Raw genomic sequence first — 57,671 nt, forward strand, 5'->3', positions numbered from 1 at the left:
CATCCGCCAAAAGGGCTACTTCCACCCCAACCCGATGTGCCTCACAGGGCCATTCCACCTCGGTACCACCCGGGTCACTCCTCTGCCCGTCATCCACGGCAACGTCGACACCATCGGCTACCTTTTTGAAACAGAAGCAGGCAAGCGCATCGCCTACATGAGCGACGTCAAGACCGTGCCCGCTGAATCCCGCGAGCAACTGGGATCCCTCGACTTGCTCGTCATCGACGCACTGCGCCCCGCCCCGCACCCGACCCACATGTGCATCGACGAAGCGCTTGCGTTTTCGGAACGGATCGGTTCTCCTCGCACCCTGCTGACCCACCTCACCCACGACATCCGGTTCCGCGACCTGGAGCCCTCGCTCCCCAACCACGTGGAGATTGCCTATGACATGCTGGAAGTCGTGATTTGAGCGTGGCCTACGCTCCACATTCACTTCTCATGCCCCGCATTGTTTCTCATTTCCTCGCCCTGCTCGTGCTCGGAGCCTTGTTGCTCCAACCGGCACTCGCCCGCCGCACCGCTCCACCCGAGATCGACCGCTCACAGGTGCTGGTCGTATTCAACCAAAACGAGCAGGCCTCGCGCGAGCTCGCCGAGCACTACGCCACAGCTCGCAACATCCCGCGGGAAAACCTGCTGGGCCTCCGTTGCTCGGAAAAAGAGACCATCACCCGCAGCGAGTTCATCACCTCGATCGAACGACCGATCCGCGACCACCTGAGCAAAAACAAATTGTGGCAACTCGCCCGAACGCGGCAAGGCACGCAGGAAGCCGTCGCCAGCAAAATCAAAGTCATCGTGATGATCAAGGGCGTCCCGCTCCGCGTCTCACGCGACGCGCTCGAGATAGAAGGCAAGAAGGGCACGTTCAAAGCCAACGAAGCCGCCATCGACTCGGAACTCGCCGCACTCGGGCTGATCGACCACCCAACCACCGGCTTCGTCCGCAACCCGTACTTCAAGAAGGATCAGAGCATCACCGAAGCCAACATCCCGTGGCTCTTCCTCGTCGGCCGCATCGACGGCCCAAGCTATAAGATCGCGCGCCGCATGATCGACGACGCGATCCAAGTCGAGAAATCCGGCCTGTGGGGCATGGGCGTGGTCGACCTGGCTGGTAAGTTCCCGCTCGGTGAGGCCTGGCTCAAGAACATCTATAAAGCCAACTGGAAAGCTGGCATCCCCACACTCATCGACCGCCACAAGCCGACCATTCCATCGCACTACCCGCTGCGTGATACCGCAGTCTACTTTGGTTGGTACAGCGGCCACCGCGACGGCCCTCTCATGAACCCGGACTGGAAGTTCAAACAAGGTGCCGTCGCCGTTCACCTCCACTCGTTCAGCGCCGCCACCGTGCGCACGACGGACAAACACTGGGTCGGCCCGATCCTCAATGCAGGTGCGGCAGCCACCGTCGGCAACGTCTACGAACCCTACCTCCAGCTCACCCATTACTTTGAGCTCCTCCACCAACGTCTGCTCGATGGCTACACATTGGTCGAGGCCGGCTACATGTCACTGCCTGCGGTTTCGTGGATGAATGTGACCATGGGCGACCCGCTCTACCGCCCGTTCGCCCGCCGTCACGAGTTGAAGATCAGCCCGAGTGATCTCCCTCAGGACAAAGATTACATCGCCATTGCCGTGGCTTTTTCCTCCTGGGGGCGCACTCCGATGACACTCCACCGCAAACTGGAGCAGGCCTTCCGCCGGACTCGCAATGGAATTTACTACGAAACGATTGCTCTCCACCACTACCAGCAGAATGGGTTCAGCGAGTGCATCGAGTTCCTCCAGCGCGCGCAGCAGATCTACTCGTCCCCAGCCGACAAACTGCGCTGCGGTCTACTTGAAGCGGATGCCTTGCTCGCTAAAAAACAGAAAGCCGACGCTCTCGACCTCCTGCGTGATTTGAAAAAGCGCTATCGCCGCGAGCCATCGGTCAAAGCGGCAGAAGTCATGCTCAGCCGCCTCACACCAAAGCCGAAACCCAAACCGGCAACGGATGCAAAGGAGAAGAAATCATCACAAGCTGGTTAGCTTGGAGCTCAGTGTCGGCGAGATCATCGAAGGACGTCTTGCCTGAACTGTGATGAGTCCCGAGTAACAACGCCCCCCCAATCCGCTACAATTTGATGACAGGCATCAAAGTGCAAAAGGCCACCAAAGACACCACAAACCACTCCACACCAACTCATTACAAAAACACCCAACCCCGCGCATGTGGCGCAGGATTGGGTGGAAGAGAACGGAAGTGATACCTTAGCTCACCTTGGTCCTACCTTGCAGCATATCCACTACATCGGCAGCACCATACGAGTCGTGTGGCGAATCGAGAAGGTAGCGCAGGAACGAGAAGTCCGAGCCACTGGTGACAATCGGCGGGATCACCTCGCCATCGCGCACCTGGCCAAGACCAATGGTCGAGAGCAAGCCATTGCACAGGCACTGCTTGCCAGCGCACATATCCGAGGATCCACCACGCTCGACAAACTTGGAAACCGGTGACGACGGGCAACGGAACGAAACCTCGCCATTCTTGCTCACAAAGCCGGAGCGCAAATACCCAAGATCGCATCGTCGAGTCGACTCATCAGGCACTTCATAGCCATCGAGTTCGATCAACTTGATAGGATAACCTGTCGGCGACGCATTAAAATCCGTCTCCACATGGAGCTTGTGAGCGAAATACTTCTCGATCACTTCTTGTTTGATCTCAGGGAGGATGCCCGACTCACGGCAGTAGGCAAAAGCGGTGCCAACCTGCACGCCCTGGGCGCCATCGACCTTGGCCGCCTCGAGCATATCGTAGGAAGCACATCCTCCTGCGAGCCAGAATGGGCGGCCCAATTCGCGGATCTTCGCCAGGTTCACCTCATCGCGAGGTCCATACTGACCACGACGCGGTGGTGCGTTGTGCCCACCGGCGGAGTGGTGCTCGATCACAAAACCATCCACATGCCCGGTCGCACGCTTGACCAATGTACGCGCCAGCGTGTCCGACGAAATGACCGCAATGAACTTAGGACGCTTCAATTCGGTGATACCCACCGGGCAGTACTCATCCGGGTCAAACTGCTGGAAATAACTCTCCTCGCCACCGCTGACATGCACTTTCAATTCCACCGACTTGATTCCAGCCAAGCCATCCAGAATTCCTGGGATCATCAAAGGAATCCCGCCCCCCATCAGCACGTAATCCACGCCGGCAATCATCGCGCCAAAAAGCGTCGGCATGGTCGGAAGCTGGATCTTCTCCAACAGGTTCATCCCGATCACTCCATCATGCCCTTCCTTGGCGAGCCATACCTCGACAAAGGCGCCCATCATCATCATGTCCACGCTGGTGCGGGTCAGTTGAAGTGACGGCATCGGCAACACCTTGAACGGTTTGTCCGCAGGCTTGCCGCCCTCGATGAAATACTTGTCGAGAATCGCCTTTGCCAGATCCTGATCGGGATACGCGGCCATCGCCCGGCGGACGGAGCCATCCGGGTCTCCGTTCTGCAACCGACGCGCCAAAACCGTGTCCAGCGCCGTTCCAGAGACGACTCCCAATTGCCCAGCCTGCGCCACAGCCTTGGCAAGCGTCCAGTTCGATACCCCTACACCCATGCCTCCTTGGATGATCTCGGGAAGTTGTTCATTTGCAGTGCTCATACGCGTCATTCGTAAAATTTTCAATCCTCCTCAGAACGAGGGGATTCCGCTTATTTGCGCTGTCTGGAGACGGAGTTCCATAAGATTCCGTCCATTGTTCCGCATCCCCTCCCGAGCGGTTCGGATTCGGACTAAAGGAAGAATCGCAGACCAACGAATCCCCCTCCCCCTCCGGCCGGACTCCGCCCCCCACGTCTGTTATCCACACCTTCCATCCACGCCCCCTCGGAGCGACACCTCAGGAAAACAAAATCGGGGCTCCGGATTTCTCCGAAGCCCCGACCGAAAACGAACCACTCCCACTAGCGGGGTGGCGCATTCGCTAGCATTAATCAATCACCTCAGGCCAGTCGGTGTGGAAGAACTCACCACGTGGCTTGTCGGTGCGCTCGTAGGTGTGCGCGCCAAAGAAGTCACGCTGCGCCTGGAGCAGGTTGGCCGACAGACGCTCGTTGCGGTAGCTGTCGTAGTAACCGAGGCTCGCGCTGAAGGCCGGCACAGGGATTCCATTGGAAACCGCCAAAGCAACCACTTCGCGCCAGTTCTGCTGGTTCTTGTTCAACACGTCCTTGAAGAACGGATCGAGCATCAGGTTGCTGAGCTCTGCGTTGTTGCGGTACGCGTCGGTGATGCGGTTGAGGAAACGAGCACGGATGATGCAGCCGCCGCGCCAGATGGCTGCGATTGCCGCGAGGTCCAGGTTCCAGCCCTTCTGCTCGCCGGTGGTGGCGATGAGGTCCAGCCCCTGTGCGTAGGAAATGATCTTCGACGCGTAGAGAGCGTCGCGGACTTTGTCGACCAACGCAGCCTTCTCCACGGAAAGCTCGACTTTTGGCCCTTCCAACTGAGTGCTGGCGTCGACACGCTTCTCTTTCATCGACGAAAGGATGCGGGCTTCCACTGCTGCGTTGATGGTGGAAATCACCACGGCGTTTTCCACCGCGTTCATGATGGTCCAGCGACCGGTGCCTTTCTGGCCGGCTGTATCGAGGATCACATCGACGATAGGCGCGCCGGTCTCCGGATCATTCTGCTTGAAGATCTCAGCGGTAATCTGAATCAGGTAGCTCTCAAGGTCGCCGTTGTTCCACTCGGTGAACACAGCGGCAAGCTCCTCTGCGGTGAAACCAGCTGCCTTGAAAATGCTGTACGCTTCGCAGATCAGCTGCATGTCGCCGTACTCGATGCCGTTGTGGATCATCTTCACGTAGTGACCGGCACCACCAGGACCGATGTGGGTCACGCATGCCTCGCCGTCCACCTTGGCGGAGATGCTCTCGAAAATTGGCTTCATCACATCCCAGGTCGACTCAGGTCCACCAGGCATGATCGATGGCCCTTTGCGGGCACCTTCCTCACCACCGGAAACGCCGGCACCAATGAAACGCAGACCTTCCTTCTCAAGCCAGGCGTCACGGCGCTCGGTGTCGGTGTAAAGTGAGTTACCACCGTCAATGATGATGTCCCCTTCTTCGAGCAGAGGAATCAATGACTCGATCACCGCGTCAACAGGACCACCAGCCTTGACCATGATCATCACCTTGCGTGGGCGTGCAAGACTCTGGACAAACTCCTCCAAGCTCTGGGTGCCCACCAACTTCTTGTCCGGATGCGCCGACACAAATTCATCGGTCACCGAACCGGTTCGGTTATATACAGAAACCTGGAACCCGCGGCTCTCCACATTGAGCACCAAGTTCTGTCCCATCACAGCAAGCCCGATCAGGCCGAAGTCGCTTTTGTTTTCCATGGGCACAACTTCGCGAGAAATCCGCACGAAACAAGTTGGAGTTTGCTTTCAATCCGCGCTTTCCCCCGATCCCCCCAAAAGGCCCGCCCGACGTCACACCAACAACCGGAAGGCCGTCCCACCAGCGCTTCGCACCGTCTCACGAGCGTCGATGGAGCAACCTCACTCTTGAGGTTGAACGCGCGACTCCGCATCACGCAGCGCCCCACGGACCGCCGGTTTCCCATCCGGCCATCCCGCAGTCGCGGGACTACGCTAGAAGCGTAGCCATCGGAGCGCAGCGACCACTCTCCCAAAACTCACCTCACGCAAAGCCCCGAAGATCCCAAAGAAGAGCTACCGATCCGATCGCCACAAAAGCTTCGTGTCCTTCCAGCCCTTCGAGGTTCCCCCCCCAATTCAAAAATCCCATGAATCATGTCAATCCTGTCCAAAAACTTCCCTGAGGCAGCGACGGCAGAAATACTGACCCTCCACCACACAACGCCCCCACCGCCAATCTCGGAAACTCCCTCGACATCAACCGCAAGCCCACCAATGGTCTGCTCATAAAACCATCAGCACGGATTCGACTTGCTCTCAAAAGTCCTTTATTGGCACCTTTGACAAACCCGTCATACAAATTATGTCCGCACCAGTTCCAAAGCGCATCTCTCTCCTCGCGCAAACGGTCAACAGCATCCGCAATCAAATCTACGATGGATCGTGGGGACAATACCTGCCGCCGGAGCGCACCCTCTGTGAGCGCCTCCAGATCAGCCGCAGTACTCTGCGCAGGGCTCTCGAAAAAGTCGCGGCCGAAGGACTCATCGACCTCGGCGGCTCCGGCAAACGCAGAACCATCCTCGCAAAACCCGATCCGGAACGCGCCCGCCTGCCAGAGGAATACACCAACACCACCCACCGCATCGTCTGGCTCAGCCAAACCCCATTGGCCGAGATGTCCAGCATCAACATCCGCCTCATCGCGTCCCTCCAGGCGCGCCTCGCCCAGCGCAACTGCACACTCTCCATCATCCAACTACCGGAGCGCGTCCGCGAAAAACCGGAACGCCACATGGATAGGTGGATGGGCGATATCGAAGCCGATGCCTGGATTCTCCACTGGATGCCCGAGCCCGTCCAACGCTGGTTCCACCATCACCGCCGTGACGCCTGTATCTTCGGCACACCGGCAGACGGCATCGACCTCGCCAGCATCGAGTTCGACACCGCCGCTGCCATGCAGCACGCCACTATCCAACTCCAACACAGCGGACACACCCACATCGCCTTGCTGCGCCCCGATAACAAACTGGTAGGTGACCAACGCATGGAGGAACGCTTCCTCCAACTCGCAACCGACAACATCCACCACACGGCCATCCGCATCGGTGACGAACCCGAACAGATCGAGCGGGAACTCGTTCGCGTTTTCACCAAAAACGACCAACGCCCACCGTCCGCGTTGATCTGTACCCACGTCCACAGCGCACTCTACGCCACCACTTGGCTCCAACACCACCGCATCAAAATCCCCGACCAAGTCAGCATCATCCTGCTGCGGTCCCAACCACTCATGCGCTACGTTTATCCATCCCTCTCGCATTATGCGATCAACGAAGAGCGAGCCGTCACCGAGATCATCCCACAGCTCAATGACCTGATGAGCGCACACATTTCCTCATCAGCCCGAATCAACCTCATCCCTGAATTCAAAAAGGGAAACAGCTCGCGATAACCACTGCTCAAAAAAAACGCGATCTCCGTGCATTTTCTTTGAACGCACTGCCACTGCAGAGAAACAAACCATCTGTTGTCATGGTCGTGTGACCTGATGTGTTTTCATTGTTTTTTGTTTTCCTCCCGGAGTTCACGCTCCGGGAGGTTTTTTTTTACATTTGTTTTGAACGCCGTGCCCATGAGCGGACACGTAACGTTTGTAAATCCGCTTCATGTGCCTGGCGCTTGTTTCGGTGTTTTCATTGTTTTGTTTTGGTTTTCCTCCCAAGGTTCGCGCCTTGGGAGGTTTTTTTTATGTCTGAAAAACCCGTAATGGTATCAACGTGAACCATCGCAGATTCCATAGCGTTCTGTCGTCCACTCAGAGATATTCTGCGGCACACCCCCAGCCCACGGCTGACTGGATATCATCGAGTTAACGCACATGAACCGCATTTCCCGCATCCTTGCACTCACGGCCTGCACCACATTGGCAGCCCCTCTGACCTCCGCCTACGCGGAACACTATAAGCTCTTCGTTCTCACCGGACAGTCCAACTCACTCGGCACTACCAATGGAGGTGAGAGCGATCCAAGCTCGGGCAGCGATCCCGCCGACAGCCACATCAAGTTCGCCTGGCGCAATGTCCAAAATGCCACGACCACTATTGGCCACTCCGGCCAAACCTTGGACCCAGCTACCACCACCGCGGACTTCACCACGCTTCAGGATCAGCAGGGCGGTGTCTACGGAGGCAGCGCCACGCACTGGGGACCGGAAATTTCCTTCGGCCGCAATCTCTTCAAAGCAGGCGTCCGTAACTTCGGCATCATCAAAGCCAGCCGTGGCGGCGGCGGTAACACATTCTGGGACAAATCCGCCGGCGGCCACATGTACACCGACGTCGTCGATACCGTGACCGAAGCCACCGCCGACCTCACCGCAGACGGCCATACCTTCGAAATCGTCGGCCTGCTCTACTTCCAAGGTGAAAGCAACACCGCTGCCGAAGCCTCCGTCGCCGGCAGCCGATTCAAAACACTCGTCGACAACCTGCGCTCGGACCTCCCGAACGCAGCGTCACTCCACGGGTTGATCGGCGGCATCGCGAAATCCGGCAGCGAGGAAGACACCACTCGCGCCCAGCACGCTGCCATCGCCGCCAGCACATCCTACATTTCCTACTTCGATAACGTCGACCAAACCGCCAACTACTCACCCGACGGCCTCCACTTTAACAAGCAAGGAAAACTGACCATCGGCCAGCGTTTTGCCAATGCCGCATTCGACGCAGGCATCGTCTCCCGCCACTACGGACGTCTCGTGTTCATTGGCGACTCCATCACCCAGGGCGGTAACGGAGACCATCCGAGCTATCGCTACCAGGTCTTCAAGAACCTGGCCAACGCCAACGTCCCGGCCGACGCAGCTACCGGCTATCAGTTCGTCGGCAGCGTCACCGGAGCCCACACCACCGCCAGCGGTGGCGGCAACGTCACCACCCCGGACGTCAACGGCCAAAGCTTTAGCAATGTCCACGAAGGCCACTACGGCTGGCGCGTATCCTGGGAAGTCGGACGCGTCGCCCTGCCCGCTGGGCGCCGCAGTGGCAACCGAGGTGAAGGCACCTTGCTCAACTGGACCGGTCAGGCCAACCCTCAAGAGTACGACTTGGACTCCATCGGCAACAAGGTCCCGTACCCCGACCCAGCGGCTTCGGACACAGGCAATACCGGCACGACCTACACCCCGGACACTGCAGTGATCAAAATCGGTATCAACGACATCGCCGACGGGGTCGCCGTCACTCAGATCCGCGACGACATCGGCACTATGATCGACCAACTCCAGGCCGCCAACGCCAATGTCCGCATCTTCCTCAGCCAGGTGCTCTACATCAACAAGGGCGCAGCTCTGAACGCAAAAGTCGACGAACTGAATGCGCTGCTTCCCTCCTTGGCTGCCGACAAAACCACGAGCACCTCGCCGATCTGGGTGATCGAAACCAACACCGGCTTTAACCCAGTCACCCAGACTTTCGACCAAGTGCACCCGAACGCTGACGGCGAAGCCTACGTCGGCAACCGCATCTCCGGCGGCCTCGCATTGATCGAAATGCCCGTACCTGGCGGCGTCACCGCCCTGCCATTGCAAGAAAAAGACAGCAACGACCTCGGCTCAGCCAAATTTGAAGGAACCGACATCTGGAACACCGGCAGCTTTGCCACCGGATGGATCAGCAACGGCAATCCCGGCGCAACGGCAGCCGACGACAACGACATCCGCATCACCCACCCCGGTGATGCGATCGCCCACTGGATCGAAGGCACCAACACAGGATGGTCCGACATCAACGACGGCATCTGGACCTGGGAAGCCCGCTTCAAGTTCGACGCACTCCCGAATGGCTTCATCGTCTGGCTCGGCACGGGCGAGGACGCAATTTTCATCGAGCTCTATGCCGACCGCACCCAGGACACCGGCGGGCAATCGTTCAACGTTGCACACAACAACACCGATGGCCAGTTCCACACGTTCAGAGTCACCCACGACCCGAATACCAACCGCTACCACGTCTGGCGCGATGACGTACAGCTCACCCCTGCAGGAGGTGCCCCATACGACGGCCCCACCGATGACGAACGCATGATCCTCGGTGACTTCACCGGCAGTTCCTTCGGCGACGGCTACTCAGTCACCGTAGACTACGTGATGTATCGCGGCGGCTACGAGGGCAACGAAATCCACAATGGCACTTCGTTCATCAACAGTTGGACGAATGCACAAAATGCCCTCACCGCAACCATCGTTAACTCCACAGACCTTCAGCTCGTTAACCCTGGATCGGGGCCCGCATGGCTCGAAGGGGAGAACACCGATTGGGCAACCAAAAACGACAGCTACTGGACATGGGAGTCACGGATCAAGTGCGACAACGTAGCCAACGGGTTCATCATCTGGCTCGAAACCGGAGCCAAGGCAATCCAAGTCGCGCTCTTTCCGGACCGCACGGAAGACCTCGGAGCCAACAGCTTCTCCATCAGCCACAACAACGTCGATGGAGAATTCCACACCTTCCGCATCGGCTACGACGCGGCACGCGAAGTCTACCACGTCTGGCGCGACGGCGAACGCCTCACCAATACCCAGGGCGCGACACCAGACGCAAACGTCCTCACCCAGCGCATGATCCTCGGTGACTACACAACCGGCCCGTTCGGCAATAACTTCGATGTCACCATCGACTACATCCGCACCGACTCAGGTAACTCATACCTGCCCCTCACCGCCGACGCCGACAAGGACGGCCTGCCCGACCTGTGGGAAGACCGCTACTACGGCAGCCTCACCGGCGCATCCGCAACCGCAGACGACGATGCCGACGGCCGCAACAACCTCGACGAGTACACAGCCGACACCAACCCAACCGATTCCAACTCGACACTAACCGTCACATCGACCGTGAACTCCGCCGAGGGCACATGGAACCTGACCGTCCCGAAATCGTCCACCGCCCGGCGCTATACCCTCAAAAAGAGCGTCGATCTTGGAATCGCGGATCCGTGGGCCGCTGTGCCGGGCCAAGGCCCCATCACCGGCAACGGCAGCAACCTCGTCTTCCAAGACACCCCGACCGGCAACCGCACCTTCTACAAGGTCGAAGTCTCCCACCCATAGTTCCTCGTTAAAAATCGCCCGGACGCACGATCAATATGCCCGCTGAGCCCCCCGCTCAGCGGGCATTTTTGTGCCCATCCTCAATCGCGACACTCACCCCATAGATCGACGAGCCCCCATGGAATCACGGTGTCCCCACCGTCCGTGGAACAGCCCCATCCCCATTGTCGACGAGGACGTCGAACCACCACGCATCCTCCGCATCACACAGAGGCCCCACGGACCGCCGGTTTCCCATCCGGCCACCAATCCTCAAGGAGCGCAGCGACCACTACTCCCCCTCCTTCGCCCGACGGCAGGAATGCCGTCCCTCCAGCGCTTCGCACCGCCACACGAACGGCGATGGAGCAACCTCACTCTTGAGGTTGACCGAGCGACTCCAGCATACCCTACCACGCTTCTCTCTCCGAAATCCCGTGAATCATGTCAATCCTGTCCAAACACGATTCCAAAACCGCCGCCCCTCGCATCCGGCTCCTCCGGTCCTACCGTTTGCGCCGCAAATGAAGCTTCAGTCCCTGATAACGGACTGTCGAAGAACCGGTTCCCATGGAGGCGCGCGCGCCCGACGAACCACGAAGGCGCATCGCCAAATCAAAGCGATCCTCGTAAATCGGCTCTCCCTTGTCGAACAAGACGCCATTCAAACGGGAAGTCTCCTCGCCCAGACCCACCCGGACAGCGACATCACCACCGCCCGAATTGGCAAAACTCAGCACATAAACACGTCCCTGCCGCAGCCTTACACCGCTCGGAAACTCAAAACGGGTCACCACCCCGTCACCCAATGCCAAATCCTTCACCGTGCTCTCTGCAATCTCAGCTCCGAGCCCCCAGGTCGAGGCATCACCATCCGCATCCTCGCTCAGCACCAGCTTCACTGATTTGTTATCAATATCATCCTGATGTCCCATCAATTTAGCGCCCCCCACCTCAATGGCATCCACCTCCATGCTCTGCGCCATGGTGAAGGTCTGACCACACGACTCTTCGAAATTCGCACTATCAACCGCGGGCAACGACGAAACATCTCCATCTGCAGTGGCCTCAAGCCTCATCGCCAGGTCGAACCGCCCCTCGAAAGCAGGCTTTTTGTCGGAAAACAAACACCAGCCGGGACGCGCCCCGGCTGGACTGAGCCCTACACGCCGGGTTGCCACACGTCCTCGCCCATCCAGCACTACCAACGCATAGACCCGCCCCCCTCTAAGGCGCACAGGCTGCGCCAAGTTCGCGGTGACATCAGACCCCTGACCAAGTAACTCCACGGCTTCAGACCGCGCCAATACTTCACCAGGATCCCAAGTTTCCGGGTTGCCATCGAGATCCTCACGCAACTCCACCGAAACCGCCCCTAGCCAGCCATTCTCTTTGTCCTCTTTATAGAAATGGGCCGCACGCCCCAACGTCACCGCATCCACATTCAATCCGCCACCCACAGGGAGCGCAAACGTCTGCCCAATCGGGCCCAAAAGATTTGCCTGATCCTCCGCAGGCAAACTGGAAACCGAGTTCCCCACCGCCGACACCACGGCACACCCAAAAACCGTCAAAAACAACCACTTACGCATCATCATCATCTCCATTCAGACCAGCAGATAAAAAGGATATTCCGCGCCAAAACTCAAGTACGAATCGATCGCCGCCACCCTCACCCAAAACCAGACACATTTAAGCGTTAGAACCCATCAAAAAATAAAAATCCTCTCCCGTAATCAGCAGAGAGCAGCACGCCCCCATCCGCCTACCACTCTACCAAAACCTTCCTCACGCAAAGCACCCAAAGACCCAAAGGAGAAGTAGCGATCCAATTGCCACAAGAACTTCGACCTCTTCGCGCCCTTCGCCGCCCTCCCCCCAACTCATAAATCCCGTGAATCATGTCCATCGTGTCCAAAAATGCACCGGCACCGCTCCGTCCGACGGGCGACGATGGACCAACCTCACTCCTGAGGTTGAACGAGCGGCTCCGCTCCACCCTAACCACCCCCGAACATCCCCTTTGTCGACGAGGACGTCGAACCTCCATACACCCTCCGCATCACGCAGCGCCCCCTCGGACCGCCGTTCTCCAGTACGGCCATCAATCCCCACGGAGCGCAGCGACCACTCTTCCTCACCAGACCTCACGCAAAGCACCCTAAGCCCCAAAGAAGAAGCACCGATCCGCCCCCCAATACAACTTCGTGCTCTTCGTCCCTTCGAGGTTCCCCTCCAATTCACAAATCCCGTAAATCATGTCCATCCTGTCCAAAAATGCACCGGCACCGCTCCGTCCGACGGGCGACGATGGACCAACCTCACTCCTGAGGTTGAACGAGCGGCTCCGCTCCACCCTAACCCACCGCAATGCCTGCCACGCCCATCCCAGTTGTCGACGAGGACGTCGAACCTCCATGGCCCCTCCGCATCACGCAGCGCCCACTCGGACCGCCGTTCTCCAGTACGGCCCCCAATCCCCACGGAGCGCAGCGACCACTCTTCCCTCAACAAGCCTCACGCAAAGCACCCTAAGCCCCAAAGAAGAAGCACCGATCCGATCGCCACTACAACTTCGTGCTCTTCGTCCCTTCGTGGTTCTCCTCCCACTCAAAAATCCCGTCCATCATGTCAGAAGAAACACCAGAACCTCACAGTTCCATGCAGGTCTAGCCTCTACCGTCTAGCTTCTTGCTTCTCCCCAAAAAACAACCCGCACCCTGAATCAGGATGCGGGTTGGAAAATTAGTCTAGGAATTCCTTCCCTGAAAGCAGCCTACTTGCGACGACGCAAAATCAGTGCCAAACCACCGAGGCCAAGAAGCGCAGCCGATGATGGTTCGGGAACCTTGGTAGCATCGATCTGGAACGACGCGTCGTAAGCTCCCCCAAAGGGTTGAGTTCCTCCAGAGAACAAAGCTCCGTCAGTCAAGCGAATGCCGTCCACATTCGTCAGGCCCGGTCGGAATGCCTGATGATCACCCGAACCAGTCGTAAAGCTGAATGCGTACACCTCACCTTGCTGAAGGACCTCTTGAGAGAAGTTAAAGGTGCCGGTTCCATTTTGTGCAATGGTGCTGGTATTGGTAGACTCGGCTACCAACTGCCCTGGATCCCATGTAGAGAAGTTCCCGTCGAGATCCGTCCAGACCTTGAGGGTGTATTCTACCGTGGTAAGTCCTGCGTTGCCTGCATCTGAAGGCCCGAAGACCACAATCGAGTTCAATGCTTGGTCAAGTCCGTCACCGGTGGTGAGGGTAAAGGTCTGACCAGCCTGTGTAGAAAGATCGGCACGGTCATTGGCCGGAGATGTATCCAGGATAATCGCTGCATTCGCAACGCTCACTGTCAGTCCAATGGCCGCGGCTGAACTAATTAATGCTTTCATTGTTTTTGTCGTGTTTGGGAGATTGGTACCCACGCAATACGCCCTCCAGCGTAGGATGGATACCAATTTAATGTGAAAGTTACCCAAATCAAACCACTCCACACAACCCACCCTTAAAGGTATCACAACCACACCAACAAGCAGCACGAGAAACAATCACTGCCGGCGCCGGTGAATCAAGAGCCCGGCTCCAGCCAATCCTAGCAAGGCCCCGATGACGGTTCCGGAATGTTCGTCGTGCTGGTCGTGTTGATGGGCTACCCCGCCCCATCTTACGCAACCACCCACTTGTTTGAATGCGGCCCACCAACCGATTTCCAATCTCAGATTTCTACTTTCAGCTTTCCCATGTCAAAAAAAATGACCCGCACCCCAATGCGGGATGCGGGCCACCGGTTTTTTGGTTTCTCCTCAGACGCGGTGTTTTCAATTACTTGCGGCGACGCAAGATGAGTGCCAATCCACCAAGACCAAGAAGGGCAGCGGAAGATGGTTCTGGAACAGCTTGGGTGGTAGTAACTACCTTAATCGACGCATCATAAGCTCCGCCAAAAGGCTGCGCGCCCGAAGAGAACAACGCACCGTCAGCCAGCGAACCGCCACCACTGGTAAGGTCGGAGCGGAATGCTACGTGATTGTTGGTTCCATCTGTGAAACTAAGCACGTAGACCGTGTTATCGGACAGTGCCTCGCCACTGAAGGTGAAAGTAAACAACTGGTCTGCTGCCGCAATCGCCTGCGAATTGGTCGACGTGGCAACCAATGCACCTGGATCCCAAGTACCGAAGTCTTGGTCGGTATCGATCCAGAGCTGGGCAGTAACCACGGAGCTGCTCGCTGTACCATTGGAATCACCGAAGATCCCGATTTCCGAGAGGAACGACTCTGCGCCAAGAACACCTGTGGTGAACGTTTGACCAGCGTCTTGAGACATATTGGCTCTGTTATCTCCAGGAGTGATGTCGATAATCGTCGCCGCATTTGCAGCGCCTGCCGTCAGCGCGATGGCTGCGGCTGTCTTAAGAAGTGTTTTCATAATAATATGTATCTGTTTGTTTGAAGGATTGCGTCTGAGCGATTGAACGCGGCAGCTGACTAACGAACCAGCCGGTCCGATAGCAGGCGCACTGCGATCAATCGGGCATTTTATGCGGGATCTTCGGAAAAATCACAACGATACATAAAAGGTCTCACAACCAGACCACATGCGTTCCACCCGCCTCGATGTCACCGAGTACCGAATCGCCCCAACAGACACAAAAACACCCAGCCCTCCTTGCTGGAGAACTGGGTGTCCATTTTTCCCTTCTCTTATCCCAAAACTTGAATCGTGAACCAGACCGCCGGATCAACTACGCCGGCGCAGGATCATGGCAAGTCCCCCGAGACCCAAAAGCACCGCCGCCGACGGCTCTGGAACAGCGGCCAATGCCTCGGTGTCAACCCGTACATAGTCGATCTGCCATTCGCCGCTCAGCGACCCGGAAAAGTCACCGATGAACGTGTTGTTATCGAAGCTTCCTCCATTGGTTCCGGCGATGGGAGTCGAAAGATCCGTGTTAAGCAGCACGTCGTTCACCCAGTAGTAGTAGGCATTGTCCACCGCATCGTGGGCGACCCGCACGGTGTGGAACCCGGTACTGAAGTCAGTCCCCACCAGATAATCGGCACCGCCATTCAAGCGGATCCGGTCATCGAGGACATACACCGCGCTGGAATTGCTCTCACTGAGGTTGGCCGTTGCGATCCCGAACCAACCATTCGAACCCTGGGTGCCGGAAACCTTGGCAAAGCGCACCTCCATCGTCCACGTGGACGCGGCCCCACCCGATACCAATTCACGCCACATGCTCCCCGCACCACCGGCATTAAAGTCTCCTCTCAAGAGCGTGGCGCTGGTTGCTTGGTTTGAGAACGCAAAACCACCCGACACGGCAGGGCTGGTAAAGCCTCCGGAAGTTCCATTGAACCAATCCTCAGCCCCCAGTCCGTCAAGGTTTTGGGTGGTAGGATCGACGTCCATTTCATACTTGTAATCGAAGGTCGAGGAATCAGCGATTGCAGTGATCGCCGCATCGGCACCAGCAGAGGTCGCAACCATGGCTACGACGAGGGATTTCCATTTCATATGACTTCTTTTGTTTGTTCAGGTGAGTCGTTACAGATCTCCGCAACCGCTAACAGCAGCAGCCGGAAAGTCCTCACGTGCAGGAATTTACGGCAACCCCAGTCCGATCGGACGCCGCAAACAAACCAAGAAATCGGCACAAAAAAACGCCCCACCTCCCGGAAGGAAGGCAGGGCGTAAATCAAAGAACGCTCGATGCGGCTACTTACGGCGGCGCAAGATCAGCGCCAGACCACCAAGACCGGTGAGCAGTGCGGACGACGGCTCGGGCACCGAGTCCAAGGTTACCGAGTTCCACGTAGTCGATCCAAGGCTTCCACTGGAAGTGGTACCAAAGATCAAGCGATCCGAAGAACCCGTGCCAGCGGACGCGATCGCGTTGTTTCCTCCCTCGCTGTCAGTTAGCGTGGCGGTGCCGGTACCGGCATCATAGGTTAAGGTGAAATCGATGAAGTTCATCGCAGGCGCCCCATCGCCCACTTGTTGGCTGACCAGATCCGTCCCAACGAGGAATGTATTGGTGCCATCACCAATGGACACGGATCCATCCGCGGGGTCATGAGTGATCGTAAGCAAGTAGAAGTAACCTGCGGTAGAGTTCTCGATCCAGACATTCGCTTGCTGCCGGCTGCTGGTCACCCAGTTATCGAGGGATCCTCCGCCGGTGTCAAAAAGGTCATTATCGGATGCCACGGTAAAGTCGAGCGTCCAGCCGTTGGCCATTTCGGTAGTCGCCGCGGCGTCGAGGCTATGTTCGTAATAAACCACACCAGAGTTGGTTCCATCCGAAAGGTTCCATCCACCATTTCCCGTGTCTTGCCCCACAAGATAGGTATTGGTTCCAATCACTGCGGACCACCCCTGGGAGGTTGGATCTGCCGCTCCAGCAGCTCCGGCTTGGGCGGCCACCCCGGAATCGTACGAAGCTAACGTTACTGCATTGGCGGTCAAAGCGCCTAATGCTAACGCCGACATCGTTGTAAGAAGTGTTTTCATAGCGTGTTCATGTCGTGGTTCCGGCACCTCGGGTACCGAGCCCCTCACCCGCCAGGCAACATAGCCCTGCAAGAGTGTGTGACCGACTAGCATATGGCCTAAATCGGCATCCTGAACAACCCACGCCCAAAGGATCCAGAAGTAAACCTTTGCTCTTAAAGTCAAACACCCCGCCCTCCAACATCGGAGAACGGGGTGCCACTTCTTACTTCGCTCAGACGCAATTCATGAACGGCAGTAATCTTATACCATTTAAACGGTCACCTTGTCGTAACCGATGGGGTTGAGTAACTAGGATCAGAGATAAAGACAGTGATCTTGGCGGGATATTTTTGAGTGATGCTGTGTTGCTCACAGCTCAGGTAGCCCGCTGGCATCGCGGTTCGCGCCTTGCCTCACTCGAAAAAGCTCTCCGCCATTCCGCCAATTTGACCTTTCAAATGGCATTATTTACGGCGGCGCAAGATCAGCGCAGCACCACCAAGTCCGAGAAGCACAGCGGATGACGGCTCGGGAACCGCCACCGGAGCGAATGCGCCATCTGCTTCCATCCGAATGTAGTCCACCCCCCAGTCGGCGCTGCCGAAGCCTCCGCTGCTGTAGTCACCAATGAACCACGACCCACCCGAGTTGAAGTTTCCGTTACCTCCACCGATCGGCGTGCTCAGATCCGCATTCAGCAGCACATCGTCGATCCAGATGTAGTAGTTATCGCCGCCTTCCTTCGCCACGCGCATCGTGTGGAAGCCTGAAGTAAAGTCCGTACCATTCAGGTACTCTGAATAACCGCCGCCGGTCTCACGCACCTTGACGTGGTCGTCTGCAAACGCGACCACGATCGAGTTACTCGCTCCCGGCATCTGCAACGCAGCCCCGAACCAGCCCAGAGTACCCTGGCTGCCACCTTGCTTGGAGACACTGAGCTCCATAGTCATAGGATTGGCATCGGAGAAGTTGTTGCGCAGGATACTCCCCCCGAAGTCGACGCGGAACAGATTCTCGCCTGCGGAGTCATTGGAGTACGCCACCCCACCGGTATAGGTCTGGGGAATCGTGGCGCCACTGACGGTGCCCCCAAACCAGTCGTTGGTAGAATTGGAGTCCAAATCCAGGGTCGCTGGATTCGTGTCCATTTCGTACAGATAATCGAAACCCGACGAGTCGGCTTCGGCGACAATCGCAGCATGAGCTCCGAGAGTCGAAGCTGCGAGCACTGCCAATGTATGCATGTGTTTCATATTGATTTTGTTTCTTTGGTTAATCACGCCAACCCAGTTGCGGTTCATCCATTACAAACCGGACCGAATCGGCAGCGATGAACCTACCCAACCAGCACTCGGTCTTTCCACGCCCTTGAAGCGGCTCTATTTAGAACCAGTCGCACCACGTCAAATCACCAGGAGCATGCCACGAGGCTGCCCCCGGCCACATAATCCGGCATGATCAACGCCCTCCCGTGCGTCGCGGTCGACGGATGGGTCAGCATGCGGACCGCCAACTGAAAAAGTCCGCGGGCTAACGAGCCCTCGGGAATTTGATACCCGGCTATCGTCGGACGCGCGTACTCAAACATCCGGTCGTGAACCAAACACAACAACGACACGTCCTGGGGAACCCGCAAACCGAGCGAAGGCAGCACTGTAAGCGCAGACAGCAAATAGGGCATGCGCGGCAAAATCAGCGCACTCGGCCGATCCTTCGCCTCAAAGAGCTCCGGCAACACTCTGACAATCGAATCGGCCGAATCATTCTGCCGACCGAGCACCACGTCCATACGTGTGTGGGACTGGGTCATTCCCTCATGGAATCGGCGCATTCCCTGATGCTCGGCCTCCGGATACAGCAATGCCACTCGCCGGTGCCCAAGCCGTTCCAACATAGACGCCGCATGCACACCGAGTGCCCGTTGATCCACATCCACAAAGGGCAAGTCAACCGAGGGATGAGGGGTACCAGCTACCATCGCGGGGATGCGTTCCGCTTGAAACCACAACTGGGGCTGGCTCGTGGTCAACTGCAGGATATAAAGGTCTGCCGGGTTTTGCCGGACAAACTCCTGCAACCGGTGGTGCGGGCGCTTGTAATGAGCGAGCTCCAATGCCCGGTGCCTCAGTCTGATTCCCGCATCAGAACACAGAGAACCTAACCGATTATGGTTCAGCCGCTCATAGGCTGAGAGTTCGCTCAGAGCTAACGAACAAAGCACCACCACCGTCTTGCGCCTCGTTCCGGCTGGCAGCTCGACCTTGGCTCCCCCTAACTCGCCCCCCTTCAAGACCCGCCTCCTGCGTCCGGGTTCGGATGGGGCGATCACCCCCTCCTGCTCCAACATCTGAAGGGCACTCCCCACCGTAACACGCCCGACACCAAGTCGGCGCGAAAGCTCCCGCTCACCAGGCAGCACGCCAGCCACGCTGCCCGACAAAATCAACCCTTTGAGGGCGTCGGCAGCTTGCAGGACTCGGTTCTCTCTTGGCGGCAGGGCGCTCATGTCGCGGCTATCCAACCAGATCCAGAGCCCAAGCCAAGCTCAATTCATGGTTGAAACCACTCCTGATCCCAAGTCCCCACATCCGACACGAAATTTCGTTGCGTATAGCGCATCGCACCGTGATCGTGGTGCCACAGGCTCACCATGAACATTCCCAACCAACTCACCCTGCTGCGCATCGTCCTGAGTGTTATTTTCGTGATCGTCCTGTCCGTGGACATGGCAAATGCCTACCTGTGGGCACTGATCATCTTTGCCATCGCATCAATCACCGACTTCCTCGACGGACACCTCGCTCGCAAGTGGAACCTGGTCACCGACTTCGGCAAACTAATGGATCCGCTGGCCGACAAGATCCTCGTCGCCGCCGCGCTGGTTCTCATGGTGCAACATCAAGACGCCAGTGGAGCTCCGCTGCTGCCCGCTTGGTTTGTGATCGTCATTCTCTTCCGCGAATTCCTCGTCACCGGCGTGCGCATGCTGGCGCTCTCCAGCAAAACCGTGATCGCCGCCGACGGCTGGGGGAAACTCAAGACCATCTTCCAGATCGTGCTGATCTGCGTGATCCTCGCAGAGCGCGCCACAGTCGTCGATCTTGGCATCGACCTGAGCATCGCCGAGCCATTCCTCGGCTACGCCATCGACGGATTGTTCTGGGTCGTGCTGGCTCTCACCGTCTACTCCGGCGCCGGATACTTCAAAGGCTTCCTCAAGACCGCTGAGTTTAAGTAGGCGCGTTCCTCGCCGGAGGCTCGGAACGCAGCTGCGAGACGGGGAGAAGAAAGAGGCTAGTGAGCCCTGAACTGCCAAAGTTCACAAAATAGGCCCTATCGGACTCATAGGACCTATTTCGCGCGGAGCACCGCAAACGCGCCAGCGCCCCCCTTCCTACTCCCTACTAGCTACCCGCTACTTCCCTAATACTCGCCGATCTGACGGAAGAAGTTCATCCGCTCGTCGATATCGGCCTGGCTCAGGTTCTGCAATCGGCGGGTCGAGAACTCTTCGCAGGTGAACGATGCCATGATCGTTCCGGCGACGACCGCCTTCTTCAGCTCGTCGAACGCCACCTCGCCGCCCGGCTTCACCGCACCAGCTTTCACCAAGGCACCCGCAAGTCCTCCGAGGAAGGTATCGCCGGCACCGGTTGGGTCGGTCACCACCCGCAGCGGGTGTGCACCCACGCGGAAGAAACGGCCACCAGGGCCAAAGAGCATCGCCCCATATTCACCGAGTTTGATCACCACCGCCTTCGGTCCCATCGCCAACAACGCCTCACCGGCAACCACCAGGTTCGACTCACCGGTGAGCTCGCGGGCTTCGCCGTCGTTGATCACGAACAAATCCAGGCGCTTCAGCACGTCTTTGAGTCGATCGCGGGCGATCTCGATCCACAAGTCCATCGAGTCGGCCACCACAAAGTCGGCATCCTGACACTGGTCGAGCGTCTGCAACTGGTTGTCCGGCGACATATTCGCCAGCACGCAGACCTTGGCACCTGAGATCGACGCCGGCACTTTCGGTTCCCAGTTCTCCAACACGTTCAACGCGACGCTGTGCGTCTGGCGGTCGTTCATGTTTTGGAAATACTCACCTGTCCAGGTGAACGAGTCCGCCTCCGAGCGTTCCACGCCGTCGAGGTTGACCTGATGCGAGGCAAGCATGTCCAAATGAGCCTGCGGATAGTCCTTGCCGATGATCCCGACCAAGCGCACATCGTCGGTGAAATATGACGCCGAGAGGGCCGCATAGGCAGCCGATCCACCGAGCAACTGGGTAGCTTCGGCATTCGGGGTTTTGATGTTATCAATGGCGATGGTTCCGGCGACAAGAATGGACATAGCGATCTTGGTGAAGTTCTTAGGCTGAGAGTTCTGCGCCCGAACAAGCGACAGAATCATTGGCGATGCAAGCAATTGGGAATACATTCGCAGCGAAACACATCCCACCGACGTTATGCTGAAACAATTCCTCATGTTCGCCCTCTTTGTTGGGGGCTACTTGGTTCTGATGAAATGGGTTCTGCCCAAAATGGGAGTCTCCACATGAATGAGCGGAGCCTGCTCGGTCGAGCAGCCAGCTGATTCGCAGCCCCCCCCTGCCAAAACCCCGGTCACCATCGACGAGCCCGCCTCGGTCGACAAATCCGACAACGATGACAGCGCGCCAAAAGCAATCGAAGACGCGCCATCCGAGACCCCGAAACCACCGCAACCATGAGCGACACACCGTCTCCAGCCGTCGGCGATACGGCCCCGGATTTTAATCTACCGGACCAGACCGACACCCCACACAAGCTGAGCGACTATCGCGGCAAGTGGGTTGTGCTCTTTTTCTACCCGAAAGACAGCACACCAGGCTGCACCACGGAGGCCTGCAGCTTCCGCGACGCCAAGGACGAACTCACCGACCTTGGCGCGGTCGTTCTCGGCATGAGCATCGGCGACGTCAAAGGCAAGGCCAAGTTCGCTAACAAACACGAGCTCAACTTCCCACTACTCGCCGACGAAGACCACTCGGTCGCCGAAAGCTACGGGGTGTGGGGCCCGAAGAAATTCATGGGCCGCGAGTTCCTCGGCATCAAGCGTGTCTCCTTCCTCATCGCCCCCGATGGGAAAATCGCCCGCCGCTGGGACAAGGTGAAGGTGAAAACCCACGACGCAGAGGTGCTCGAAGCCCTGCGTGAGGTGCAGTCTTAAACTGCTAGTAGACCGGCAGTTCGTTGGAGCTGCCGGCCTACCAAGGCAACCGCGCGCCTAGGTGGTAAACCGTCCCTTCGGGACGACTGATGTGTCACTCGTTGAACCTGCGGTTGAAACCGCAGGCTAGCCGGTAACGCGTCGCTCCGCGACGAAATGCACCGAATATCGCCCCTGGTGATTAGACGATACCGGCTACAGACGCCGCCCTCCCGGAGCGCGCACTATCACTCAAGAGTCCCACACGGCCACAGCCGATCGCTCGCCGAGCGAGGAGGAAGGTCAGCCTCTCCCCGAAGCCAGCACCTCCCCCCGCCTGGAGAGCTTTCCCAGTCGCGAGGCTTTACCCCGCGACGCGAGGCTCTACCCACCGCGAGGCTCCACCCACCGCGAAGCCATCATCCATCGCGGAGCGATCGCTTGCCGGCTAGCCTGCGGTTTCAACCGCAGGTTCCTAGCCTCGGGAAAATCCCGCGCCGTAGGTGCGGTTTACCGCGAACATCCTTCACACCCAAGCCATCGATTGGGATCGCGATATCGATGAGGAGGTTGCGCCCCCCCACACTGGCTTCGCTCCAATAGCGATAGCTTCGCATCCCCCAATGCCTTCGTGAACTTAGAGCCCTTCGTGGTTTCGCACCCACACAGCCCTCCGCCGCCGATGCCACGGCTTGAAGCGCTGGGCGGACGACAGTCCTGCCGTCGGCGCGAATCCATCACACCGAATCTCGCCCCCATCGCGGAGCGATGACTTACCGGCTAGCCTGCGGTTTCAACCGCAGGTTCCTAGCCTCGGAAAAACCCCGCGCCGCAGGTGCGGTTTACTCCACACGGCTCCTGCTGATATGACCGAGAGCTCAGCTCCCCGCCAACTGCGCCAACACATCGTCCAGTAGCGAGCTCGCGCCGATCCGGAAGTTTACCGGCGACACCGGACCATGCAGCGAATTGGCCAGCTCCACGTAGTCGAGCGCATCGTACGCCGACTTGATACCACCGGCCGCCTTCACGCCGACCGCACGCCCAGTGGCAGCCTCCCACGCCACGGCTTCCTCGAGCAGCACACCGACATCAGCCATCGTCGCACCGGCGCGTCCCATGCCGGTTGACGTTTTGAGAAAGTCCGCACCCGCCTGCAGCGCAATCTGAGCCGCCTGACGCACCGCGTCCTCATGCGGCAGGTCACAGGTTTCCAAAATCACCTTCAGATGGGCACCGGAGCACGCGTCCTTCATCGCCGCGATCTCATCGTGTACCTCTTCCAACTCGCCGGCAAGAAACGCACCACGGTTGATCGCCACGTCAATTTCACTGGCCCCTTCATCCACCGCGTAATGGATCTCAGAAATCTTTGATGTCAGCGGCGTCTGCGCGAAAGGAAAGCCGCCGGCAACACACGCCACCCCGACCGACGTCCCCTCCGTGATGTCCGCAGCAAGCCCGGCAAACACAGGCCACACGCACACCGCCGCACAGGAGGGTGGGTTCTCCAGCCCATGATCGTACCCCAAAGGCTCGACCGCTCGCTGGCACAGCATCGCTACATCGTCCTCGTTATCCACCGCGGTCAGCGTGGTCAAATCAAGCAGCGTGATCAACTGCAGCAGTTTCGTGTGATCAGTCTTCATCGTCAGACGATAAAACGACGACACGCCCGGAAGCAACCCCACCTTGCTCCCGGACGCGCCGATTTCCCGCGGTTACCCGACAATTACCCGACAATTACCCGCGAAGGCCCTAGCCCCGCACCAGCCAGACTTCCACCCGGCGGTTGTTGGCTCGTCCCGCTGCGGAGGCGTTGTCCGCCACCGGCATGGCTTCGCCAAACCCATGCACCTCGATATTGCGTACCCCTTTGGCGCGTAGCACGTCAGCCACCGCCTCGGCGCGCCGCTGCGAAATCCGCAGGTTGTTCTCACTCGCCCCCACGTTGTCGGCAAACCCAATCAGCACCACCGACACATTCTCGTTCCCTGCCGATGCGAGTAATCCGGCCAGACGCTCCAGGTTATTCAACGAGTTGATATCCGGCTGGTCCGAGCCACTGCTGAAGCGGATGTTGGCCTGCGTATCACGACGGTCGGCACGACGGATCGCCTCCCGATAGCCATACGGCACGTCCTCACTTGCCAACAGTTGCTGCTTGAGACTATCCGCATTCTCGCGGTCGGTCTTGGTCGACAATCCCTGACCCACCAATCCGGTACCATCCACGACTTCCTGCCCATCGTTGGACATGGTGAACTTCACAAAATCCAACGCCATCGGCGACGCATTCACCGGCACATAGAAATACAACAACCTCGCCAACGGATAGTCCTGCGTCTTCACCGTCAAGCGGGTCGCCTCCAGCGGGAGCGCTTGCTCACCCGCCTGCACCCGAAGTGCCTTCACGCTCGCCCCCACATACGCCAGCCCCACAAACCCGATCCCATTGGGATGAGTCGCCACGTTGCGCACCAGCTTTTCGCTGTCCTCAAAACGATCGACATTGGACGTGGTGAGCTTCCGTTTGAACGGCTTCAACACGCGCGCCTTGAATGTATCCCATGTTCCTGACTGCTCATCGCGGGCATACACAAATACCGGCTGGTCCGGTCCACCGAGTTCTTTCCAGTTGGCAATCTCACCCGAGAACAACTTCGAAATCTGATCCACGGTCAGCGACGACACCGGGTTGTTCCGGTTCACCACAACCGCCACCCCGTCGAGAGCGATCGGAAACTCACAGGCAGGATTGCGCAAATCTCCAATCCCCAGCTGGGCCAGATTGATTGCCTCTTTCTCTTTGATCGGACGCGATGCCATCCCGATGTCGCAGAAGCCCCCGGCCAGCCCCACACTCTTGGAGCTTGATGTCTCGCCAAACGCAGTACTCGATCCGTGCGCTTTGATCTCCACCTCTCCCAGCTCGCGTTCGCCCGGCAATGAGAAGCGAATCGTCGCCTCCACGCCGTCGCGCTGAAGCGAGATATTCTGGTATCCGCGGGAGGTGAGGAACTGCCGCACCAATTCTGGCGCCAGACTTGCTCCCACTGTGTTGGATCCATGAATGCGCAACAAAGTCCGCACCTCGGGAGCGTCCACATCCACACCCATACGCATGGCAAACTGCTTGGCCACTTCCGCCACCGGTTCGCCATTGATGCGGGCAATTATCTCGAACTGACGCAAACGATCACGGTTCTCTTCCTCCACGGCCGCGCGGGCATGGGAATCTCCATCGCCGGACAGCTTCAAAGTTCCGTCAGCGGTCTCCTCCACCACCGAAGCCTTCTTCAAATAGTCCACCAACACCGCCCGCTTATCGCGCTCGGCATTCAAGAGTTTGAACTCATCCCGCAATGCGGAATCTGAGACCGCCAGAACACTTGGCACACACACCAAGGCCACCACGGCCAACATCAGGATTTTGATTGTCGTTTTCATTAGTTTACGAATTGATGATCATATTGAGTTCTTCGCTGTCGACGTCTCGGGACGGAGCCGCGGGTGCTGATGTCATCTGATCCAGCAAGCCGTCGCCCTCATCACTTCGATCACTGCCGTCCTCACCTGCCGCCCCGGCCATTGCGCCAAGATCCAGCCCCTCATCACCCGGGTGCTCGGCTCCTCCCCCCGTCATTTCCAGCGGCTCGGGCTCTTCAGCGGGCGGGGTCACAACAGCCACCAGCTCCTCCTGAGGCGTCGCCCCTGCCACCTGTGGATCAACCACCACGTGTTGATCCTGCGAGCCTATCATTGGATCCTTGAATGCGTTCGCCTGACGGAGGTCACGGTAATCCTTCACATCCTGCTCCAGATTGCGCTCGCGGCGCACTTCATCGCGACCTTTGATCTCCACCACCTCCCCGTCTCCCGAATTTAAAATCCCCGGCAGCAACATCCCACAACCCACCAAAATCACTCCGACCAACCCGGCAATCACGTATGTCGATGTGCGAGACTCCGCAGGGCGCGCGGCATTGAGCTGCTGCTGCGCCAATGAGGCAATCGCTGCGGTATCCAAGTTCACACTCACCGGCACCGTCGATGTAGACTCTCCCGGCGTCGGCATCGATGCCGACAAAATGCTGTGCATGTGGCTCTCGGGCACGCCGAGCAAGATCGACAATGCCTTCTCCACCGATACCGAGCCCGCACTATTCGCCTCAAATCCCCACAACACATGAAGTCGCGTCCGCTCGCCATCCTGGTAGATGCGATAGGACTCCAAGCTCCGGCGAGGGTTCGGCACCTTGAAGTTGAGCAAAATCGACTCAATCCGATTCGGAAAGTCCTGCAGTTGAAGTAGGCGGCGGCATTTGATCCAGCCCTCCATCACTCGCAACAACTCCCCCTTGGGAATATCCGAAATGTTGCGCACCGGCTCACTCAACGTGCAGGTCTCTCTCCCGCGGTCGTCGCGCGACTCATATAAATACTGCCCATCTTTCTGCAGCACCTTGGGGAAGATCGGACCGTACGAAAGCTCCAGCACCTCCTGCACCTTGGGGTCATGGTATCCCACACCGCCCTTTGGGGAACTAAACCCAGGAGCCCGAAGCGGCTGCAATTTCTCTAAATCAACGGATAGTAACGATGGCGTGGTAGACATGAGTGGCTGATGGCGGACGGTTGGATCCGACCCCAGCCACTAAGGAGAATTCACGCCACCCCGCACCCACTTCCGTGTGACGTTTTCCACCCAGTTCTAGCACGCACTTGCAACCAATTCGTCACAACGACTCACGTCCCCACCGCACACTAATCCGCTCCTCGGTCGACAGAGGCCACACTCCCCTCATCGACTAACGGCCCCACGCTCAAACATCTGAACGGGGGCCGCTCTCTGATACCATTTGAACGGTCAAATTGGTGGAATGGCGGCGAGCTCCTTCTTCCCCACATCTCCCACTGATCCCATCCTCATCGGATAGGCCAAGGTGACCGTTTAAAGGGTGTTACTAAAACAATTCCGCCCAAACCGCTTCCTTGAAACCGGCCAAAGCAATTCCCCGCTCGCGATCCAAGAGCAACGGTCGCTTCACCAGGTTGCCGTGCTGGGACAACAGCTCAATCGCCTCCTCCTCAGTCATCTGCGGCAACTTGTCCTTCATCCCCATTTCCCGATAATCCTTGCCCGCTGTGTTGAACAACTTGCGCAGACCACCGTCCACAGCAGTTGCAGCAAACTCTAATTCTTCAACCGAAGGCGGCGTTTCTCTCACTGGAAGTTGTTCGAACTCCACCCCGCGCTGGCCCAGCCAATTCACCGCCTTGCGGCAGCCGTCACAATTTTTGTATGCGTAAACCCGGATCATAAGTCGTTGCCATCAAAGCGCGACCTCCCGACACGGTCAACCAGCGATCCCCGACGCCCGTCTGCCCCATCCGCAAACCCAGACTTGCACCCGGCACCCTGCGCTACCAACCTAACCAAACAAATGACCGCCAATACCGCAGCCTTCCACACATTCTCCGCCAGCCACTGGGCGGTGCTGGCGCTGACGGCTGCCGCCGCCACGTGGATGGTGCGTTGCGGCAGGACCGATCCAAACTCCCACATCCTGCGGCGGACGGAAATCCTCCTCGCCATCGCTCTGCTCGCCCACTGGCCGCTCGACGTGCTGGCCAAGCTCGCGACCGGCACATTCGGATCATGGCAGGAAGTCCTCCCGATGTACTTGTGCAACTGGGCCTGCGTTGCCTGTGGCATCGCCTTGCTCACCCACCGACGAATCGCGTGCGAGCTCGCCTGGTTCTGGGGCATTGCCGCCACCCTTCAGGGCCTGCTCACTCCCGCACTCCTGCTCGACTTCCCACATCCAGCGTGGTTCACCTTTTTCCTGCAACACAGCGGTGTCGTCATCGCTGCAGTAGCCCTGGTCTTCGGCCGTCAAATCAAACCAACTCGCGGTTCATGGTGGCTCGCAATTCTGGGCACCGAAGCCTACTTTTTCGCAGCACTGGGAACCAATTCCCTCCTTGGCACAAATTACGGGTTCCTCAACGAGACGCCCTCGCAACCGTCTCTACTCGACTGGATGGGCACCGGCTGGACCTACCTCCTCGCCATCCAAGCCGCAGGCTTCATCGCCATGACCCTTCTCTGGCTCCCGTTCCAAAAACGCGCCGCCAACCAATAAAAAATCAGGACAGCCGGAAAACCGACTGCCCTGAAGTGCACGAAACGAATATCTGTCTCTTACTTGCTGTAGACCTAACGTCATTTGGGTTAATCCCCCGAAAAACCAAATGCCGCTCGCGGCCTACAAACGTGATCTAATCGGATTGCGCCGTTTCAGTCAATACGCATTTTTAAAAAAAGAACCCTCGAACAGAAAATAGGCGATACGCTTCGCAAATTTTCTCAATTACGCGATTATCCGCGCAGATATGACATTACTGCCGCCGGTCCGCATGAGGCCCGAGTGGCCGCTTCGCCCACAACGTCATCTCGCGTAGGATTGGGTTTGGCACACGGTAGGGGAAGTTTTTCAACTGAATCTGAGTTGGGTTGGGCTCAGCGATCCGGCGCAACTGAGGCGCTGCCACCAGTTCACGCCAGTCTTTGTACAAACGATCCATGCCATCGATCAATGGCAGGTTGGCGGAAATCGGGGAAATGTGCACTGCAGCGATCTCCAGTCCGTCGTTCTTCACCACCGACTCGAGTTGCGCAAACTCACCCGACGTCACCGGCAGCGCGATGGCGGTGCGATCACCGTACCACGCAACCCCCTCCGGCATGTCGGACACGATGATCTCGTCGTCTTCCATCCAGTCGTGCACCTCTTGCATCAGGGCCGGGATATATGGGTAGTTCGGACGGTACTCACCCCAGGCGTAGCCTTTCATCGTCTGAACCACCGCGGAGAGCATCGGCAGCGCGGACAGCGCGACCACAATGAACATATAACCGTGCGTGACCACGGCGCCGTGCCCTTGGAACTTCATCCGCCCCCAAAGCACGGCGAGCAATGCCACGCCATAAGCCGCCATTAACGGAGCAAACAGAATGTGCATTTGGTTGGTGCTCATCTCGTCGCCTTCCAATCCGAAAAGCGTCATCCCGAACACAGCAAACACCCACATCGAAAACAACGCCCAGCGGAAATCCCCGATCTCCCCCCGCTTGAACCGATGCAGCAAGGTCAGGAAAAACAGCGGTGCTGCGAACATCGCCCCCATGTAAGAGGTCAGGTTGCTCATCTGGTCGATCGAGGTCACGAGCGCCCGCGTTGGAAGCCCTTCGATACTCCCCCGCTCGACCTTGGTCTGGCGCATCAGATCGGACGATCCTCCGGCACCAATCAGGCCCTCGCTCACCGCCCACCGGGCATCCCCCGCCACATGGCCGGTAACCTCGTAGTTACGGATCAATGCGGGTGCAATCACCACCGCGAAAACGCTCAGCATCACCACAGCAAACAACGCACGCGGACGGAAAGCCACCATCACATAGACCAATGCCCCCAGGAAAACCCACACCGTGATCCAATGGATCAATGCCAGCGCGCCAAACAAAGCCGAGGCCAAAACGATCCACCGCACCACAGGCTCGCCCCGCTCTTGATTCTCCACCGCCCGGAACAAGGCGAAACTCGACGCCAGGAAGAAGAACAACATTTGCGTCTGCGGTAACCCGGAGCGGGAAAAGTCCCAAAGCAGGTCACACAGCACCATTACCAGCGCCACTACCACCCCGATCTTATGATCGAAAATCCGCGCCACCAACAGATACGCCAATACCACCGAACCGATCAGAAAGCCCATAGATAAGGCAATCAGCATCCGGTCCGGCGCGTAGGGCGCCAACAGATCCGTCGAAGTCTCGAGCGCCCAGTTGTCCGCACCGAGCTTCAACACAGCAGCATCAATCCAAAGCCCGAGAGGCGAATGGTAGGTGTCCTCAAAATGAGCCAAATCCACCGCCTCGCCGGATGCCGCCGCGTGTCTGGCACGCTCGCCAACCAACAACGGTTTCAGGTTCTGGGTCACCGCTCCGTTACCGCGCGCAATCTCACGCGAAATCTGGGCGCGGTCCATCCCCTCTGGGGTGGTCAATCCGCGGTGGTCCGCATAAAGGTGGAAAACAGTTAGCACGATGACGAAAACCATCACCAATGCCCATCCTACCAACGATCGTGAATCCGTACTGCTCGAGGCTGCCATGCTTTGTGGAAAGAAATGATCACCCGCCTCTGATCCCGGGCGGAAATTTCCACGCACGATGCACGCATCCGCGGCGATCAGTCCACACTAATCTTAACGAAGCGCGGGGAATCCTGAATTTCCCCGCCAGCCCCCAGCGACACCAACTGATCGGTCCCCCCCCCGGAGGACGCGCCAAGGCGACCGAATAAATCGGTATCAGATCCCGAGCACCGCACGCACCGCTTGAGCACGCTCGGCGTGAGTGGCGTCGTCCACCACCGGGGTCATGCCCTCGAGCAATCCAGAGGGAGCGCCCTCGAGCTCAAGCCACGAGCGGCAACCACCAAACTTGCGCTGGTACGGCACCGTCCACGGTTCAGCCAACCGGAAAACGCGGACAAACGCCACGCTGATGCAGTCCGCCTCCAACTTCTCGCTGTAGCTATAACGGTCATCGACCACATTCTGCGGCCAGCAATGGAATGGTGCCAACTGGTCTACCAATGCCTTGTCCCGCACCCGCACGGCGAACTCAGCTTCGGCCCAGGCTTTGAAGACCACCTCGTTGCCTTCTTCAACCGGAGTGTGAATCTTGGAATCCGGCGATTGAATCAAGTGCTCGGACGCCGCATCCACCAGCCCAGTCTCCTTCTGATGAAACCCGGTCGAGAACAGCAGGAACTTCTCGTGCTTGAACGAGAACCCCTCACGCCCTTCGTGGATCCCGCCTTTGCGCAGGATCATGCTGTAACTCCCGTCGGCCAACAGATCGCACACGTCTGCCCATTCTTTGAATGCAATGATCGAATCGCTCATGATCGCCCACTCAAGCACCTGCGCACGCGCGCTGCAAGAGCACGCTGCAGCGACCCGACCTCTCACTGGGGATCGTGGCAATTCTCACTTCGAGTGCTTGCGAAGGGGCTGCATCCTCCCTAGTTTCGCCCTCTCTCCACGACTTCGTTTTCTCGATCACCCAGCCAGCTCACTACCACTTTGTCAGTCACGTCCTCACCCGCTCCCCCTGTTCGCCGCTGGTCGGCGGCCAAGATCAACGCCCATCAAGGTAGCGCACCGGCCATCACCGGAGACCCCGTCGTGGATGCCTTGCTCAAATTGCGCGGCATTGGACCAGACATCGCGGAACCGTTCCTCAACCCAAACCTGGGCAACCTGACCGACCCGCTGAGCCTGCCGCAAATGGAACCCGCAGCTAAGCGCGTGCTGGCCGCCATTGCTGCTGGCGAATCGATCGCCCTCTACGGCGACTACGACGTCGATGGCGTGACCTCACTCAGCATTCTCAAGTTCGGGATAGAAGCGCTCGGCGGCCGCGTGCATTGCTTTCTCCCCCACCGAATGGACGAAGGCTACGGCCTCTCAGACGACGGCATCGAGCGCTTGCTCAATGAATGCCAGCCGGATCTGGTGCTCGCCGTCGACTGCGGCACCACCTCAAAGGCCGAAGGCGAAATCCTGGCCGCCCAAGGGATCGACCTGATTGTCATCGACCACCACCAGGGCGCGGAAGAAACCTTTCCGCCGGCCATTGCCATCGTCAATCCCCAGCTCGGCCCAGACCAACACTACCTCTGCTCGGCCGGACTCGCGTTCAAGTTCCTCCACGCACTGCAAAAGATCGACCCGTCGCACCGAAAAGCATTCGACCTGCGCTCGGTACTCGATCTCGCTGCCGTCGGCACCGTCGCCGACCTGGTCCCCCTCGAAGACGACAACCGCCTTCTGGTCACAGCCGGCTTAAAACGTCTCGCCAACACGCAACACCCCGGACTGCGGGCGTTGATCCAAGTCGCTGCCGTAGGTGAGCGCCCAATCGCCAGCGATATCGGCTTCCGTATTGGCCCACGCCTCAATGCCGCCGGCCGCCTCGACTCCGCGCTCGACGCTCTCCACCTTCTCACCGCGGGTGACGACGCCGAAGCGCTCGCCATCGCCAGCGCTCTGGATGCCCAGAACCGCGAACGCCAAACCATCGAAGCGGAAGTCCTCAAATCCGCGCTCGCTCAAATCGAAGCGCTTCATGGTTCCGACCTTCCCGCCGCGCTCGTACTCGCCGAACCCGAATGGCACCCCGGTGTGGTCGGCATCGTCGCGTCGCGCATCATGCGCAGATTCCACCGCCCCACGTTCATCATTGGCTTTGACGAGTCCGGGATGGGCAAAGGCTCCGGTCGCTCGATCCAAGGCATCAACCTCGTCGAACACATCGACAAAGCCCGCCATCTGCTGGTCAAAGGAGGAGGCCACGCCGCAGCCGCGGGCATCTCGGTCCAGCGCGATCAGATCGACTCCTTCCGCGCCGCTCTCACCGCGTCCATCGCCGCCACGACTCCGGCTGAGGTCTTCATTCCCGAGATCTCACCAGACATCGAAACATCGGTCGACCAACTCAATCTCGACCTCCTCAACCGCTTGGATCAAGTCGCTCCATTCGGGATGGGGAATCCCGAGCCGCTCATGATCGTGCGCCACGCGGGCTGTGTCGGCGAACCCCGTAAGCTCAAAGACAAGCATTGGAAGTTCCGCATTACCGATGAATCAGGCGGCACGCCAATTGACGCCATCTGGTTCTCCGGATGCGAAACCCACCCCGAGCTGCCCGCCGGGCCATGGGACATCGCGTTCATGCTCCAACGCAATGTCTGGCGCGGCCGCGAATCGGTTCAATTGTTGATCCGCGACCTGCGCACTTCGGAGTGAAAATGTGGCACCGGACAGCCCGGCTCCCGAGGCATTGAAAGACTACCCCTTCAACTTCGCAACCACCTCTGCCGTGGTCGCTGCAATGTCGTCCGCCTGAAGCAAGGCGGAAACCACCACCACGCGGCGGGCACCCGCGGCGATCACTTGATCCAGGTTCTCCGGCTTGATCCCGCCGATACAAAACATCGGAATCTCCACGCCGACCTTCTCGTGCACCGATTGGATGTTTTCCATCCCGATTCCAGGGCGCCCCGCTTTGGTAGGAGTTGGAAACACAGGACCAAACCCGATGTAATCGAACCCGTCTTCCAGCGCCGCCTCGGCCTGGGCTGGAGTGTGGGTGGAGCGGCCAATCAACATATCCTCCCCCACCAAGTAACGGATCTCATCAATGGTTCCGTCGTCCTGGCCGACATGCACGCCATCAGCCCCCACTTCAACCGCCACTTCCGGGTAGTCGTTGATGATCAGCGGCACACCCGCGTCACGGGTGATCGGGAGCACGCGCTCGGCCATCGCCGCGATCCGCTCACGTCCCCAGCGCTTGGCTCGGATTTGTAGCGCACCAGCACCACCGGCAATCAACTGACGGGTCACTTCGGTGGCTTTTTGCTCGTCGACATATCCCATGTCGAGAATGCCGTAGAGGAGGACGTTGGAGAGAGTTTGTTTGCTCATGATCCTGGGATCTGGGGGGAATAATTTTGGGGACGCACCTTCTGCAACAAAAGCGACGCATGCAAGGGATCATGTGAGGAATCTTCCGCCCGCCACAGGACACGCTTTACCCTTCCCCGGCCGCTCCAGACAACGCCGCAGCCGGACCGCCCTTGCAGGGCTCTGTCATTCCGCCCAGCTATCCCCACGGCTTCGTGTGGGCTACGTTGCACCGCACCTCCGGTGCTCATTCACTTCATCCGGCACCTAAAAGGAAGCGTTCCTCAGCACAGGGCTTCAGCCCTGTGACCACATGGCCAACCATCAACGCATCCAACAGGAATGCACTAACAGGATCGATGCTCGATTCAGACTTCCGCTTCGCAGCACGGCCGCGCCGGAGGCGCACCCCATCGTAGCCCATGGCAACGCCATGGGAACAACACGCCCCTACGCATGAGCCCTGTAAGGACGGTCCAAATCCCCGTCCCCGCCGACAAAAAAAATCCGCCGCGGATCCGAGAGGAACCACGGCGGATAGAAATCTAGTCGTTACCGACGCTGGAACTAGCTCACTTCGTGATCTTCACGCAACTCGAGGTGCTCGCCTCGCTTGATGAACTCACCCACCCAACCAATGTCGTAATTCCCTTCACGGAAATCCTTGTGGTCGATGATCGAAAGCTGGAATGGAATCGTTGTCTTGATTCCGTGGATCATGAACTCCTTCAACGCACGACGCATGCGAGCAATCGCGGACTCACGGGTCGCACCGTGAACGATCAACTTCGCGATCATTGAATCATAGTACGGTGGCACCGAATATCCGGAGTACACGTGGGTATCCACACGCACACCGCGTCCGCCCGGAGCGTACCACAGTTCGATCTGACCTGGCGACGGCATGAAGCCTGCGTAGGCGTCTTCCGCATTGATCCGGCATTCAATCGAGTGCCCGCGTGGAGTGCAGGACTTGAGGTGATCGGAAAGCTCGAGGCCAGCTGCAATTCGGATCTGCTCCTTGATCAGGTCGCAGCCATACACCTCTTCGGTGATCGGGTGCTCCACCTGGATCCGGGTGTTCATCTCCATGAAGTAGAAGTTCCCGTCATTATCAACGAGGTACTCAATGGTTCCGGCGTTCTCGTAACCGATCGCCTTCACGATGTTCACCGAGGCCTCGCCCATGCGCTTGCGCAGGTCTTCGCCGAGAATTGGCGATGGCGCTTCCTCGATGATCTTCTGGTTACGGCGCTGCATCGAGCAGTCGCGCTCACCGAGATGCACCGCGTTGCCGTGGCTGTCCGCGATGATCTGGAACTCGATGTGGTGCGGGTTCAACACCAGCTTCTCGATGTAGCAGTCTCCGTTTCCGAAGCAGGCCATTGCCTCGCTGCTCGCTGCGTCAAACTGGGAAATGAACTCGCTCTCCTCGAACACAGGACGCATCCCGCGGCCACCGCCACCGGCGGTCGCCTTGATCATCACAGGGAAACCAATTTCCTTCGCCACCTTGAGGCCGTCCTGCGCATCTTCCACGCAGCCATCCGAACCCGGAGTCGCTGGCACACCATTGGCGAATGCCGTGGCGCGAGCGGTGTTCTTGTCACCCATCATGCGGATGACTTCGGCGCTTGGTCCGATGAACTTGATGTTGCAAGACTCGCAGATCTCAGCGAATCGAGCGTTCTCGGAAAGGAACCCGTAACCAGGGTGAATCGCATCCGCACCGGTGATCTCAGCCGCCGCAATGATGCGGTCGGACTTCAAATAACTTTGATTGCTTGGCCCGGAACCAATGCACACCGCTTCATCAGCAAGCTGAACGTGCATCGAATCCACATCGGCTTCGGAATAAACCGCGACCGTTTCAATATTGAGCTCGCGGCAGGCGCGGATCACACGCAGCGCGATTTCACCTCGGTTGGCGACGAGAACTTTGGAGAACATGAACTGTTGATCAATACGAGGACCGCGGCGCTAGCACACCACAGTCCCGATAGGTTGTCAGAATAAAGGCACCGACGGCATACAACCCATCGGTGCCGGAATGAGATTACTGGATCTTGAAGAGAGCCTCGCCGAACTGAACCGGAGTGCCATCTTCAACGAGCACCGCAGTGATCGTGCCGGACTTCTCGGCCTTGATCTCGTTCATCACCTTCATCGCTTCGATGATGCAAAGAGTCTGACCTTCGGCAATCGCTGTGCCCACTTCCACGAAGTTCGCTGCATCCGGGGATGGCTTGCGGTAGAAGGTACCCACCATTGGCGAGGTGATTTCTTCACCTGCTGCGCCATCGGCTGCAGGTGCTGCGTCTGCTGCGGCCGGAGCCGCTGCTGCCACAGGTGCAGGGGCGGCCGCTGCCGCTGGTGCCGCCGCTGGAGCAGGCAATGCGCTCAGCACGGATTTGATATCGTCGAGCTCGCTGCCTCGCTTGAGCTTGATCTTGAATTCGTCCTTCTCGAGATGGAAGAGCGACAGGTCGTTCTCCTTCATCATCTCGACGATCTTGCGGATATCTTTAGTGTCCAAAACAGTCTTGGTTGGGTTGAGGTGGATGGTTGGGATTCGAAATCGTTCGTGACGCACAGACTACGGCGGCGTTTCACCGGTCGTCAAGCAAGGTTAATCCGTGATCTGCGCTGCCAATTTACACACGGCGGGCATTCACGCCCTCGGCAATCAGCTTCCAAAAGTGTTTGTTCTTGGCGAGCTCTTCATCTTCATCAATGTCGCCAAGGTTGGTGCGGAACAAGAAGTCCGTGAATGTGTTACGATGCAGCACACGGTGCACGATCACCGACTCACCACAGACCTCGAAGTAAATCCTGGAATCGCTCGCACGATAACGGAACAACATTTTCCCGTCTCGCTCGATGCGGCCAAACTTCGGATGTTCGCCGGCAGCGATCTTCTCCACATCTTCAGCCGTCACCTTGAACTCGGACAGCAATTCAAGCTGTTCCAAGGTATCAAGCTGGCTGATCTCGGAGGCGCTGATCTCGTTGAATACAATCTGTAGCACACTCCGAACATGGAACCGGACATTTGAAGATTCAAGAGCCAAGAATCAAGAATGCGGACTCGCCGAGTTCGCCTCAACTCAGGCTCGCACTTATACCATTTGAACGGTCAAATTGGCGGAATGGCGAAGAGCTTTTTCGAGTGAGGCAAGACGCGAACCGCGATGCTAGCGGGCTACCTGAGCGGTGAGCAACACAGCATCACTCAAAAAGATCCCGCCAAGATCACTTTCGCAATCTCTGATCCTACTCACTCGATCCCCATCGGTTCCGACAAGGTGACCGTTTAAATGGTATTACACCACAATCCGGCCCAGACGAGGCGACCCGAAGCGACACAGAATCTCCCACGAAATCGTCCCGGCCCGCTCTGCCAACTCGGAGGCGGTGATCTCGTCACCTCCCGCACCGCCACCCAGCACAATAGCCACATCCCCGCGCTGCGGCCGCTCGGGCAGCTCACTCACATCCACCATGATCTGGTCCATCGTCACCCGCCCCAACAACGGACAACGCCGACCATTCACCAAAACCTCCGCCCCGCTCTCGGACAAATGGCGGAAATACCCGTCGCCATATCCGATCGCAATCGTAGCCACCGTCGTCACCGGCTCGCGCTCGGTCACAAACCGCCGCCCATAACTCACCCCGCTCCCAGGCGCCAAATCACGGACCAAGGTCACCCGCGCTTTCACATGTAGAGCCGGGCGCAAAGTCACGTCAGCATCCACAGGAGCCACCCCGTACAACAACAAACCCGCACGCACTGTAGTCGCATGGCGGCTCGCACAGGTCAACAAGCCCGCACTATTGGCCAAATGCACCATCGGAGGCAATCCATGCTCATCCGCCAGAGCATCCAAAAACGCATCAAAGCGCGCGGTCTGGTCACGGGTAAAATCATCGTCGTCGTCAGCGGACGGGTAATGCGTCATCAGTCCATCCAGCCGCAGCCCGGCACATTCCTCGCGGACGAACCGGATCAATTCACCCGCCACGTCAAGCACCGCCCCTTCGCGTCCCATTCCGGTATCGACCGCAACATGCACGCCCATTTCCTCACCGGGGCGCTGGCATTCCATCTGCTCTTGATAATCCCGCGCCTCACTGACACACGAGATCACGGGAATCCAACCATTGGCAACCACCTCCGGAATATCGCCCACCGGCACCGGCCCGAGCATCAACACATCAGACGTCGCGCCCACCTCGCGGATACGCGTGGCTTCGGAAACACAAGCCACTCCAAACAAATCCACCTCAGGGTCCAGCGCCGCCGCCACCGCGCCGAGCCCGTGCCCATACGCATCCGCTTTCACCACCGCCATCAACTGCATCGGCCGTCCTGCCACCGCTGATGACAATCCCCGCACGGCGCGGGCATTCTCCACCACGGCGGACGGATCGGTCTCGACCCAGGCGCGGTTCATCGAAAGTGGGTGGTCAGGCATCGGCGTGAAATTCTGGCGGCTCGCGAAGTTCCACATTCGTTGCCACAGCCCCACCGGAGCAAGCAAGATCTATCCTTAAATCGTCTCTTGTTCCCAGTTCACGGTGAGTTCCGGCTTGCTCACCCCACCCCAGCTCGTCATAACAACGCACCATGCTCACCAAACACATTCTCACCACCGCCGCGGCACTGACGATACTCGTCCCATCAGCCCTCGCCAACGATGCCCCGACTTCATCGCCAATCACTCCAGTCACCACGATCGAAGTCAGCGACGGCACCACGTTGATCGAAGTCACCAACAACGAGGCCCGCGTGGAAAACAACATCATCCGCGAGTTCGCTATCGGAAAGAACATCACCGTCGCCTACAAAAACACCACCGAGAAGACCGTCTTCCCCAAGTACACGCTCAAAGCCTACAACCGCTACGGCCTGCTCCTCGGTGAGAAATCCGTTGGCGGCGGCTTGATCTTCAGTTCCGGCCCCTCTTTGGATCCCGGCGCACTCGGCGGCGATACCATTTATTTTGACTGGATCGATCTTGAGGCCATCTTTTCCAACTCCAGTCTCGAACTGCCCGCGGACTTCTCACAGATCAAATGGCTCGCCATTTCCGACAGCAACACCGCCATTCCCGCGAAATGAAGCGCATCTGGAAGGCCGCACTCGGGCTTCTCGCCATCACCACGTTTTGCGCATGCCAGACGTCCGGCACCACATCCCGTGGTCCGGGCATGCTGATGGATTATTACCCGCAGGTCGCGTTCGTGGGGGGAACCGATAGCTTCTCAACCAAAGCCGAGCCGCTGAAACTCGGCCTCATCTACGAGGTCGACCGTGGGTTCGTCGATCGCATCGATATCAAGATCGATGAAGAATATTTCGCCCGCTCATACATCGTCGAGCGTACGAACAAAGGGAAGTTTTTGCTAACAGTGGACATCAGCCACCTTGAGGCAGGCGAGCATTCGTTACGGGTAATCGCCCACCAAGGCGCACGACTACCACGTCCGGTGTCCGGCCGCACTGCAAAGCTCCCCTTTGTAGTGATCCGCTAACACCCCCACCCCATGGAATACGAAAAGCTCGGCTCGTTCTACCTCGGACGCGAAATCGATCCGGAAACCAAATCCCAGACCGACGACCTCGTTCTCTACGATTCGCGCGACCTCGTAACCCACGGCGTGGTTCTGGGCATGACCGGATCGGGCAAAACCGGCCTCTGCATCAGCTTGCTGGAAGAGGCCGCGATGGACGGCATCCCCGCCATCGTCATCGACCCCAAAGGCGACATCGCCAACCTGATGCTCACCTTTCCTGAACTCAGCGCCGATGAGTTCAAACCATGGGTCAACCCAGACACCGCCCGCCGCAAGGGCGTCAGCGTGGACCAGTTCGCCGCCGACCAGGCCGAGCTGTGGAAGTCCGGCCTCGCCCAGTGGGGGCAGACCGGCGAGCGCATCCGCAAAATGCGTGACCAGGTGGAGACCACCATCTTCACCCCCGGTAGCACGGCGGGCATTCCGGTTTCCATCCTCGGCTCACTCGCCGCCCCGGACGCCGCGCTCATCGACGACCGAGAAGCTTTCGCTGATCTGATCGAATCCGCAGTCACCGGCATCCTGACCATGGCAGGAGTCGACGCCGACCCGGTGCAGAGCCGCGAACACATCCTGCTCGCGTCCATTCTCCAACACTACTGGACCCAGGGAGAAAACCTCGACCTGCCACGGTTCATCCAGGCCATCCAATCTCCGCCGATCCAGCGCATCGGCGCTCTCGACCTCGATCAGTTCTTCCCCGAAGACAAACGATTCGACCTCGGCATCCGCATCAACAACCTGATCGCATCCCCCGGATTCAGCCAATGGCTCAATGGCTTCCCCCTCGATATCGACCGATTGCTCTATAGTCCGGAAGGCAAACCGCGCATCTCTATCATCTCGATCGCCCACCTCAGCGACTCGGAGCGCATGTTCGTCGTCTCGATGGTGCTCAACCGCATGGTCGAATGGATGCGCCGCCAGTCCGGCACCACCAGCCTGCGCGCGCTGGTCTACATGGATGAAATTTTCGGCTTCCTGCCACCGACCGCCAACCCACCGTCGAAAAAGCCGCTGATGACGCTGCTCAAACAAGCACGTGCCTACGGTGTCGGCACCTTGCTCGCCACGCAGAACCCAGTCGATCTCGACTACAAGGCATTGTCGAATATTGGCACATGGTTCCTGGGAAGGCTCCAAACCGAGCGCGACCAGGCCCGCGTCATGAGCGGACTCGAAGGCGCTGCCTCCAGTCAGGGAGGACAATTCGACCGCAAGGAAATCGAGCAAATGCTCGCATCTCTCAATGGTCGCGAGTTCCTTCTCCACAATGTCCACGCGGGCAGTGACCGGGTCTTCCACACCCGCTGGGCCATGTCCTACTTGGCAGGCCCGCTTTCCCGCCCGCAGATCGAAACGCTCACCGATCCGATACGCGACCGCTTCCGATTCGCCCACCAAGCCCCTCAGCACAGCAACGCACCGGGCAAAACGAAGTCATCGGCGGTGAAACCGCGCACCAACGCCAAAATCGATGAGTATTTCCTCCCCCCTCTCGTCGATGGTGCGGACGACCTTAGCTTCCACCCTTACCTGCTGCGCCAGGCCACCGTGCGCTTTATCGATCCGTCCTCCAGCGAGCCAGTGGAACGCTCGTTCAGTGAGTTGATTCCGCTGGTGAAATCCATCGCAGTCACCGACGAAGATCACCTTGAACCCTTCGACGCCAACGACCGGTTAACCTCCGTCCCTACCGAGGGCATTCCTTTCGAACCTCTGCCCACCGTCGCCTCCGAGAGCCCATTCTTCACCAGCGGTGCCCGCAAATGGAAGGACACGCTCTACCGGAATGAGAGGCTCGATGTGCCCCATTGCCCGGCGCTCGACCTCGAGGCCACCATCGGAGAGTCCCCTGCCCAGTTCCAAATGCGCATCGCCCAAAAGGCGCGGGAGCTTCGCGATGAAACCAAAGACGACCTGCGCCGGAAGTACTCCCGCAAGCTGGAAACATTGGAAGACCGGCTGCGCCGCGCGGAACAAGCCGTCGAACGCGAAGCAGAACAGGCCGCAGAAGCCAAGCGCTCGACCTTGATCGAAGTCGGTATGTCTGTACTTGGTGCCCTTTTCGGCGGGCGTCGGATCACCACGTCACGCCTCGGCACCGCAGGCCGCAAGGTCTCCCGTTCCTACCAACAACACACCGACATCGCCCGCGCCGAGGAAAACCTCGAGGACGCCCAACAAGACCTCGAAGCCATGGAGCGGGAACTCGAGGACGAACTCGCCGCCATCGACGATCGTCTCTCACCAGCCAACCTCGCCATCGAAACCCAACAGGTGAAGCCGCTGAAAAAGAACATCGATGTCACTAGCTACGCCCTCGTCTGGCGCGCTGAGTGAAGATGGGTGCCATTTGAGCCAGCTGTTTTTGTTTTCCACCGAAGACAAGAACGGCGTCCCTTCCTCGCTTCGCCCCCAATAACGGAGGGCGCTGGTGGATCGACATTCCTGTCGACATCCAAAAAACCGGAGCGCAGGGACCACTCGTCACGCCCCCAGCGTATTCATGGCGTACGCGATTAACAACACCTGAGGCACCGTCAGCAAGGGCAGGAACAACGAGATCTTCCACGACTTGGTGGTCTCACGCAGCACCATGATTTCGGTGTAATCGGTTGCGGCCCCTGCCATCAAAAACGTAAACGCGTTACCCGGCGCTCCCGCGCGGTTGAACAAATCCGCGGCAATCGGAGTAGAGCCCTCGGAGCACACCTCGATCACCGTCGCCGCCACCAGCGTCAGCGCCAACCCGACCACACTCGGACCAAAGTACTGGCCGAAAAACTCCTGCGGCACGAACACACGGATCAATGCGGCGAGGATGGTCCCGAACAACAACCAGCGCACGATCATCCCCGATTGTTTCACTCCTTGCACCAACACACGGCCAAGGCGCCCCGGCGTCCACTTGGTTCGCTTGATCGCGGCCTTCGCCTCCGGCCAGAACTTGAACCCAGCCGGCAGATCGATCCGGTTCGGGTTCTCCGGCAATACGCCTTTGCCCACCAGTCGCTCAAACATCCACCCCGCCGACAGCGCAATCACTCCCGAACACACGATAAAAACCAAGGTCCAAGGCAACCCGATCAGCGCGATCAAAATCAACGTCAGCGACAACGAGTTCCACGGGCTCGCGATCAAAAACGCCATCGTCTGCCCAAGTGTCGCACCCCGACGGTAAAGCGTCATCCCCACCAGCAGGATCCCGTGGTTACAGAGATCCAGCAACAATCCAGCGAACGTGGCGCGCAACAATCCGCGGAACCCATTTCCTTTCCCCAGCAAGCTGATGATGAACTCACGCGGCACGTCATGCAACACACCCACCGCGACCATCCCCAGTGCCAGCCCCCACCACATCTCCTTCAACAGCATCGCAATACTGTGACTGAACTGCGCCAGCTTCGTCCCGGCTTCCGCCAATCCGAAAACCGTAACTACCACCGCCGCCAGACAAACCAGCAGCGATCCCCACATCAACCAATCGAACTTCTTCTTTCCGCCACCACCACAGCACGACGCCTCACGCTTACCCGGTTGATCAGCCTTCGCAGGCGTCCCGCCGACCGAGAAATCAACCTCCTTGCCCCCTCCTCCACAACACGAACCACCAGCCGCCTTCTTCTTCGGCGTGGACGGCTTCGGCGCGAGATCAAAGTTCAGATCGTCGCTAAACACAGGGCGGTTTTTCTTTTCCATAACTCAGGCAACTCGGGGAATCCTTCCACCATAGCAGACAGCGCAACTCCAGCGGCACCGGCAGGTCCCTGTGTTGGAGTTTTCCACATAGGACTGAGAGTCCACTAAGACTTATGGCGCCACCAGCTCTCCTTCGCACACTGAGGAGCTAAAAACTGAACACTAGCAAACTAGCACTCTTCTTTGAGATAGACCCACGTAGCGCCCCAGCCTCCGGAGCCTCCGCCCGCCAGGTGAAACTCCCGCACCTCCGGCAGCTTCTCGAGCAAGCGGTGCACACCCTCGCGCAACGTCCCAGTCCCCTTGCCGTGGATCACGCGGACCGTTAAGATCCCACGCGCGCGGCACTCATCAAAGTAGGCCGGCAACAACTCCCCGATCTCAGACGGGCGGAACGTGTGCAAATCCAGCTCGTTGGTGATCGGAATCTCCACCTCATCGGGAATCTCCTGCCCGTCGTCTGTGCCATTTGTGTCGCAATCCATGGATTTTTACCGTAAGCAATCCCGCCGATGGTCGGCAAGCTGACATGAGCCAATCCGCCCCAACTCCTGACGCTCCCAAATTCTCCGACGCCCTGAAATTCTGGTGGAAACTCGGATGGATCAGCTTCGGCGGCCCCGCCGGACAAATCGCCATCATGCATCAGGAGATCGTCGACAAACGACGCTGGATGGATGACGACCACTTCCTCCACGCCCTCAACTTCTGCATGCTGCTGCCCGGCCCGGAAGCCATGCAGCTCGCCACCTACCTTGGATGGCGCCTTCACGGCGTGCGTGGAGGCATCGCTGCCGGAGCCCTTTTCGTCCTGCCATCCGCACTCCTTTTGCTCGGACTCTCGTGGCTCTACATGGCCGCAGGCGACGTCACCTGGGTGAAGGGCATCTTCGACGGACTCGAACCTGCCGTGATCGCCATCGTCCTGAGCGCGATGCTCAAGATCGGAGGCAAAACCCTGCGCACCCCGGCACTCTGGGCCATCGCCGCGCTCTCGTTTATCGGCATCTTCTTCCTCAACATCTCGTTTGTTCTGATCATCGCCGGAGCTGCCGCCACAGGACTCATCGGCGCACGCTGGCTGCCTTCTCAGTTCCCCGCCAAACAAACACCACCCACAGATACCAGCGGCCAGTCTCTCTCAGCACACGCCCCGTTGCCCGACGTTCCAAAACCAACCCTCGGGCGCAATTTACGGGTCCTCACCAGCGGACTCTGCATCTGGCTCGTCCCATTGATCGCGATCGGCGCATGGCTCGGCTGGAACGGCACGCATTTCCAGGAGGGAATTTTCTTCAGTAAAGCCGCCCTGATCACATTCGGCGGTGCCTACGCGGTGCTGCCCTACGTTGCCCAACAAGCCGTCGACATTCACGGCTGGCTCGATCACGGCCAGATGATGGCGGGGCTCGGATTGGCGGAAACCACTCCCGGCCCGTTGATTATGGTGCTCCAGTTCGTCGGGTTCGCCGGAGGATGGCAACACCCGCCGGTGGGCATGTCGCCATTGACATCCGGCACACTGGCGGCAGCGGTCACCAGTTGGACCACATTCCTCCCCTGCTTCATGTTCATCTTCCTCGGCGGACCCTACGTCGAATCGATGCGTAACAAACCTGCCATCGCTGCGGCACTGACCGCCATCACTGCAGCGGTCGTTGGCGTGATTCTCAATCTCGCCATCTGGTTCGCCCTCCATGCGCTGGATCTAGCCAACGGAGGCATCAACGGGTTCGTCGCTATCGCCGCAACCCTCTCGTTCGCCGCCATGAAATGGCTCAAGCTCGACCTGCTCTGGGTCTTGGCCGCCTGCGCTCTGGCCGGGCTGGGTCTGCAACTGATCTGATGCCTGTTCTATTGTTCCTATGGGCCCCATGGGAGCAACTAGGTGCGCTCCGATACTTTCATGGGACCTCCGAATTCCACTGGCATGATTTCACATGCTGGGGCACCCTTTCTCCATGTTCGTCTGGAGTAAATTATCATCGCACCAATGGCGCGACGCCTGGGAGGAACGCTTCCACGGCGACGGCCAAACCAACGCCGTCATCACCGACATCAAAGGCAACAAATCCATCCGTGTCGAGGTTTACACCGAGACCAAGGAACAGGCCGAAGCAATCCAAGAACAGTTCGGGGGATCTGTACGGGAACTCAAAATGGAGAACTGGGCAGCGATGACCCCGCCTCCGGGCAAACCGTTGTTCATCCGCGACCAGTTCATCATCTCCAACGCGAGCGATGAAGCCAAAGTCGCGGAGCTCAAAGCAGCCAACCCGAAGAAGCACTTCATCCACATCCCACCAGAGCTCGCATTCGGCACCGGTGATCACCCGACCACCGCCACCTGCATGCGCCTGCTTTGCGACATCTCGAAAGAGTTCAAGCGCTCGGAGAATCCGGAATGGTCGATGCTCGATCTGGGAACCGGCACGGGATTGCTCGCCATCGCCGCCACCAAACTCGGTGCCCAGCCCGACCAGGTACTCGCCACAGACTTCGACCCTCTCGCACTCAAAGTCGCCAAGTCGAATGCCGAGCGCAATGAGACGCCGACGATCACATTCGAAGAAAGCGATGTCACCCAGTGGGAGCCACCCCGTCAGTTCCGAGTCGTGGCCGCCAACCTTTTCGCCAACGTGCTCATTGCCGGCATGCCCGCCATCCATAAGGCCATCGAACCTGACGGGCACCTGATCGTCTCGGGCATCCTCCACAGCAGCTGGCCAGACGTGGAAGAAGCGCTGCTCAAAGAGGGGCTCCTCATCAACGAACCGATCCGCCGCGGGAAATGGGTAACCGCCCACTGCCGCAAGGCATCCGCCTGATTATCGCTCCATGACTTCGAGCGACAATCAGCAACCAATCGACTGGCAACAACTCACCGAGTCACTTCAATCCCAAGTCAGGGACAAACTCGGTGGGTTGGCCTCTCCCCGCTGGGCAACCACCGTCCGGGTCGTCTTCAACCCACGACTCAAGTCCACCGCAGGCCGCGCCCTGCCGGGGGCTGCGTTGATCGAGTTGAACCCACGGCTGGTCCCAATCGGCGACGAGCATTTGCTCGAAACCTTGTGGCACGAAGCCGCTCATCTCCTCGCACGAAAGCGCCACCCGATCCGCCGCATCCAGCCCCACGGCGCCGAGTGGCAACAAGCCTGCACGGACCTGGGGATACCAGGCGCCGCCGCAACCCATCGGCTGCCATTGCCCCGCACCCGCCAGCGCCCGAAGTTCCTCTACCGCTGCCCGGAGTGCGGATACGAAATCCAACGGGTGCGTAGAATCCGGGCCGAGGCCGCCTGCCACCGCTGCTGCACTACCCACAACAGCGGCCGCTTCGACTCGCGCTTTCAGCTCACCGAGTTCGCGCTCAATTATCCGTAATCTCCAACGCGCGAAACTTGACCCAACCGCCCGCCGTAACGACACTCCCATCCGACTTCATCACGACTCTATTCCCCTCTGCTCATGGCTAAAGACATCGTCTACTTCGACCTCGAAACCCAGCGCTCCGCCAACGATGTCGGCGGATGGAACTTCAAAGACCGCATGGGCATGTCAGTCGGCGTTACCTACAGCACCGCCAGCGGCGAATATAAAATGTACGCCGAGAGTGAAGCAAACGAGTTGATTCAACAACTCCTCAACGCCGATCTCGTCGTCGGCTACAACCACCTCTATTTCGACTACGCCGTGCTCCAAGGCTATTACGCCTTCGACATCCTCAGCCAAACCAACAACCTCGACATGATGGTCAGCATTGAAAAACAATGCGGCATCAGACCGAAACTCGACTCCGTGGCTGAAGCATCCCTCGGTGCAGGAAAAACCGCAGAAGGCCTCCAGGCAATCAAATGGTGGCGCGAAGGCAAGTTGAAGGAAATCGCAGAGTACTGCGCCTACGACGTCAAAGTCACCCGCTACGTCCACGAGTACGGTGTGGAGAATGGCTTTATCAAGTTCAAGGACAAGGCCGGACACGATGTAAAAGTCGACGTCCCTTGGTAATCCGGGTCGTTCAGATCGATTTGAGCCAACACCTCCATGCCTCCGCACCCCGCCGTTAACCGCCTGCCAATCATCGGCGTCATGGGCTCAGGATCGTTCTCCTACGATCACCTCGCTCATGATGTGGGCACCGTCTTGGCTGGCGAGGGCGTGCACCTCCTCACCGGCGGAGGGGAGGGCATCATGGAAGCCGTCTCACGCTCATTCGTGAAAGCCCGTTTCCAAGGACAGGGCCGCGTCCTCGGGGTCATCCCTGGCAACAGCAACGGTACCCTCCACCCGTCTCACGAAAACTATCCTAACCCATGGGTGGAAATCCCCATCTACACCCATCTGCCTCTCACAGGCATCACGGGAACATCGACGATGTCCCGCAACCATATCAATATCCTGACGAGTCAGGTTTTGATCTTCCTTCCGGGCAGCGCAGGCACCGCCTCTGAGCACACATTGGCCCAACAATATAATAAGCCAATGATCGGCTACTTCCCCGAAGGCCTCGTGCCTCCGTTCTGGAATGACGATTACCCCACCGCATCGTCCCCGGAACAACTCACCGTCTGGCTCCGGAAAACGCTTCAATCGTTATGGAAATTATAACGATTTTAGACTTCCAATTCCTCAAAAGTCACTTGCGCTCAAGCTTATAGCAATCTCATAGTATCGCTATGGCAACCAAGAGTCTGAAAATCACCATCACGGTACCTCACGGCATCAAGTCCTCCGACGCGCTCGTTGTACAAGCGACCAAGGCCGCCCAGGACGTCATTGACGAATCCGGCGATCTCCTCGCCCTCCAAAAAGAACTCGCCGCCAAGGGCCTCGAGTTCACCCTGGACGAACTCGCATCCCGCCGCACCACCGCCAAAAAGGCAAACAACCGCGCCGCCGCACCAAAACGCGCAAAGAAGAAAGGCAAGCGTAAGAAGCTTACCGCTGCCGACCGCGCAGGAATCATCGAAGATCTGAAAGCAGGCGCTACCGCCAACGCCACGGCCGACAAATTTGGCTGCTCGCCTGCAAGCGTCAACAACATCAAGCGCGAAGCCGGGCTCACCAAACCCCGCGCCTAGTATTACAAACCAAAGCTTAATTCCCCATCGTCGGACGGCCACACGCTGCCCGGCGATTTTTTGTATCTAGCCTGGCCCCATAAGTCCTATAGGCCCTATCAGACCTATTTCTCCACGTCTGTCACACACGGCCCCGCCCAGCGCATTCCTCCGCCCTCACCTCCCGAATTCAGGGCAAAAAAAATCCCCATCTCCTACTCGGAGATGGGGACCATCAAGTTCTGGCGGCGACCTACTCTCGCATGGCCTATCGCCACACTACCATCGGCGCAACGTCGTTTCACTTCCGGGTTCGGGATGGGACCGGGTGGGACCAACGTGCTATAGCCACCAGATGGCAGCCACGATTCCGATTCATTCGTTTCGTGGCTGGTAATCTGATGACCAGTTGCCTGGTTTCAGAACTTGATGAAAAAAGATCAACGCGAACAACTCAGTCTGAGCTGACGTGTGAGTGAACCTCCTTGGGGTGATTCACTGATATCTGTATGCAGAAGAGGCAATTAGAAACACAATCTTGTGTCTTTCGATTCCCGTCATTCCTGACGTTCGTTTAGAGAAATAAAACCAATCTAAACAAGAAGAACAAGTCGAACGGATGATTAGTATTACTAAGCTGAACATGTTGCCATGCTTACACCCGTAACCTATCAACGTGGTGGTCTACCACGATCCTTCAGGGAAAATTAGTCTTAGGAGGGGCTTGGCGCTTAGATGCTTTCAGCGCTTATCCTTTCCGCACTTAGCTGCCCAGCAATGCCCTTGACAGAACAACTGGAGCACCAGAGGTGCGTCAAACTCGGTCCTCTCGTACTAGAGTTTGAACCCTTCAATTTTCCTACGCCCACAGAAGATAGAGGACCGAACTGTCTCGCGACGTTCTGAACCCAGCTCGCGTGCCGCTTTAACCGGCGAACAGCCGGACCCTTGGGACCTTCTCCAGCCCCAGGATGCGACGAGCCGACATCGAGGTGCCAAACTTCGCCGTCGATATGAACTCTTGGGCGAAATCAGCCTGTTATCCCTAGCGTACCTTTTATCCGTTGAGCGATGGCAATTCCACATTCAACCACCGGATCACTTTGACCTACTTTCGTATCTGCTCGACTTGTGGGTCTCACAGTTAGGCTGGCTTATGCCAATGCACTCGAAACGCAATTGCCAACTGCGCTGAGCCAACCTTCGCGCTCCTCCGTTACTCTTTAGGAGGATACCGCCCCAGTAAAACTGACCGGCTGCCATTGTTCCCCTACCTGATTCAAGGTCAGAGGTTAGATTTTCCAATACCAAAGGGTGGTATCTCACTGGCGGCTCCACATATCCCTAAAGATATGTTTCAAAGCCTCCCACTTATGCTGAGCATTGAAACCGAAAAATCAATAACAGCGTACAGTTAAGGTGCATAGGGTCTTTCCGTCTTTCTGCGGGTAGACGGCATCTTCACCGTCATTACAATTTCACTGAGCATCTGGTTGAGACAGCGGCCAACTCGTTGCACGATTCGTGCAGGTCGGAACTTACCCGACAAGGAATTTCGCTACCTTAGGACCGTTATAGTTACGGCCGACATTCACCAGGACTTGGGCTCGGAGCTTCGCTCGAAAGCTAACACCTTACCGTAATCTTTTGGCATTGGTCACGTGTCACATCGTATACGTCGACTTTCGTCTTAGCACAATGCTGTGTTTTTGCTAAACAGTCGGTTGGCCCGGTTCACTGCGGCCCCCAATAAAGGGGCACCCCTTATCCCGAAGTTACGGGGTCAATTTGCCGAGTTCCTTAACCAGATTTCACTCTTACGCCTTAGTATACTCAACTCACCCACCTGTGTCGGTTTACGGTACGGGCTCCTTAGCGTACCCCGCGACTTTTCTAGGCGGTTGGATCATGAAGGTAGGTTCAGCCGAAGCTTCCCCTCTGCCACTTTCAATCGGCATTATCAGTCACCACCCGCGTCCTCGCGGATTAAGGTTCGGAGGTGCTGGAATATTAACCAGCTATCCATCGCCTACGCCTATCGGCCTCGGCTTAGGTCCCGACTAACCCTGGGACGAAAAACGTTGCCCAGGAAACCTTGGGTTTACGGCGGACGGGGATTTCACCCGTCTTATCGTTACTCATGTCTGCATACTCACTTCCCAACACTCCACCGTCAGTCGCCATCGGGCTTCAATGCTGTTGGGAACGCTCCCCTACCACACTCTATAAAGAGCATCCAGAGCTTCGGTATACCGCTTGATCGCCAATTATTTTAGGCGCAAGATCTCTCGATGAGTCAGCTGTTACGCACTGTTTAAATGGTGGCTGCTTCTAAGCCAACATCCTCACTGTCAAAGAAATCTCACATCCTTTCCACTGAGCGGTATTTGGGCACCTTAGCTGCTGATCTGGGTTGTTTCCCTTTCGACTATGAAGCTTATCCCCCATAGACTCACTGCTGTGTTTCACCCCACGGTATTCGGAGTTTGATTGAGTTTGGTAACCGGGTATGGCCCCTAGCTCATTCAGTGCTCTACCCCCGTGGGTCAGCACACAACGCTGCACCTAAATGCATTTCGGGGAGAACCAGCTATCACCGGGTTTGATTAGCCTTTCACTCCGACCCACAGCTCATCCGAGCGTTTTTCAACACACATCGGTTCGGTCCTCCACTGCATTTTACTGCAGCTTCAACCTGGCCATGGGTAGGTCACCTCGGCTTCGGGTCCAGCGCCAGCGACTATGTCGCCCTATTCAGACTCGCTTTCGCTACGCCTCCGTCCCGGAAGGACTTAAGCTCGCCACTGGCACTGACTCGCAGACTCATTAAGCAAAAGGCACGCCATCACCCCATATAGAGGCTCTGACACCTTGTAGGCATGCGGTTTCAGGTTCTATTTCACTCCGCTCGCAGCGGTTCTTTTCACCTTTCCCTCACGGTACTTGTTCACTATCGGTCACCAACTAGTATTTAGCCTTACGCGGTGGTCCGCGCAGATTCACACAACGTTTCACGTGTGTCGTGCTACTCAGGAACATCCTAGGGTTTCTTCAGATTTCGATCACGGGGCTATCACCCTCTATGACGCAACTTTCCAGATGCTTAATCTATCTTCAGAAATCCCACATCGGAGTCCTACAACCCCAGGAGCAAGCTCCTGGTTTGGGCTCTTCCGCTTTCGCTCGCCACTACTTACGGAATCGATTCTCTTTCTTTTCCTCCGGTTACTGAGATGTTTCACTTCACCGGGTATTGCGACCTCTTGCCTATGTATTCAGCAAGAGACGACTGAGTATTAACTCAGCCAGGTTACCCCATTCGGAAATCCACGGATCAAAGCTTATTTGCAGCTCTCCGAGGCTTATCGCAGCTTATCACGTCCTTCATCGCCTGTTGGTACCAAGGCATCCACTGCATGCCCTTATATACTTGTTCTCTTGATTTAGATCAGTAAGTAACTCACCCCCTCAAGGGAGGATCATTACAAAATTTGCCGTTGTTAGTATTTCTACTAGACGTCAGGATAGAAATCATTGTCACACAATGAAATTGTATTTCTATATTACTTTTTATCCTGCATACAGATATCAAAGAACCATCTCTTTTGGATCACCATCGTTCCACTCAAACCAACAACGTCTCAATAAATGGTGGGCCAGACAGGACTTGAACCTGTGACCTCACGCTTATCAAGCGCGCGCTCTAACCAACTGAGCTACAGGCCCTTCATTTGGCGTAGCCAGTAGCTGGCAGCTAGTAGCAAGGTTTCCCTTCCTACTCCCTACTTCCTACTCGCTACTTGAAGACGTTGGTGGAGGCATGGGGATTCGAACCCCAGACATCCAGCTTGCAAAGCTGGCGCTCTACCAACTGAGCTATACCCCCGTTGGAAAACGGTTTTTGTGGAAGGAGAAGTAAAGACTAAAATGTGCACTGCGCGATTCCAAACGCACTCAAGGTTGTGAGTTGTCAGTTCATTTCTTCCCTGACTGCGCCAGCTTGTTTCCAAACTTATGCTGCAAGCAGCACTTAGGCGTCGACCTATTTGCCGGATATTTCCGTGAGACGGACCGGTCAAATTACTCCTTAGAAAGGAGGTGATCCAGCCGCAGGTTCCCCTACGGCTACCTTGTTACGACTTCATCCCAGTTACCAACTACACCTTAGGACCGAGTTGCGATACTTCGGGTGCGGTCGGCTTCCATGATGTGACGGGCGGTGTGTACAAGACCCGGGAACGTATTCACGGCGCCGTAGCTGATGCGCCGTTACTAGCGATTCCAGCTTCATGTAGGCGAGTTGCAGCCTACAATCCGAACTGAGCCCAGTTTTGTAGATTTCCTCCACCTCGCGGTATCGGTTCTCATTGTACTGAGCATTGTAGTACGTGTGCGGCCCTGGGCATAAGGGCCATACTGACCTGACGTCGTCCCCACCTTCCTCCCAGTTGATCTGGGCAGTCTGACTAGAGTCCCCACCATTACGTGCTGGCAACTAATCACAGGGGTTGCGCTCGTTGCGGGACTTAACCCAACATCTCACGACACGAGCTGACGACGGCCATGCAGCACCTGTGCACGTCCAACCGAATTGACAGTCTGCTTTCACAGACCTACGACGGCATGTCAAGCCCAGGTAAGGTTCTTCGCGTTGCATCGAATTAAGCCACATACTCCACCGCTTGTGCGGGTCCCCGTCAATTTCTTTGAGTTTTAGTCTTGCGACCGTACTCCCCAGGCGGCTCGCTTAACGCGTTAGCTCCGGCACGAAAGGGGTCGAATCCTCTCACACCAAGCGAGCACCGTTTACTGCTAGGACTACCAGGGTATCTAATCCTGTTCGCTCCCCTAGCCTTCGTATCTCAGCGTCAGTAAATGTCCAGAGTCTCGCCTTCGCCACTAGTGTTCCTCACGATATCCACGCATTTCACTGCTACACCGTGAATTCCAGACTCCCCTCCATTACTCTAGCGTGGGAGTATCGGGTGCAGTTCCGAGGTTGAGCCCCGGGCTTTCACACCTGACTTTCCACGCCGCCTACATACGCTTTACGCCCAGTGATTCCGAACAACGCTTGGGACCTTCGTATTACCGCGGCTGCTGGCACGAAGTTAGCCGTCCCTTCCTCTCCAATTACTATCAAATACTACATCTATTAAACATAATACCCATACTCATTGGTGACAGGAGTTTACGACCCTAGGGCCTTCATCCTCCACGCGGCGTTGCAGCATCAGGCTTTCGCCCATTGTGCATGATTCTCGACTGCTGCCACCCGTAGGTGTCTGGACCGTGTCTCAGTTCCAGTGTGGCCGGACATCCTCTCAGACCGGCTACCCGTCGTTGTCTTGGTAGGCCATTACCCCACCAACAAACTGATAGGCCGCGAGCCAATCTCGAAGCGGCAGGCCCGAAGGTCCCTACCTTTAGCAAGAAATGGAATCCCATCTCCGCCACATGCGGTATTAATCCAACTTTCGCTGGGCTATCCCGCTCTTCGAGGCATATTACTCACGTGTTACGCACCCGTTCGCCACTAGGAATGCATTTAGCAAGCTAATCACATTCCCCGTTCGACTTGCATGTCTTATCCACGCCGCCAGCGTTCGTTCTGAGCCAGAATCAAACTCTCCATAAAGAAATTGGTATTGGCGTATTGCCAAAAAGTTTTCAGTCCGATCAAGCAGCTCCACAGCCACTTGCCAGACCCGTGCGATAAACTTGTCACCGCACAGTACACATTTTAGCCTTTTCTTCTCCAATTCATACTGACACTCTCCGGTCAGCACGAATCCAACTTTTCAAAAGATCTCACACGCTCGGACATAAAAAAACGACCACCTTCGCTCAACTCTCATTGAAGCAGCAGGCGATCGACTTCGCGTCGTTCGCGTCCGGCTCGTTCCGGCCGGGCTTGAAGTATACGCACGCCCAAAGTCCCCGCAACTCATTTTGAGGCGGAAGGTGCGAATTATTCGTATATTCACACCCCGAACCCACCCCTCAACCCGCTGAAATCCAGCAATGTACGACGGTCCGAATATTCACGTAAAATTCGATTTCCGGCACCCACAGCGTGCTTTAGTCCGCTGAAGCAGCGCCATCCTGACACGACAAAGGCCGCCCTCACGGGCGGCCTTGTTGCTTGGAATCAATCGGCTGAATGCAACAGAGCACGCAGCCATCACTTGTCGCCCGAGGCGTCCACTGGTTCGCCCCGGTCCCTCAACACAGTGATCAACTCGGCGGCAGCCAGCGACATCTCAGCCCCCTTCTTTCGCACGATCCCAATCGGCAACCAGAAGTCAGCCGAGCTCAACTCAACCACACTCAGCGAGAGCTCCTGCGCTTCGTCGTGTATAGAGCTCTCAGGCAAGAAGCCCACCACGCCCTCAATCGCGATTGCTCGCTTGGCCGCATCCGGGTTCCGCACTTGAATGACGATATCCAAATCGACATTCGCTTTCTTCAAGATCTCCTCCAGCACGACACTTGAGACGCGGTCGGCCGCGTACCAGACGAAGCGCTCGCCCCTCAGGTCACGGACATTCACTACGCCATGCCGAGCCAAGCGATGAGTCTTCGGGCAAACCAACACCAGCTTCTCGTGCCACACGGTCTCTACCGTGAAGCCTTCACGTTTTTCCGGATAAGGAACCAAGGCAAAATCCACCTGATCCTCCGCCACCGCTTCGTAGCCGTGTTCCCACGCCAGATAGCTGGTCTTTACCACAAGAGAAGGGTACTTCTCAGCGAAACCAGCCCGCACTTCAGCCAAGTCGTAGAGGCCAATATTCGGCACGGTCGCAACACGCACTTCCCCTCGCGGCACACCACTCGCCTTCAGCAGGCGCTCAGGGATCTCGCCATAAGCGTCTAAAATTCGTTCCGCAGACTTCAAAAACACCCTGCCCTCATCCGTCAACGAAACCGGCTTCCCCCGATCAATCAACTGCACGCCAAAATGCTTCTCCAACCCACGCATCTTCTGGCTCACCGCGCTCTGGGTCAGCAAATTGCGCTCGGCTGCAGCAGAAAAGCTTCCGGTGGCCGCGATATCGCAAAATACTTTTAACGTCTCAATGTGCATAACGAGAAAAACTCAGAGACTCAGTCTCGATAGTGATGACCCATAGCCCGAAGAACGCCCCTGTTCCACCTTTTGGACTCAACGAAGTTATGAAACCGCCGAATTACCACCCTGAGAGGCACCTATTCATTACCGGCTGCAGAAAAATTGCCCCTCACCCTCGCCAGCCTCAGTAAAAGACACCTGCATTCGCTGCGTGGCAGCGCTCGGCGAGCGACACGGCAAACACCAACAACTCCTCGTAACACAGTCGGTAGACTTCCGGTATCCCCCCCGGATCCAAAACCCAGGAGAGGTTGCAATCGGAAGCCGATCCCAACACATCATCTTCATTCCACCACGAATCGCCAGTCCGACGAAGCCCCCCATTCTGAATAAACGCCAGACGTTCACCGGGCGTAAACATAGAAAAACGAATCGCCGCTACATCCGGCCACTGATTCGCTAGCCGTTCCTGGATAGGGTTGACTACATTCAGGATGAAGAGCCACATCTGACGGACCGCCACCTGCCGATCCTTCAATCGACGCGTAAGCTCCGCTACTACCGCGAGAGTCATGGCCGAGGGGGAAACATTCGCCTCACGAATCGACCGCGGCATCTCACTCTCCGCGCACGGAGCGTCCACACCCAGCGCCTGCCACCAAGCCGCCCAAAGAGAGCCCTCCCGCCATCGTTTGCGATCATAAGGAAGAATCCTTACCAGATCCTCTCCCAGCACATCCTGCCACGGCTGCAACATATCGGAAAACAACTCTCCCCCGCCAACCCGATTCATCATCGGCTTCCTGGCGTCCCGGGCATCCTTGCCGGATTTCACCAATTGCGAAAAAACCGCTTCCACATATTGATCCGGTCGTCTCAGCCAAGCGAGCACCTCAAGGTCAATATCGGCTCCGCGGAAAACCGAAAACAAATCCTCCACCTCGGCACGGTTCAATTTCGACATTCCTTCCGCTGAGACCACCACCAAATCGCTCTCGGAGGCAAGCACCTCACGCCTCATATCAACCGCAGCCGACAAATCGCCGAACATTTGCAATTCCTGAACCAAACGATGGTGCGCACTTCCGTCCCTGCCAGCTCGCGCATAATGAACCGGACACCGCCCCTCACGCGCCAGATACTCCATCCATGACTGAATCGCGCTGGTACCCGTCTTGTGCACCCCGATATGTAAGATCAGCCGCTTACTCATAGCCCCGGATAATTATCGCCCAGCCGGAACTTCGGAGTCCACGCTCCACTTCCGCTTGAACCCATTCAACTGGTCCTCGGAATACAAGTGGCGAAGGATCGGCGCCTCATACAGATCATCCAACAGGCGGCCAGACAATTTGTAATTCTTCACCGCCTCCCTGTACTCCGCCGCATCGGCACGCGACTCCCCATCATTTGCCTTCACCACATTAAAGGCATCTGGCGTGACATGATAAAACTCAGCCAAGGTTTGATCCAACCGCCCAAACGACTCGGTAGTCAGCACCAACAACCGGATGCGGTCGGTTTCAAAAACCCCATACCCCTTGTCATGATCAATGCGCACATCCTCCAAACTGATCCCATAGAGCAACTCCAGCTCATGATGCGCCCAGTTCTGCATCCACTTCAGATGTTCTTCCGGATGAAATGGATACTCACCCGCTAGCGGAACCTGTAGCCCCCTTCCCCTGGCCTGCATCACTTCTGCGGCATCTTTCGGCCCACCGCGCGACTTCACATAGTAACGGAAGCTCAAAGCAGCGGCCACTGGATCCCGGAACGCACAAATCACATTCAACTTGTGCTCAGGAACCGGCAAGGCCTCGTAACCGGGCCAATCTTTCAGATATCCCAATCCACCGAGAAACTCGCGCGTTGCCAGTGCCCGCTGGTACTGATGCTCCGCATCCTTCCTAGCAGCCTCGCTGAAGGCAACCTCACACTTGCGTTTCAAATCCTCCATCGCAGCCACAGAGTAGAAATGAGCACTCATCGCGGCGTCCACCACCTCCTTGGAGGCCCACAACGTCGCCAACAGCGAGCTGTTCCCCGTTTTTTGAATGGCGTGGACCATATGAAGATTCCGCTCCGGAGCACTCTTCATCCCTTCGCTAGCCAACAACACTTCAGCATCAGGCGCTGGTGGCGCTTCGTCCGCCACTGGCTGGACAACCTGCCCCCCCCGCGCGGCCAACTGCGCCTCCAATTCACCAATTCGACGATCCAGATGCTCACCGGCATGGGTGAGCTGGTC

At 57.7% G+C, this 57,671-nt stretch carries 43 protein-coding genes, 2 tRNA genes and 3 rRNA genes (2 of these 48 cut by a window edge); 17 read left to right on the forward strand and 31 right to left on the reverse strand.

Annotation, left to right across the window (positions count from 1 at the left end):
* Positions 1–415, forward strand: partial view of an MBL fold metallo-hydrolase gene (locus G3M56_RS13820; RefSeq protein ID WP_235203475.1) — the 3' portion only. It extends 362 nt beyond the left edge of the window; the window shows 415 of its 777 coding nt (coding positions 363–777); its start codon lies beyond the left edge, outside the window; the stop codon is at positions 413–415.
* A gap of 29 nt (positions 416–444) precedes the next feature.
* Positions 445–2,049: a TIGR03790 family protein gene (locus G3M56_RS13825; RefSeq protein WP_164365324.1), complete on the forward strand. Its 1,605-nt coding sequence runs from the start codon at positions 445–447 to the stop codon at positions 2,047–2,049.
* A gap of 222 nt (positions 2,050–2,271) precedes the next feature.
* Here G3M56_RS13825 and G3M56_RS13830 read toward each other — a convergent pair whose 3' ends face one another.
* Both G3M56_RS13830 and gnd read right to left on the reverse strand, forming a co-directional pair.
* Positions 2,272–3,669, reverse strand: coding sequence for a nitronate monooxygenase (locus tag G3M56_RS13830; RefSeq protein WP_235203476.1), 1,398 nt, complete (start codon positions 3,667–3,669; stop codon positions 2,272–2,274).
* Between the two features lie 328 nt (positions 3,670–3,997).
* Positions 3,998–5,419, reverse strand: a complete 1,422-nt coding sequence (gene gnd, locus G3M56_RS13835) for a decarboxylating NADP(+)-dependent phosphogluconate dehydrogenase (RefSeq protein ID WP_164365322.1) — start codon at positions 5,417–5,419, stop codon at positions 3,998–4,000.
* 625 nt (positions 5,420–6,044) lie between these two features.
* Between gnd and G3M56_RS13840 the strand changes: the two genes are divergently transcribed.
* Positions 6,045–7,139 (forward strand): substrate-binding domain-containing protein, encoded by a 1,095-nt coding sequence (locus tag G3M56_RS13840; RefSeq protein WP_164365321.1) that lies wholly within the window; start codon positions 6,045–6,047, stop codon positions 7,137–7,139.
* 426 nt (positions 7,140–7,565) lie between these two features.
* Positions 7,566–10,799 (forward strand): sialate O-acetylesterase, encoded by a 3,234-nt coding sequence (locus tag G3M56_RS13845; protein ID WP_164365320.1) that lies wholly within the window; start codon positions 7,566–7,568, stop codon positions 10,797–10,799.
* 485 nt (positions 10,800–11,284) lie between these two features.
* Here G3M56_RS13845 and G3M56_RS13850 read toward each other — a convergent pair whose 3' ends face one another.
* The 7 genes from G3M56_RS13850 to G3M56_RS13880 all read right to left on the reverse strand — a co-directional run bounded on the left by G3M56_RS13850 (position 11,285) and on the right by G3M56_RS13880 (position 19,781).
* Positions 11,285–12,379, reverse strand: coding sequence for a hypothetical protein (locus tag G3M56_RS13850; RefSeq protein ID WP_235203477.1), 1,095 nt, complete (start codon positions 12,377–12,379; stop codon positions 11,285–11,287).
* A gap of 1,175 nt (positions 12,380–13,554) precedes the next feature.
* Positions 13,555–14,166 (reverse strand): PEP-CTERM sorting domain-containing protein, encoded by a 612-nt coding sequence (locus G3M56_RS13855; RefSeq protein ID WP_164365318.1) that lies wholly within the window; start codon positions 14,164–14,166, stop codon positions 13,555–13,557.
* Between the two features lie 430 nt (positions 14,167–14,596).
* Positions 14,597–15,202 (reverse strand): PEP-CTERM sorting domain-containing protein, encoded by a 606-nt coding sequence (locus G3M56_RS13860; RefSeq protein ID WP_235203478.1) that lies wholly within the window; start codon positions 15,200–15,202, stop codon positions 14,597–14,599.
* A 312-nt stretch (positions 15,203–15,514) separates the two neighbouring features.
* Positions 15,515–16,294, reverse strand: coding sequence for a PEP-CTERM sorting domain-containing protein (locus G3M56_RS13865; protein WP_164365317.1), 780 nt, complete (start codon positions 16,292–16,294; stop codon positions 15,515–15,517).
* A gap of 201 nt (positions 16,295–16,495) precedes the next feature.
* Positions 16,496–17,290 carry a PEP-CTERM sorting domain-containing protein gene (locus tag G3M56_RS13870; protein WP_164365316.1) on the reverse strand — a complete coding sequence of 265 codons (795 nt, stop codon included), beginning with the start codon at positions 17,288–17,290 and terminating at the stop codon, positions 16,496–16,498.
* A gap of 446 nt (positions 17,291–17,736) precedes the next feature.
* Positions 17,737–18,528 carry a PEP-CTERM sorting domain-containing protein gene (locus tag G3M56_RS13875; protein WP_164365315.1) on the reverse strand — a complete coding sequence of 264 codons (792 nt, stop codon included), beginning with the start codon at positions 18,526–18,528 and terminating at the stop codon, positions 17,737–17,739.
* Between the two features lie 155 nt (positions 18,529–18,683).
* Positions 18,684–19,781, reverse strand: coding sequence for a substrate-binding domain-containing protein (locus G3M56_RS13880; RefSeq protein WP_164365314.1), 1,098 nt, complete (start codon positions 19,779–19,781; stop codon positions 18,684–18,686).
* 144 nt (positions 19,782–19,925) lie between these two features.
* Here G3M56_RS13880 and pgsA point away from each other — a divergent pair, with 144 nt between their 5' ends.
* Positions 19,926–20,513 carry a CDP-diacylglycerol--glycerol-3-phosphate 3-phosphatidyltransferase gene (gene pgsA / locus G3M56_RS13885; protein WP_164365313.1) on the forward strand — a complete coding sequence of 196 codons (588 nt, stop codon included), beginning with the start codon at positions 19,926–19,928 and terminating at the stop codon, positions 20,511–20,513.
* 185 nt (positions 20,514–20,698) lie between these two features.
* Here the strand turns inward: pgsA and G3M56_RS13890 are convergent, their stop codons facing one another.
* The gene (locus G3M56_RS13890) at positions 20,699–21,622 is read right to left on the reverse strand and encodes a PfkB family carbohydrate kinase (RefSeq protein ID WP_164365312.1); all 924 of its coding nucleotides are present in this window, start codon (positions 21,620–21,622) and stop codon (positions 20,699–20,701) included.
* Positions 21,623–21,997: 375 nt separating this feature from the next.
* On the opposite strand from G3M56_RS13890, the gene bcp reads away from it, so the two are divergent.
* Entirely contained in the window at positions 21,998–22,480 is a 483-nt protein-coding gene (gene bcp / locus G3M56_RS13895) for a thioredoxin-dependent thiol peroxidase (RefSeq protein WP_164365311.1), read from the forward strand.
* 857 nt (positions 22,481–23,337) lie between these two features.
* On the opposite strand, the gene deoC is transcribed toward bcp, so the two are convergent.
* The 4 genes from deoC to G3M56_RS13915 form a co-directional block, all read right to left on the reverse strand.
* Positions 23,338–24,108: a deoxyribose-phosphate aldolase gene (deoC, locus tag G3M56_RS13900; protein ID WP_164365310.1), complete on the reverse strand. Its 771-nt coding sequence runs from the start codon at positions 24,106–24,108 to the stop codon at positions 23,338–23,340.
* Between the two features lie 109 nt (positions 24,109–24,217).
* Positions 24,218–25,909, reverse strand: a complete 1,692-nt coding sequence (locus G3M56_RS13905; RefSeq protein ID WP_164365309.1) for a DUF1318 domain-containing protein — start codon at positions 25,907–25,909, stop codon at positions 24,218–24,220.
* Between the two features lie 4 nt (positions 25,910–25,913).
* Positions 25,914–27,077 carry a hypothetical protein gene (locus G3M56_RS13910; RefSeq protein WP_235203479.1) on the reverse strand — a complete coding sequence of 388 codons (1,164 nt, stop codon included), beginning with the start codon at positions 27,075–27,077 and terminating at the stop codon, positions 25,914–25,916.
* 349 nt (positions 27,078–27,426) lie between these two features.
* Positions 27,427–27,783 (reverse strand): Spx/MgsR family RNA polymerase-binding regulatory protein, encoded by a 357-nt coding sequence (locus tag G3M56_RS13915; protein WP_164365307.1) that lies wholly within the window; start codon positions 27,781–27,783, stop codon positions 27,427–27,429.
* A 123-nt stretch (positions 27,784–27,906) separates the two neighbouring features.
* Here G3M56_RS13915 and G3M56_RS13920 point away from each other — a divergent pair, with 123 nt between their 5' ends.
* Entirely contained in the window at positions 27,907–28,608 is a 702-nt protein-coding gene (locus G3M56_RS13920) for a YwaF family protein (RefSeq protein WP_164365306.1), read from the forward strand.
* A gap of 256 nt (positions 28,609–28,864) precedes the next feature.
* Here G3M56_RS13920 and G3M56_RS13925 read toward each other — a convergent pair whose 3' ends face one another.
* Together G3M56_RS13925 and G3M56_RS13930 are read right to left on the reverse strand one after the other, a co-directional pair.
* A complete protein-coding gene (locus tag G3M56_RS13925; protein WP_164365305.1) occupies positions 28,865–30,637 on the reverse strand; it encodes a hypothetical protein in 1,773 nt (590 codons plus the stop codon).
* 198 nt (positions 30,638–30,835) lie between these two features.
* Positions 30,836–31,435: a DUF1802 family protein gene (locus G3M56_RS13930; RefSeq protein ID WP_164365304.1), complete on the reverse strand. Its 600-nt coding sequence runs from the start codon at positions 31,433–31,435 to the stop codon at positions 30,836–30,838.
* Positions 31,436–31,615: 180 nt separating this feature from the next.
* Between G3M56_RS13930 and recJ the strand changes: the two genes are divergently transcribed.
* Positions 31,616–33,340, forward strand: a complete 1,725-nt coding sequence (recJ, locus tag G3M56_RS13935) for a single-stranded-DNA-specific exonuclease RecJ (RefSeq protein WP_164365303.1) — start codon at positions 31,616–31,618, stop codon at positions 33,338–33,340.
* A 42-nt stretch (positions 33,341–33,382) separates the two neighbouring features.
* On the opposite strand, the gene thiE is transcribed toward recJ, so the two are convergent.
* From thiE to alr, 5 genes are all read right to left on the reverse strand, one after another.
* Positions 33,383–34,021 (reverse strand): thiamine phosphate synthase, encoded by a 639-nt coding sequence (gene thiE / locus G3M56_RS13940; protein WP_164365302.1) that lies wholly within the window; start codon positions 34,019–34,021, stop codon positions 33,383–33,385.
* A 546-nt stretch (positions 34,022–34,567) separates the two neighbouring features.
* On the reverse strand, positions 34,568–35,950 hold the full coding sequence (gene accC, locus G3M56_RS13945; protein ID WP_164365301.1) for an acetyl-CoA carboxylase biotin carboxylase subunit: 1,383 nt from the start codon (positions 35,948–35,950) through the stop codon (positions 34,568–34,570).
* Positions 35,951–36,056: 106 nt separating this feature from the next.
* Positions 36,057–36,536 (reverse strand): acetyl-CoA carboxylase biotin carboxyl carrier protein, encoded by a 480-nt coding sequence (gene accB, locus G3M56_RS13950; RefSeq protein ID WP_164365300.1) that lies wholly within the window; start codon positions 36,534–36,536, stop codon positions 36,057–36,059.
* Between the two features lie 118 nt (positions 36,537–36,654).
* Entirely contained in the window at positions 36,655–37,029 is a 375-nt protein-coding gene (locus tag G3M56_RS13955) for a hypothetical protein (protein ID WP_164365299.1), read from the reverse strand.
* Positions 37,030–37,323: 294 nt separating this feature from the next.
* A complete protein-coding gene (gene alr, locus G3M56_RS13960; RefSeq protein ID WP_164365298.1) occupies positions 37,324–38,478 on the reverse strand; it encodes an alanine racemase in 1,155 nt (384 codons plus the stop codon).
* A 152-nt stretch (positions 38,479–38,630) separates the two neighbouring features.
* Here alr and G3M56_RS13965 point away from each other — a divergent pair, with 152 nt between their 5' ends.
* From G3M56_RS13965 to G3M56_RS13975, 3 genes are read left to right on the forward strand one after another with little or no spacing between them, the layout of a single operon-like run.
* A complete protein-coding gene (locus tag G3M56_RS13965) occupies positions 38,631–39,125 on the forward strand; it encodes a hypothetical protein (RefSeq protein ID WP_164365297.1) in 495 nt (164 codons plus the stop codon).
* Positions 39,122–39,538 (forward strand): hypothetical protein, encoded by a 417-nt coding sequence (locus G3M56_RS13970; RefSeq protein WP_164365296.1) that lies wholly within the window; start codon positions 39,122–39,124, stop codon positions 39,536–39,538. The genes G3M56_RS13965 and G3M56_RS13970 overlap by 4 nt, the downstream gene beginning before the upstream one ends.
* Positions 39,539–39,550: 12 nt before the next feature.
* Complete coding sequence (locus tag G3M56_RS13975) at positions 39,551–41,923, forward strand: ATP-binding protein (protein ID WP_164365295.1); 2,373 nt, start codon at positions 39,551–39,553, stop codon at positions 41,921–41,923.
* A gap of 147 nt (positions 41,924–42,070) precedes the next feature.
* Here the strand turns inward: G3M56_RS13975 and G3M56_RS13980 are convergent, their stop codons facing one another.
* Positions 42,071–43,282, reverse strand: a complete 1,212-nt coding sequence (locus tag G3M56_RS13980; protein WP_235203480.1) for a permease — start codon at positions 43,280–43,282, stop codon at positions 42,071–42,073.
* A 170-nt stretch (positions 43,283–43,452) separates the two neighbouring features.
* The gene (locus tag G3M56_RS13985) at positions 43,453–43,767 is read right to left on the reverse strand and encodes a Smr/MutS family protein (RefSeq protein WP_164365294.1); all 315 of its coding nucleotides are present in this window, start codon (positions 43,765–43,767) and stop codon (positions 43,453–43,455) included.
* Between the two features lie 44 nt (positions 43,768–43,811).
* Between G3M56_RS13985 and chrA the strand changes: the two genes are divergently transcribed.
* From chrA to G3M56_RS14015, 6 genes are all read left to right on the forward strand, one after another.
* Positions 43,812–45,128 (forward strand): chromate efflux transporter, encoded by a 1,317-nt coding sequence (gene chrA, locus G3M56_RS13990; protein ID WP_164365293.1) that lies wholly within the window; start codon positions 43,812–43,814, stop codon positions 45,126–45,128.
* Positions 45,129–45,243: 115 nt separating this feature from the next.
* Positions 45,244–46,110 carry a 50S ribosomal protein L11 methyltransferase gene (locus G3M56_RS13995; RefSeq protein WP_164365292.1) on the forward strand — a complete coding sequence of 289 codons (867 nt, stop codon included), beginning with the start codon at positions 45,244–45,246 and terminating at the stop codon, positions 46,108–46,110.
* Between the two features lie 10 nt (positions 46,111–46,120).
* The gene (locus G3M56_RS14000; protein WP_164365291.1) at positions 46,121–46,669 is read left to right on the forward strand and encodes a SprT family zinc-dependent metalloprotease; all 549 of its coding nucleotides are present in this window, start codon (positions 46,121–46,123) and stop codon (positions 46,667–46,669) included.
* Between the two features lie 84 nt (positions 46,670–46,753).
* Entirely contained in the window at positions 46,754–47,293 is a 540-nt protein-coding gene (locus tag G3M56_RS14005) for a ribonuclease H-like domain-containing protein (RefSeq protein WP_164365290.1), read from the forward strand.
* A gap of 36 nt (positions 47,294–47,329) precedes the next feature.
* On the forward strand, positions 47,330–47,893 hold the full coding sequence (locus G3M56_RS14010; protein ID WP_164365289.1) for an SLOG cluster 4 domain-containing protein: 564 nt from the start codon (positions 47,330–47,332) through the stop codon (positions 47,891–47,893).
* A gap of 68 nt (positions 47,894–47,961) precedes the next feature.
* Positions 47,962–48,366 carry a hypothetical protein gene (locus G3M56_RS14015; RefSeq protein ID WP_164365288.1) on the forward strand — a complete coding sequence of 135 codons (405 nt, stop codon included), beginning with the start codon at positions 47,962–47,964 and terminating at the stop codon, positions 48,364–48,366.
* Positions 48,367–48,585: 219 nt separating this feature from the next.
* Here G3M56_RS14015 and rrf read toward each other — a convergent pair.
* The 8 genes from rrf to G3M56_RS14055 all read right to left on the reverse strand — a co-directional run.
* Positions 48,586–48,701: ribosomal RNA gene (rrf, locus tag G3M56_RS14020) — 5S ribosomal RNA — on the reverse strand.
* A gap of 246 nt (positions 48,702–48,947) precedes the next feature.
* A 23S ribosomal RNA gene (locus G3M56_RS14025) occupies positions 48,948–51,781 on the reverse strand.
* A gap of 213 nt (positions 51,782–51,994) precedes the next feature.
* Positions 51,995–52,071, reverse strand: a tRNA-Ile gene (locus G3M56_RS14030).
* 84 nt (positions 52,072–52,155) lie between these two features.
* A tRNA-Ala gene (locus G3M56_RS14035) sits at positions 52,156–52,231 on the reverse strand.
* Positions 52,232–52,436: 205 nt separating this feature from the next.
* Positions 52,437–53,983: ribosomal RNA gene (locus G3M56_RS14040) — 16S ribosomal RNA — on the reverse strand.
* Together the 16S, 23S and 5S rRNA genes with 2 tRNA genes alongside form the textbook arrangement of a ribosomal RNA operon.
* 546 nt (positions 53,984–54,529) lie before the next feature.
* On the reverse strand, positions 54,530–55,435 hold the full coding sequence (locus G3M56_RS14045; protein WP_164365400.1) for a LysR family transcriptional regulator: 906 nt from the start codon (positions 55,433–55,435) through the stop codon (positions 54,530–54,532).
* Positions 55,436–55,604: 169 nt separating this feature from the next.
* Entirely contained in the window at positions 55,605–56,633 is a 1,029-nt protein-coding gene (locus G3M56_RS14050; RefSeq protein WP_164365399.1) for a hypothetical protein, read from the reverse strand.
* Between the two features lie 12 nt (positions 56,634–56,645).
* A protein-coding gene (locus tag G3M56_RS14055) for a putative capsular polysaccharide synthesis family protein (protein ID WP_235203481.1) crosses the window boundary here: on the reverse strand, positions 56,646–57,671 show its 3' portion. Its footprint extends 234 nt past the window's final position; the window shows 1,026 of its 1,260 coding nt (coding positions 235–1,260); the start codon falls outside the window, past its right edge; the stop codon is at positions 56,646–56,648.

It is taken from the genome of Sulfuriroseicoccus oceanibius (genome assembly GCF_010681825.2).
GTDB lineage: Bacteria > Verrucomicrobiota > Verrucomicrobiia > Verrucomicrobiales > SLCJ01 > Sulfuriroseicoccus > Sulfuriroseicoccus oceanibius.

Coding starts and splice junctions, on each gene's coding strand:
- G3M56_RS13825 (WP_164365324.1), top strand. CDS start 445: ATGCCCCGCATTGTTTCTCATTTCCTCGCCCTGCTCGTGCTCGGAGCC.
- G3M56_RS13830 (WP_235203476.1), bottom strand. CDS start 3,669: ATGAGCACTGCAAATGAACAACTTCCCGAGATCATCCAAGGAGGCATG.
- gnd (WP_164365322.1), bottom strand. CDS start 5,419: ATGGAAAACAAAAGCGACTTCGGCCTGATCGGGCTTGCTGTGATGGGA.
- G3M56_RS13840 (WP_164365321.1), top strand. CDS start 6,045: ATGTCCGCACCAGTTCCAAAGCGCATCTCTCTCCTCGCGCAAACGGTC.
- G3M56_RS13845 (WP_164365320.1), top strand. CDS start 7,566: ATGAACCGCATTTCCCGCATCCTTGCACTCACGGCCTGCACCACATTG.
- G3M56_RS13850 (WP_235203477.1), bottom strand. CDS start 12,379: ATGATGATGATGCGTAAGTGGTTGTTTTTGACGGTTTTTGGGTGTGCC.
- G3M56_RS13855 (WP_164365318.1), bottom strand. CDS start 14,166: ATGAAAGCATTAATTAGTTCAGCCGCGGCCATTGGACTGACAGTGAGC.
- G3M56_RS13860 (WP_235203478.1), bottom strand. CDS start 15,202: ATGAAAACACTTCTTAAGACAGCCGCAGCCATCGCGCTGACGGCAGGC.
- G3M56_RS13865 (WP_164365317.1), bottom strand. CDS start 16,294: ATGAAATGGAAATCCCTCGTCGTAGCCATGGTTGCGACCTCTGCTGGT.
- G3M56_RS13870 (WP_164365316.1), bottom strand. CDS start 17,290: ATGAAAACACTTCTTACAACGATGTCGGCGTTAGCATTAGGCGCTTTG.
- G3M56_RS13875 (WP_164365315.1), bottom strand. CDS start 18,528: ATGAAACACATGCATACATTGGCAGTGCTCGCAGCTTCGACTCTCGGA.
- G3M56_RS13880 (WP_164365314.1), bottom strand. CDS start 19,781: ATGAGCGCCCTGCCGCCAAGAGAGAACCGAGTCCTGCAAGCTGCCGAC.
- pgsA (WP_164365313.1), top strand. CDS start 19,926: ATGAACATTCCCAACCAACTCACCCTGCTGCGCATCGTCCTGAGTGTT.
- G3M56_RS13890 (WP_164365312.1), bottom strand. CDS start 21,622: ATGTCCATTCTTGTCGCCGGAACCATCGCCATTGATAACATCAAAACC.
- bcp (WP_164365311.1), top strand. CDS start 21,998: ATGAGCGACACACCGTCTCCAGCCGTCGGCGATACGGCCCCGGATTTT.
- deoC (WP_164365310.1), bottom strand. CDS start 24,108: ATGAAGACTGATCACACGAAACTGCTGCAGTTGATCACGCTGCTTGAT.
- G3M56_RS13905 (WP_164365309.1), bottom strand. CDS start 25,909: ATGAAAACGACAATCAAAATCCTGATGTTGGCCGTGGTGGCCTTGGTG.
- G3M56_RS13910 (WP_235203479.1), bottom strand. CDS start 27,077: ATGTCTACCACGCCATCGTTACTATCCGTTGATTTAGAGAAATTGCAG.
- G3M56_RS13915 (WP_164365307.1), bottom strand. CDS start 27,783: ATGATCCGGGTTTACGCATACAAAAATTGTGACGGCTGCCGCAAGGCG.
- G3M56_RS13920 (WP_164365306.1), top strand. CDS start 27,907: ATGACCGCCAATACCGCAGCCTTCCACACATTCTCCGCCAGCCACTGG.
- G3M56_RS13925 (WP_164365305.1), bottom strand. CDS start 30,637: ATGGCAGCCTCGAGCAGTACGGATTCACGATCGTTGGTAGGATGGGCA.
- G3M56_RS13930 (WP_164365304.1), bottom strand. CDS start 31,435: ATGAGCGATTCGATCATTGCATTCAAAGAATGGGCAGACGTGTGCGAT.
- thiE (WP_164365302.1), bottom strand. CDS start 34,021: ATGAGCAAACAAACTCTCTCCAACGTCCTCCTCTACGGCATTCTCGAC.
- accC (WP_164365301.1), bottom strand. CDS start 35,950: ATGTTCTCCAAAGTTCTCGTCGCCAACCGAGGTGAAATCGCGCTGCGT.
- alr (WP_164365298.1), bottom strand. CDS start 38,478: ATGCCTGACCACCCACTTTCGATGAACCGCGCCTGGGTCGAGACCGAT.
- G3M56_RS13965 (WP_164365297.1), top strand. CDS start 38,631: ATGCTCACCAAACACATTCTCACCACCGCCGCGGCACTGACGATACTC.
- G3M56_RS13970 (WP_164365296.1), top strand. CDS start 39,122: ATGAAGCGCATCTGGAAGGCCGCACTCGGGCTTCTCGCCATCACCACG.
- G3M56_RS13975 (WP_164365295.1), top strand. CDS start 39,551: ATGGAATACGAAAAGCTCGGCTCGTTCTACCTCGGACGCGAAATCGAT.
- G3M56_RS13980 (WP_235203480.1), bottom strand. CDS start 43,282: ATGGAAAAGAAAAACCGCCCTGTGTTTAGCGACGATCTGAACTTTGAT.
- G3M56_RS13985 (WP_164365294.1), bottom strand. CDS start 43,767: ATGGATTGCGACACAAATGGCACAGACGACGGGCAGGAGATTCCCGAT.
- chrA (WP_164365293.1), top strand. CDS start 43,812: ATGAGCCAATCCGCCCCAACTCCTGACGCTCCCAAATTCTCCGACGCC.
- G3M56_RS13995 (WP_164365292.1), top strand. CDS start 45,244: ATGTTCGTCTGGAGTAAATTATCATCGCACCAATGGCGCGACGCCTGG.
- G3M56_RS14000 (WP_164365291.1), top strand. CDS start 46,121: ATGACTTCGAGCGACAATCAGCAACCAATCGACTGGCAACAACTCACC.
- G3M56_RS14005 (WP_164365290.1), top strand. CDS start 46,754: ATGGCTAAAGACATCGTCTACTTCGACCTCGAAACCCAGCGCTCCGCC.
- G3M56_RS14010 (WP_164365289.1), top strand. CDS start 47,330: ATGCCTCCGCACCCCGCCGTTAACCGCCTGCCAATCATCGGCGTCATG.
- G3M56_RS14015 (WP_164365288.1), top strand. CDS start 47,962: ATGGCAACCAAGAGTCTGAAAATCACCATCACGGTACCTCACGGCATC.
- G3M56_RS14045 (WP_164365400.1), bottom strand. CDS start 55,435: ATGCACATTGAGACGTTAAAAGTATTTTGCGATATCGCGGCCACCGGA.
- G3M56_RS14050 (WP_164365399.1), bottom strand. CDS start 56,633: ATGAGTAAGCGGCTGATCTTACATATCGGGGTGCACAAGACGGGTACC.